51 protein-coding genes, 3 tRNA genes and 1 pseudogene (1 of these 55 cut by a window edge) are annotated in these 54,766 nt (G+C 68.9%); 36 read left to right on the forward strand and 19 right to left on the reverse strand.

The window, feature by feature from the left end; translation table 11 throughout:
• Positions 1–36: 36 nt before the first annotated feature.
• A complete protein-coding gene (gene ompR / locus FFS10_RS04745) occupies positions 37–768 on the reverse strand; it encodes an osmolarity response regulator transcription factor OmpR (RefSeq protein WP_137892053.1) in 732 nt (243 codons plus the stop codon).
• 437 nt (positions 769–1,205) lie between these two features.
• Between ompR and FFS10_RS04750 the strand changes: the two genes are divergently transcribed.
• Positions 1,206–1,949, forward strand: a complete 744-nt coding sequence (locus tag FFS10_RS04750) for an SIMPL domain-containing protein (protein WP_137892057.1) — start codon at positions 1,206–1,208, stop codon at positions 1,947–1,949.
• 42 nt (positions 1,950–1,991) lie between these two features.
• Here FFS10_RS04750 and FFS10_RS04755 read toward each other — a convergent pair whose 3' ends face one another.
• Positions 1,992–2,762 (reverse strand): 3-hydroxybutyrate dehydrogenase, encoded by a 771-nt coding sequence (locus tag FFS10_RS04755; protein WP_137892060.1) that lies wholly within the window; start codon positions 2,760–2,762, stop codon positions 1,992–1,994.
• Positions 2,763–2,834: 72 nt separating this feature from the next.
• On the opposite strand from FFS10_RS04755, the gene FFS10_RS04760 reads away from it, so the two are divergent.
• The 6 genes and pseudogenes from FFS10_RS04760 (at position 2,835) to rimO (ending at position 8,635) form a co-directional block, all read left to right on the forward strand.
• Entirely contained in the window at positions 2,835–3,743 is a 909-nt protein-coding gene (locus FFS10_RS04760) for an alpha/beta fold hydrolase (protein WP_137892062.1), read from the forward strand.
• Positions 3,744–3,756: 13 nt separating this feature from the next.
• Positions 3,757–5,976 carry a RelA/SpoT family protein gene (locus FFS10_RS04765; RefSeq protein ID WP_137892066.1) on the forward strand — a complete coding sequence of 740 codons (2,220 nt, stop codon included), beginning with the start codon at positions 3,757–3,759 and terminating at the stop codon, positions 5,974–5,976.
• A gap of 94 nt (positions 5,977–6,070) precedes the next feature.
• Positions 6,071–6,147 (forward strand) — tRNA-Val (locus FFS10_RS04770).
• Positions 6,148–6,162: 15 nt separating this feature from the next.
• Positions 6,163–6,396: pseudogene (locus FFS10_RS23835) on the forward strand (IS3 family transposase); the annotation flags it as partial.
• A gap of 283 nt (positions 6,397–6,679) precedes the next feature.
• A complete protein-coding gene (gene phaR, locus FFS10_RS04780) occupies positions 6,680–7,213 on the forward strand; it encodes a polyhydroxyalkanoate synthesis repressor PhaR (RefSeq protein WP_137892071.1) in 534 nt (177 codons plus the stop codon).
• A gap of 39 nt (positions 7,214–7,252) precedes the next feature.
• On the forward strand, positions 7,253–8,635 hold the full coding sequence (gene rimO / locus FFS10_RS04785) for a 30S ribosomal protein S12 methylthiotransferase RimO (protein WP_137892073.1): 1,383 nt from the start codon (positions 7,253–7,255) through the stop codon (positions 8,633–8,635).
• An 86-nt stretch (positions 8,636–8,721) separates the two neighbouring features.
• Here rimO and FFS10_RS04790 read toward each other — a convergent pair.
• Both FFS10_RS04790 and FFS10_RS04795 read right to left on the reverse strand, forming a co-directional pair.
• Positions 8,722–8,806, reverse strand: a tRNA-Leu gene (locus FFS10_RS04790).
• Positions 8,807–8,984: 178 nt separating this feature from the next.
• Positions 8,985–9,069: transfer RNA gene (locus FFS10_RS04795), tRNA-Leu, on the reverse strand.
• Between the two features lie 35 nt (positions 9,070–9,104).
• On the opposite strand from FFS10_RS04795, the gene rnr reads away from it, so the two are divergent.
• Both rnr and FFS10_RS04805 read left to right on the forward strand, forming a co-directional pair.
• Positions 9,105–11,363 carry a ribonuclease R gene (gene rnr, locus FFS10_RS04800; protein WP_137892076.1) on the forward strand — a complete coding sequence of 753 codons (2,259 nt, stop codon included), beginning with the start codon at positions 9,105–9,107 and terminating at the stop codon, positions 11,361–11,363.
• Between the two features lie 40 nt (positions 11,364–11,403).
• On the forward strand, positions 11,404–12,159 hold the full coding sequence (locus FFS10_RS04805; RefSeq protein WP_137892078.1) for an SDR family oxidoreductase: 756 nt from the start codon (positions 11,404–11,406) through the stop codon (positions 12,157–12,159).
• Between the two features lie 10 nt (positions 12,160–12,169).
• Here the strand turns inward: FFS10_RS04805 and FFS10_RS04810 are convergent, their stop codons facing one another.
• The 3 genes from FFS10_RS04810 to FFS10_RS04820 are packed head-to-tail and all read right to left on the reverse strand — an operon-like array spanning position 12,170 to position 16,313.
• Positions 12,170–13,669 carry an NAD(P)H-hydrate dehydratase gene (locus FFS10_RS04810; protein ID WP_137892080.1) on the reverse strand — a complete coding sequence of 500 codons (1,500 nt, stop codon included), beginning with the start codon at positions 13,667–13,669 and terminating at the stop codon, positions 12,170–12,172.
• Positions 13,670–13,700: 31 nt separating this feature from the next.
• A complete protein-coding gene (locus tag FFS10_RS04815; RefSeq protein WP_137892082.1) occupies positions 13,701–14,876 on the reverse strand; it encodes an FAD-dependent oxidoreductase in 1,176 nt (391 codons plus the stop codon).
• Positions 14,877–14,927: 51 nt separating this feature from the next.
• Positions 14,928–16,313 (reverse strand): amidase, encoded by a 1,386-nt coding sequence (locus FFS10_RS04820; RefSeq protein ID WP_137892084.1) that lies wholly within the window; start codon positions 16,311–16,313, stop codon positions 14,928–14,930.
• Between the two features lie 197 nt (positions 16,314–16,510).
• Between FFS10_RS04820 and rpsB the strand changes: the two genes are divergently transcribed.
• The 20 genes from rpsB (at position 16,511) to FFS10_RS04920 (ending at position 37,351) form a co-directional block, all read left to right on the forward strand.
• Positions 16,511–17,263 (forward strand): 30S ribosomal protein S2, encoded by a 753-nt coding sequence (gene rpsB / locus FFS10_RS04825; RefSeq protein WP_137892086.1) that lies wholly within the window; start codon positions 16,511–16,513, stop codon positions 17,261–17,263.
• 96 nt (positions 17,264–17,359) lie between these two features.
• Positions 17,360–18,253, forward strand: coding sequence for a translation elongation factor Ts (gene tsf, locus FFS10_RS04830; RefSeq protein WP_137892089.1), 894 nt, complete (start codon positions 17,360–17,362; stop codon positions 18,251–18,253).
• Positions 18,254–18,305: 52 nt separating this feature from the next.
• Entirely contained in the window at positions 18,306–19,028 is a 723-nt protein-coding gene (pyrH, locus tag FFS10_RS04835) for a UMP kinase (RefSeq protein ID WP_137892092.1), read from the forward strand.
• 28 nt (positions 19,029–19,056) lie between these two features.
• A complete protein-coding gene (frr, locus tag FFS10_RS04840) occupies positions 19,057–19,617 on the forward strand; it encodes a ribosome recycling factor (RefSeq protein WP_137892094.1) in 561 nt (186 codons plus the stop codon).
• A 95-nt stretch (positions 19,618–19,712) separates the two neighbouring features.
• On the forward strand, positions 19,713–20,435 hold the full coding sequence (uppS, locus tag FFS10_RS04845) for a polyprenyl diphosphate synthase (RefSeq protein ID WP_137892097.1): 723 nt from the start codon (positions 19,713–19,715) through the stop codon (positions 20,433–20,435).
• A 10-nt stretch (positions 20,436–20,445) separates the two neighbouring features.
• On the forward strand, positions 20,446–21,291 hold the full coding sequence (locus FFS10_RS04850; RefSeq protein ID WP_137892099.1) for a phosphatidate cytidylyltransferase: 846 nt from the start codon (positions 20,446–20,448) through the stop codon (positions 21,289–21,291).
• 5 nt (positions 21,292–21,296) lie between these two features.
• Complete coding sequence (gene ispC / locus FFS10_RS04855; protein ID WP_137892101.1) at positions 21,297–22,487, forward strand: 1-deoxy-D-xylulose-5-phosphate reductoisomerase; 1,191 nt, start codon at positions 21,297–21,299, stop codon at positions 22,485–22,487.
• 31 nt (positions 22,488–22,518) lie between these two features.
• On the forward strand, positions 22,519–23,892 hold the full coding sequence (gene rseP, locus FFS10_RS04860; RefSeq protein WP_137892103.1) for an RIP metalloprotease RseP: 1,374 nt from the start codon (positions 22,519–22,521) through the stop codon (positions 23,890–23,892).
• A gap of 63 nt (positions 23,893–23,955) precedes the next feature.
• Positions 23,956–26,253: an outer membrane protein assembly factor BamA gene (gene bamA, locus FFS10_RS04865; protein WP_137892105.1), complete on the forward strand. Its 2,298-nt coding sequence runs from the start codon at positions 23,956–23,958 to the stop codon at positions 26,251–26,253.
• The gene (locus FFS10_RS04870) at positions 26,253–26,768 is read left to right on the forward strand and encodes an OmpH/Skp family outer membrane protein (RefSeq protein ID WP_137892107.1); all 516 of its coding nucleotides are present in this window, start codon (positions 26,253–26,255) and stop codon (positions 26,766–26,768) included. Before bamA ends, FFS10_RS04870 begins: the two co-directional genes overlap by 1 nt.
• Before the next feature lie 24 nt (positions 26,769–26,792).
• A complete protein-coding gene (gene lpxD / locus FFS10_RS04875; protein WP_137892109.1) occupies positions 26,793–27,770 on the forward strand; it encodes a UDP-3-O-(3-hydroxymyristoyl)glucosamine N-acyltransferase in 978 nt (325 codons plus the stop codon).
• Between the two features lie 5 nt (positions 27,771–27,775).
• Positions 27,776–28,216 carry a 3-hydroxyacyl-ACP dehydratase FabZ gene (fabZ, locus tag FFS10_RS04880; RefSeq protein ID WP_137892112.1) on the forward strand — a complete coding sequence of 147 codons (441 nt, stop codon included), beginning with the start codon at positions 27,776–27,778 and terminating at the stop codon, positions 28,214–28,216.
• A gap of 13 nt (positions 28,217–28,229) precedes the next feature.
• Positions 28,230–29,024 (forward strand): acyl-ACP--UDP-N-acetylglucosamine O-acyltransferase, encoded by a 795-nt coding sequence (gene lpxA, locus FFS10_RS04885; RefSeq protein ID WP_137892114.1) that lies wholly within the window; start codon positions 28,230–28,232, stop codon positions 29,022–29,024.
• A 7-nt stretch (positions 29,025–29,031) separates the two neighbouring features.
• Positions 29,032–30,207 carry a lipid-A-disaccharide synthase gene (gene lpxB / locus FFS10_RS04890; RefSeq protein ID WP_249931171.1) on the forward strand — a complete coding sequence of 392 codons (1,176 nt, stop codon included), beginning with the start codon at positions 29,032–29,034 and terminating at the stop codon, positions 30,205–30,207.
• Positions 30,179–30,796 carry a ribonuclease HII gene (rnhB, locus tag FFS10_RS04895; protein WP_137892116.1) on the forward strand — a complete coding sequence of 206 codons (618 nt, stop codon included), beginning with the start codon at positions 30,179–30,181 and terminating at the stop codon, positions 30,794–30,796. The genes lpxB and rnhB overlap by 29 nt, the downstream gene beginning before the upstream one ends.
• Positions 30,793–31,572 (forward strand): TrmH family RNA methyltransferase, encoded by a 780-nt coding sequence (locus FFS10_RS04900; protein ID WP_137892122.1) that lies wholly within the window; start codon positions 30,793–30,795, stop codon positions 31,570–31,572. The genes rnhB and FFS10_RS04900 overlap by 4 nt, the downstream gene beginning before the upstream one ends.
• A gap of 198 nt (positions 31,573–31,770) precedes the next feature.
• Entirely contained in the window at positions 31,771–32,952 is a 1,182-nt protein-coding gene (carA, locus tag FFS10_RS04905; protein WP_171016061.1) for a glutamine-hydrolyzing carbamoyl-phosphate synthase small subunit, read from the forward strand.
• A gap of 81 nt (positions 32,953–33,033) precedes the next feature.
• Positions 33,034–36,291: a carbamoyl-phosphate synthase large subunit gene (gene carB, locus FFS10_RS04910; protein ID WP_137892125.1), complete on the forward strand. Its 3,258-nt coding sequence runs from the start codon at positions 33,034–33,036 to the stop codon at positions 36,289–36,291.
• Between the two features lie 176 nt (positions 36,292–36,467).
• On the forward strand, positions 36,468–36,944 hold the full coding sequence (gene greA / locus FFS10_RS04915; RefSeq protein ID WP_137892127.1) for a transcription elongation factor GreA: 477 nt from the start codon (positions 36,468–36,470) through the stop codon (positions 36,942–36,944).
• Complete coding sequence (locus FFS10_RS04920; protein ID WP_137892130.1) at positions 36,941–37,351, forward strand: DUF4149 domain-containing protein; 411 nt, start codon at positions 36,941–36,943, stop codon at positions 37,349–37,351. The genes greA and FFS10_RS04920 overlap by 4 nt, the downstream gene beginning before the upstream one ends.
• 21 nt (positions 37,352–37,372) lie before the next feature.
• On the opposite strand, the gene FFS10_RS04925 is transcribed toward FFS10_RS04920, so the two are convergent.
• Together FFS10_RS04925 and FFS10_RS04930 are read right to left on the reverse strand one after the other, a co-directional pair.
• Positions 37,373–38,119 carry a glycosyltransferase gene (locus tag FFS10_RS04925; protein ID WP_137892132.1) on the reverse strand — a complete coding sequence of 249 codons (747 nt, stop codon included), beginning with the start codon at positions 38,117–38,119 and terminating at the stop codon, positions 37,373–37,375.
• 4 nt (positions 38,120–38,123) lie between these two features.
• A complete protein-coding gene (locus FFS10_RS04930) occupies positions 38,124–38,597 on the reverse strand; it encodes a YhbY family RNA-binding protein (RefSeq protein WP_137892134.1) in 474 nt (157 codons plus the stop codon).
• 51 nt (positions 38,598–38,648) lie between these two features.
• On the opposite strand from FFS10_RS04930, the gene FFS10_RS04935 reads away from it, so the two are divergent.
• The 4 genes from FFS10_RS04935 (at position 38,649) to glmM (ending at position 43,701) form a co-directional block, all read left to right on the forward strand.
• Positions 38,649–39,314: an RlmE family RNA methyltransferase gene (locus FFS10_RS04935; protein WP_137892136.1), complete on the forward strand. Its 666-nt coding sequence runs from the start codon at positions 38,649–38,651 to the stop codon at positions 39,312–39,314.
• A gap of 147 nt (positions 39,315–39,461) precedes the next feature.
• Positions 39,462–41,378 carry an ATP-dependent zinc metalloprotease FtsH gene (gene ftsH, locus FFS10_RS04940; protein WP_137892138.1) on the forward strand — a complete coding sequence of 639 codons (1,917 nt, stop codon included), beginning with the start codon at positions 39,462–39,464 and terminating at the stop codon, positions 41,376–41,378.
• Between the two features lie 72 nt (positions 41,379–41,450).
• Positions 41,451–42,296, forward strand: coding sequence for a dihydropteroate synthase (folP, locus tag FFS10_RS04945; RefSeq protein ID WP_137892141.1), 846 nt, complete (start codon positions 41,451–41,453; stop codon positions 42,294–42,296).
• A 70-nt stretch (positions 42,297–42,366) separates the two neighbouring features.
• The gene (gene glmM, locus FFS10_RS04950; protein ID WP_137892143.1) at positions 42,367–43,701 is read left to right on the forward strand and encodes a phosphoglucosamine mutase; all 1,335 of its coding nucleotides are present in this window, start codon (positions 42,367–42,369) and stop codon (positions 43,699–43,701) included.
• 44 nt (positions 43,702–43,745) lie between these two features.
• Here the strand turns inward: glmM and FFS10_RS04955 are convergent, their stop codons facing one another.
• The 7 genes from FFS10_RS04955 to FFS10_RS04985 are packed head-to-tail and all read right to left on the reverse strand — an operon-like array spanning position 43,746 to position 49,589.
• Entirely contained in the window at positions 43,746–44,666 is a 921-nt protein-coding gene (locus FFS10_RS04955; protein ID WP_137892300.1) for a ribokinase, read from the reverse strand.
• A gap of 20 nt (positions 44,667–44,686) precedes the next feature.
• Positions 44,687–45,985, reverse strand: coding sequence for a TRAP transporter large permease (locus FFS10_RS04960; protein WP_137892145.1), 1,299 nt, complete (start codon positions 45,983–45,985; stop codon positions 44,687–44,689).
• On the reverse strand, positions 45,982–46,461 hold the full coding sequence (locus FFS10_RS04965) for a TRAP transporter small permease (protein ID WP_137892147.1): 480 nt from the start codon (positions 46,459–46,461) through the stop codon (positions 45,982–45,984). The genes FFS10_RS04960 and FFS10_RS04965 overlap by 4 nt, the downstream gene beginning before the upstream one ends.
• Before the next feature lie 2 nt (positions 46,462–46,463).
• Positions 46,464–47,471 carry a sialic acid TRAP transporter substrate-binding protein SiaP gene (locus FFS10_RS04970; protein WP_137892149.1) on the reverse strand — a complete coding sequence of 336 codons (1,008 nt, stop codon included), beginning with the start codon at positions 47,469–47,471 and terminating at the stop codon, positions 46,464–46,466.
• A 37-nt stretch (positions 47,472–47,508) separates the two neighbouring features.
• On the reverse strand, positions 47,509–48,444 hold the full coding sequence (locus FFS10_RS04975) for a dihydrodipicolinate synthase family protein (protein ID WP_137892152.1): 936 nt from the start codon (positions 48,442–48,444) through the stop codon (positions 47,509–47,511).
• Positions 48,444–49,151 carry a GntR family transcriptional regulator gene (locus tag FFS10_RS04980; RefSeq protein WP_137892154.1) on the reverse strand — a complete coding sequence of 236 codons (708 nt, stop codon included), beginning with the start codon at positions 49,149–49,151 and terminating at the stop codon, positions 48,444–48,446. Before FFS10_RS04980 ends, FFS10_RS04975 begins: the two co-directional genes overlap by 1 nt.
• 3 nt (positions 49,152–49,154) lie before the next feature.
• On the reverse strand, positions 49,155–49,589 hold the full coding sequence (locus FFS10_RS04985; RefSeq protein WP_137892156.1) for an RbsD/FucU family protein: 435 nt from the start codon (positions 49,587–49,589) through the stop codon (positions 49,155–49,157).
• 135 nt (positions 49,590–49,724) lie between these two features.
• Here FFS10_RS04985 and FFS10_RS04990 point away from each other — a divergent pair, with 135 nt between their 5' ends.
• Positions 49,725–50,732, forward strand: coding sequence for an aldo/keto reductase (locus FFS10_RS04990; protein ID WP_137892158.1), 1,008 nt, complete (start codon positions 49,725–49,727; stop codon positions 50,730–50,732).
• Positions 50,729–51,553 (forward strand): amidohydrolase family protein, encoded by an 825-nt coding sequence (locus FFS10_RS04995; protein WP_137892160.1) that lies wholly within the window; start codon positions 50,729–50,731, stop codon positions 51,551–51,553. The genes FFS10_RS04990 and FFS10_RS04995 overlap by 4 nt, the downstream gene beginning before the upstream one ends.
• A gap of 95 nt (positions 51,554–51,648) precedes the next feature.
• Here FFS10_RS04995 and FFS10_RS05000 read toward each other — a convergent pair whose 3' ends face one another.
• On the reverse strand, positions 51,649–52,530 hold the full coding sequence (locus tag FFS10_RS05000; RefSeq protein ID WP_137892162.1) for a LysR family transcriptional regulator: 882 nt from the start codon (positions 52,528–52,530) through the stop codon (positions 51,649–51,651).
• 224 nt (positions 52,531–52,754) lie between these two features.
• Here FFS10_RS05000 and FFS10_RS05005 point away from each other — a divergent pair, with 224 nt between their 5' ends.
• Positions 52,755–53,432 (forward strand): glutathione S-transferase family protein, encoded by a 678-nt coding sequence (locus FFS10_RS05005; protein WP_249931172.1) that lies wholly within the window; start codon positions 52,755–52,757, stop codon positions 53,430–53,432.
• Between the two features lie 94 nt (positions 53,433–53,526).
• Here FFS10_RS05005 and FFS10_RS05010 read toward each other — a convergent pair whose 3' ends face one another.
• The gene (locus FFS10_RS05010; RefSeq protein ID WP_137892168.1) at positions 53,527–54,423 is read right to left on the reverse strand and encodes an NAD(P)-dependent oxidoreductase; all 897 of its coding nucleotides are present in this window, start codon (positions 54,421–54,423) and stop codon (positions 53,527–53,529) included.
• Between the two features lie 84 nt (positions 54,424–54,507).
• Positions 54,508–54,766, reverse strand: the 3' portion of a protein-coding gene (gene arsC / locus FFS10_RS05015) for an arsenate reductase (glutaredoxin) (protein ID WP_137892171.1). The gene runs 179 nt beyond the window's last position; 259 of the gene's 438 nt are visible here — the last part of the coding sequence; its start codon lies off the right edge, out of view; its stop codon occupies positions 54,508–54,510.

The following is a 54,766-nucleotide window of genomic DNA, read 5'->3' on the forward strand; positions in this document are numbered from 1 at the left end:
GGCTGAGGGTGTGGCGGGGAGGGCGGGAGCTGGAACTCAGCTCGTGCCGTCCGGCACGAACACATAGCCCACGCCCCAGACGGTCTGGATGTAGCGTGGGGCCGTGGCGTCCTGCTCGACCAGCTTGCGCAGTCGCGAGATCTGCACGTCCAGGCTGCGGTCGAAGGGCTCGAACTCGCGGCCGCGCGCGAGCTGGGCCAGCTTCTCGCGCGACAGCGGCTGGCGCGGGTGGCGCACCAGGGCCTTGAGCATGGCGAACTCGCCGGTGGTCAGCGACAGCTCCTCGCCGTTCTTGCGCAGGGTGCGGGCCCCCAGGTCGAACACGAAGGGGCCGAAGTTGACCACCTCGTTTTCAGCAGAGGGGGCGCCGGGCGCCTCCTGCGGGGGGCGGCGGCGCAGCACGGCGTGGACGCGGGCCAGCAGCTCGCGCGGGTTGAAGGGCTTGCCGAGGTAGTCGTCCGCGCCGACCTCGAGGCCGACGATGCGGTCCACGTCCTCGCCCTTGGCGGTCAGCATGATGATGGGCGTGCGGTCGTTGGCCGCGCGCAGGCGGCGGCAGATCGACAGGCCGTCCTCGCCGGGCATCATGAGGTCGAGCACGATCAGGTCCACCGTCTCGCGCAGCAGGATGCGGTTCATGGCCTTGCCGTCCTCGGCCACCATGACCTCGAAGCCTTCCTGCGTGAGGTAGCGGCGCAGCAGGTCGCGGATGCGCGCGTCATCGTCGACCACCAGAATCTTGTCGGGGCGTGTCGGAATTTGCGTCATAGGATCCTTACGGCGAATTTGTAACAGCGCCAATTTTGAAGCGCCGATCGGGCAAAAACGGATTTTTTCCGGCCGCTTTTCAGTATGTTACAAATGTTGCCCTTCGCACAGGAGACGCATGGGAAAATCACACGAAGGCGTGCGAAGCTTTCAACATCATGAGAACAAGATCAATCACGCGATCGCTCGTACTGGGCAGTGCCGGCTTGGTGGCGGCCGGCTGGCTCGCGGCCGAGCCGGCGCGGCCCGGCGACTTCCGGGGCGGGTTAGAGCCGCGGCGCAGCGACTTGCGCCAAACAGTGGAGTCGCAGCGCACGGGGCGGGACGCCGGTCCCGCTGCCATGCCCGAACGTCGCCTCACCCCCCAGGAGCACGCCGAGTTGCGCGAGCAGCTGCGGATGTCTGCCGAACGGCGCCTCCCCCAGGGCAGGCGCTGAATGCGGGCGCCTGTTCCTGCCTCGACGGGGTTTGCTTGCCGCGCCGCTGCCCTGGCCTGCCTGCTGGCGCTGAGCGCCGCGCCGGCGGCCGCCCAGCCCCCACCCGGTTTCCTGCCGCCGCCACAGAACCTGGCCCAGCTCTCGGCCCAGGGGGCGGTGGAAGTGCCGCAGGACCTGCTGACGGTCACGCTCAACACCACGCGCGAGGGGCCGGATGCAGGCACGGTGCAGAACCAGCTCAAGCTGGCGCTCGACGCGGCCCTGGCCGAGGCGAAGAAGCTCGCCCAGCCCGGCCAGCTCGATGTGCGCACCGGCGGCTTCAGCCTCTACCCGCGCCACGGCCGTGACGGCAAGATCAGCGCTTGGCAGGGCAGCGCCGAGCTGGTGCTGGAGGGGCGGGACTTCGCGCGCATCAGCGCCAGCGCCGGCCGCATGCAGACCCTGACCATCGGCCAGGTGGCCTTCGGCCTGAGCCGGGAACAGCGCGCCAAGGTCGAGGGCGAGGCCCAGGCCATGGCCATCGAGCGCTTCAGGGCCAAGGCGGCCGACATCGCCAAGGGATTTGGTTTCGCAGGCTTCACGCTGCGCGAGGTTTCGGTCCAGGCCAACGACCAGGGCCCGGTGCCGCGCCCGCGCATGATGGCGCTGGAGGCCCGGGCCGCGGCCTCGGATGCGCCGCTGCCGGTGGAGGCCGGGCGCAGCACGGTGATCGTGACGGTGTCGGGAACGGTGCAGCTGAAGTAGGGGGTTTCGGCTGGTGCCGTCGCCGCAGCGCGGGGGCCCTCGCTACTGGGCCGCCCACCCCCCATCCATGTTCCAGGCGACGCCGCGCACGTTGTTGGCGGCGGGGGAGCAGAAGAACACGGCCAGCTCGCCGAGCTCCTCGGGCGTGGTGAACTGCATCGAGGGCTCCTTCTCGCCCAGCAGCAGGCGCTTGGCCTCTTCGTTGCTCAGGCCGTGGGCGGCGGCCTTGGCGTCGACCTGCTTTTGCACCAGCGGGGTCAGCACCCAGCCCGGGCAGATCGCATTGCAGGTCACGCCCGTGGTGGCGTTCTCCAGCGCCGTCACCTTGGTCAGGCCGACGATGCCGTGCTTGGCCGCCACGTAGGCCGCCTTCTCGGCCGAGGCCACCAGGCCGTGCACCGAGGCCACGTTGATGATGCGCCCCCAGTTGGCCGCCAGCATGGCCGGCAGCGCCAGGCGCGTGGCGTGGAAGGCGCTGGAGAGGTTGATCGCCAGCACCGCGTCCCATTTCTCGACCGGGAAGTTCTCGATGCGCGCCACATGCTGGATGCCGGCGTTGTTGACCAGGATGTCGACGCGGCCGAAGCGCTCGGCCGCGAAGCGCATCATGGCCTCGATCTCGGTCGGCTGGCTCATGTCGGCGCCATGGTAGGCGACCTGCACGCCCAGTTCCGCCACCTCGGCCTGCGGGCCTTGGGCGTCGCCGAAGCCGTTGAGCACGATGTTCGCGCCCTGGCGCGCCAGCGCCTTCGCGATGCCCAGTCCGATGCCGCTGGTCGAGCCGGTGACGAGCGCGGTCTTGCCGTCCAACATGTGTGACCTCCGTATGAATTACGATGCAGAAAAAGCGATGCAGACAACCCATTATCCAGTCCCGATCTCACCATGACCGAACCCGTGCTGAATCATGTGTCCTGCCCGGATCCCTGGGGCGGTCATCGCATGGCCTACTGGCAGTGGGGCGAAGCCTCGGCGCCGCACGTGGTGGTCTGTGCGCATGGCCTGACGCGCCAGGGGCGCGACTTCGACGTGCTGGCCCAGGCCTTGCTCGCACGCGCCGGCGGCCGCCTGCGCGTGGTCTGCCCGGACGTGGTGGGGCGCGGCCGCAGCGACTGGCTCAAGGAGGCCACGGGCTACCAGATCCCGCTGTACGCGGCCGACATGCTGGCGCTGCTGGCGCAGCTGCACCGGCAGGCCCCCATGGCCGCGCTGGACTGGGTCGGCACCAGCATGGGCGGCCTGATCGGCTTGGCGCTGGCGGGCCAGCCCGGCCTGCCGCTGCCGGTGCCGCCGCGCCGCATGGTGCTCAACGACGTGGGGCCGGTGCTGCAGTGGCAGGCCCTGCAGCGCATCGGCCAGTACCTGGGCGAGACCGGCCGCTTTGCCTCGGTGCAGCAGGCCGCGGACGCGATGTGGACGGTGTCGACCAGCTTCGGCGCGCACACGCCGGCGCAGTGGCTCGCGCTCTCGCAGGCCATGGTCAAGCAGCTGCCCGACGGCAGCTACACCCTGCACTACGACCCGGCCATCGCCGTGCCGTTCCGCGCGCTGACGCCCGAAGCCGCGGCGCAGGGCGAGGCGGCGCTGTGGCAGCTGTACGACCAGGTGCGTGCCCGCACGCTGATCACGCGCGGCACGCAATCCGACCTGCTGTCGCGCGAGACGGGCCAGGCCATGACCGAGCGCGGACCGCGGGCGCGCCTGGTGGAGTTCGAAGGGGTGGGCCATGCGCCCACCTTCGTGGCGGCGAGCCAGGTCGAGGTGGTGACGGATTTCCTGCTGGCAAAGGACTGAGGGGGAGGAGACGATGAAGCGCTTGATGGCGGATCCGGCCGCCACATCGCCGGTGGCAGGCCCGGTACCCGAGCTGATTGCGGCCACCGCCCATAGCCTGCCCGAGCAGGCCGGCGCCCTGGCGCGCGCGCGCGCCTTTGCCGAGCCGCTGATCGCGGGCGAGATGCTGGACAGCGGCGAGAACACACTGATCCATGCAGACGCGATGGCCGCCATCCTGCGTTCCATCGGTGGCTCCGAGGCCATGCAGGCGGCGGCCTACCTGATCTACGCCTGCGAGCACCTGAACCGGCCGCAGGAGGTGATCGCCAAGGCCTTCGGCGAGAGCTTTGCCGCGCTGGCCATGGAGTCGACCAAGCTGGTGCGCGTGCAGCGCCTGTCGCGCAGCGCCCAGACCTCGGCTCAGCTGTCGGACGACCCGCGCCTGCAGACCGAGGCCGTGCGCAAGATGCTGCTGGCCTTCTCGCGCGACCTGCGCGTGGTCATGCTGCGCCTGGCTTCGCGCCTGCAGACCCTGCGCTACCACGCGGCCAGCAAGCAGCCCATGCCGCCCAACCTGGCGCGCGAGTCGCTGCAGGTGTTTGCGCCGCTGGCCAACCGCCTGGGCATCTGGCAGATCAAGTGGGAGATGGAGGACCTGGCGTTCCGCTTTCTCGAGCCCGACACCTACAAGCAGGTGGCGCGCCTGCTCGACGAGAAGCGCGCCGAGCGCGAGGGCCGCATGGAGCAGCTGCGCGCCGGACTCGAGGCCGAGCTGCGCGCCCAGGGCATACAGGCCACGGTGCAGGGCAGGCCCAAGCACATCTACAGCATCGTGCGCAAGATGCGCGGCAAGTCGCTGGACTTCGACCAGGTGTTCGACATCCGCGCGTTGCGCGTCATCGTGCCCAGCGTGCGCGACTGCTACGAGGCGCTGAGCTGGGTGCATTCGCGCTTCACGCCGATCACCGAGGAGTTCGACGACTACATCGCCAAGCCCAAACCCAATGGCTACCAGTCGCTGCACACCGTGGTGCGCGACGAGGCGGGCAAGCCGATCGAGATCCAGATCCGCACCCAGGCCATGCACGACCACGCGGAGCACGGTGTCGCCGCCCACTGGGCCTACAAGGAGGCGGGCGCCAAGGGCTACGCGGGCGTAAGCGCCGGCGGCAGCTACGACGCCAAGATCGCGGTGCTGCGCCAGCTGCTGGCCTGGGAGCGCGACCTCTCGGGCACCGACAAGGGCGAGGGCCTGTTCGAGGACCGCATCTACGTGCTGACGCCCGACGCCGCCATCGTCGAGCTGCCGCAGGGTGCGACGCCGCTGGATTTCGCCTACAGCGTGCACACCAGCCTGGGCCACCGCTGCCGCGGCGCGCGCGTGGACGGCGCGATGCTGCCGCTGAACACGCCGCTGCAGAACGGCCAGACCGTGGAGATCGTCGCGGCCAAGGAGGGCGGGCCCTCGCGCGACTGGCTCAACCCGGAGCTGGCCTACATGGTCAGCCACCGCGCACGGGCCAAGGCGCGCGCCTGGTTCAACGCGCTGATCACGGACGAGAACGTGGCGCGCGGGCGCGAGGCGGTGGAAAAGCTGTTGCAGCGCGAGGGCAAGACCGCGGTCAAGCTCGAGGACCTGGCGGCGCAGCTGGGCTTCAAGTCGGCCGACGGCCTGTTCGAGGTGGTGGGCAAGGACGAGTTCTCGCTGCGCAACATCGAGACCCTGCTCAAGCCGCCCGAGCCCCAGCTGCCGCCCGACGAGTACCTGCTGCTCAAGAAGTCGCGCCAGACCGAGAAGACGCCCAAGGGCGGCGTGCTGGTGGTCGGCATCGATTCGCTGCTGACCCAGCTGGCGCGCTGCTGCAAGCCGGCGCCGCCCGACCCCATCGGTGGCTTCGTCACGCGCGGCAAGGGCGTGAGCATCCACCGCGCCGACTGCAGCAACTTCCGCGAGATGGCGGCGCGCAATGCCGAGCGCGTGATCGAGGTCAAGTGGGGTGCGCCCAAGCAGGAGGCCGCTGTGTACCCGGTCGACGTGGCGGTGGAGGCCGCCGACCGCCAGGGCCTGCTGCGCGACATCTCCGAGGTCTTCGCCAAGGAGAAGATGAACGTGGTCGGCGTGCAGACCCAGTCGATCAAGGGCACGGCCTGGATGACCTTCACCGTCGAGGTGGCCGACTCGGGCCGGCTGGCGCGCGTGCTGGGCGTGGTGCGCAGCATAGGCGGCGTGCGCTCGGCGCGCCGGCGCTGAGGCACATGCAGCGCCGCGCTTCGCAGCGGAAAACGCGCCGGCGCCAGGAAGCGCGTTTTTTTGCTGCTATACTCTCGCTTTCTCGAATTCTTGTAGGCGCGTAGCTCAGCTGGTTAGAGCACCACCTTGACATGGTGGGGGTCGTTGGTTCGAGTCCAATCGCGCCTACCAATTATTCTTGATCGAATGAAGGACTTAGCAGCAATGCCGAGTCCTTTTTTGTTTTCCGTGGTCGATCAGGTGGAAAAAGCCCAACTGACGTACAAGCAGGCGCAGCAGCGGTACGGGATTCAAGCTCGCTCCACGGCGCAGGTGTGGCTGCGAAAGCGCGGACGACAAGGCTGGAGTCGCGCGGCATCATTGGTGGCCATGCCCTCTGACAAGCAACCAGTGTCACTGACTCCCGAGCAGCAGATCAAGTCCCCGCAGCAGTAGTTGCAGCAGGCCAACGAGAATTCATTCATGGGGGTCTCCGGTGGATGGCGCCTCGATTGGCACCCGAGCCGCGCCAGTCTAGGGACATAGCGGGCGCCGTTCCAGCGCCTGGGCGGCAGAGCAGCTATGCAGGCCGGCGAATAACGGGCCGGCGGCGCAGCCCCGAGACGCTCAGGGTTATCCTTGGGCATGGGGCACTGCGCCGTACCTAGAATCTGCTGCAGCGCGATACGCCGCCCTTCAACCTGCCGCTCGAGGAAACCCAGTCGTGTCCAGCAAACCCGCCGATACCGGCAAGACGCCTCAGCGCGTCATCAAGAAGTACCCGAACCGGCGGCTCTACGACACCGACACCTCGTCCTACATCACCTTGGCCGAGGTCAAGCAGCTGGTCATGGACAACCAGCTCTTCACGGTGCGCGACGCCAAGACCGGCGAGGACCTGACGCGCAGCATCCTGCTGCAGATCATCCTGGAGGAGGAGGCCGGCGGCGCGCCCATGTTCAGCGAGCAGGCGCTGTGCAACATCATCCGCTTCTACGGCCACGCCATGCAGGGCTTCATGGGCAGCTACCTCGAGAAGAACGTGCAGGTGATGATGGACATCCAGAACAAGCTGGCCGAACAGTCCAAGCCGCTGACGCCCGAGATGTGGGCCCAGTTCATGAGCCTGCAGTCGCCGTTGATGCAGGGCGTGATGGGCAACTACGTGGAGCAGTCCAAGAACATGTTCGCGCAGATGCAGGAGCAGATGCAGAAACAGACCGAGCAGATGTTCGGGGCTTTCGGGTTAAAGCGCTGACCGAGCTGCTGGCTGGGCCAGAACTGGGAAAATAGCGGGATGAGTGATGTTCTTTCTCCTGTCCCCACCACCCCCAAGGTCGGCTTCGTCAGCCTGGGCTGCCCGAAGGCCCTGACCGATTCCGAGCTGATCCTCACGCAGCTGAGCGCCGAGGGCTACCAGACCTCCAAGACCTTCGAGGGCGCGGACCTGGTCATCGTCAACACCTGCGGCTTCATCGACGACGCGGTCAAGGAAAGTCTGGACACCATAGGCGAGGCCCTGGCCGAGAACGGCAAGGTCATCGTGACCGGCTGCCTGGGCGCCAAGGCGGGCGAGGGCGGCGGCAACCTGGTCAGGCAGATGCATCCCAGCGTGCTGGCCGTGACCGGGCCGCATGCCACCCAGGAGGTGATGGACGCGGTCCACGCCCACTGCCCCAAGCCGCACGACCCCTTCGTCGACCTGGTTCCTGCGGCCGGCGTCAAGCTGACGCCCCGGCACTACGCCTACCTCAAGATCAGCGAAGGCTGCAACCACCGCTGCACTTTCTGCATCATCCCCTCGATGCGCGGCGACCTGGTGAGCCGGCCGATCGGCGACGTGCTCAAGGAGGCCAAGGCGCTGTTCGAAGGCGGCGTCAAGGAGCTGCTGGTGATCAGCCAGGACACCTCGGCCTACGGCGTGGACCTCAAGTACCGCACCGGTTTCTGGGACGGCAAGCCGGTGAAGACGCGCATGCTCGAGCTGGTGCAGGCGCTGGGCGAGATGGCCGAGCCCTACGGCGCCTGGGTGCGCCTGCACTACGTCTATCCCTATCCCAGCGTGGACGAGGTGATCCCGCTGATGGCCAGCGGCAAGGTGCTGCCCTACCTGGACGTGCCCTTCCAGCACAGCCACCCCGAGGTGCTGCGCCGCATGAAGCGACCGGCCAGCGGCGAGCGCAACCTCGAGCGCATTCAGCGCTGGCGCGAGCTGTGCCCGCAGCTGGTGATCCGCAGCACCTTCATCGCCGGCTTCCCCGGCGAGACCGAGGCCGAGTTCGAGCATCTGCTCGAGTTCTTGCGCGAGGCCCAGATCGACCGCGCGGGCTGCTTTGCCTACAGCCCGGTGGAAGGTGCCGCGGCCAACGAGCTGCCGGGCATGCTGCCGGCGGAACTGCGCGAGGAGCGCCGGGCCCGCTTCATGGCGGTGGCCGAGCAGGTGTCGGCGGCGCGGCTGCGCCAGCGCATAGGCTCGACCATGCAGGTGCTGGTGGATTCGGCGCCCGCCATGGGACGACGCGGCGGCGTGGGCCGCAGCTACGCCGACGCGCCCGAGATCGACGGCACGGTGCAGCTGCTGCCGCCCGAGAAGATCAGCAAGACGCTCAAGGTTGGGGAATTCACGCGCGCGCGCATCGTCGACGCGCAGGGGCATGACCTGGTGGCGGTGCCGATCTGAGAGCTGGCGGGCCGGCTGCTGAAAACAAAAGAGCCGCTGGTGTCAGCGGCTCTTTTGTTTTCAGGCCTTGGCCGGCCTGCGAATCTTGGTGCCCAGGAGAGGACTCGAACCTCCACGCCTCTCAGCGCTAGTACCTGAAACTAGTGCGTCTACCAATTCCGCCACCTGGGCATTTCAGGAAAACTGCGATTATATACAAATATTTTGGGGCCCCATGCCGATGCGCGCATCGCGCCCGACCAGAAGCCGGCGGGACGGCGCGTGGTGTCCGCGCGCCGCGCAAAAGAAAAAAGCCGCTGAAAATATTCAGCGGCTCTTGCCAAAAAACCCTTTCGGGTTTGTTTAAACTTGGTGCCCAGGAGAGGACTCGAACCTCCACGCCTCTCAGCGCTAGTACCTGAAACTAGTGCGTCTACCAATTCCGCCACCTGGGCATCTCAGGAACAAGATAGGATTATATATCAAGAATATGCACCCCACCGGCGCGCTGCTGGAAGAAATCGAAGGCGTTGTCCAAGGCCATCGCGACGGCCACGGTTTCCTGGCCCGCGAGGACGGCGAGCCGGACATCTACCTGCCCCCCAACGAGATGCGCGCCGTCCTGCACAAGGACAGGGTCAAGGTGCGCATCGTGCGCCACGACCGCAAGGGCCGGCCCGAAGGGCGCGTGGTCGAGATCGTCGAGCGTCCGCCGCAGCCCATCATCGGGCGGCTGCTGCACGAAAGCGGCATCTGGCTGGTGGCGCCCGAGGACAAGCGCTACGGCCAGGACGTCATGATCCCCAAGAGCGCCACCGGCGCCGCCAAGCCCGGCCAGGTGGTGGTGGTGGAGCTCACCGAGCCGCCGGCGCTCTATGGCCAGCCCGTGGGACGGGTCAAGGAGGTGCTGGGCGAGATCGACGATCCGGGCATGGAGATCGAGATCGCGGTGCGCAAGTACAGCGTGCCGCACCAGTTCTCCGATGCCTGCATGGCCCAGGCGCGCACCCTGCCCGACAAGGTGCGTCCGCAGGACAAGAAGCGCCGCGTCGACCTGACCGACATCCCGCTGGTGACCATAGACGGCGAGGACGCGCGCGACTTCGACGACGCGGTCTACTGCGAGCCCGCCAAGGTGGGCCGCGGCAAGGGCTGGCGCCTGCTGGTGGCGATCGCCGACGTGAGCCACTACGTGGAGACCGGCAGCGCCATCGACGTCGACGCCTACGACCGCGCCACCAGCGTCTACTTCCCGCGCCGCGTGATCCCCATGCTGCCGGAGAAGCTGTCCAACGGCCTGTGCTCGCTCAACCCCGAGGTCGAGCGCATGTGCATGGTCTGCGACATGCTGATCAGCGCCAAGGGCGAGATCCACGCCTACCAGTTCTTTCCGGCCGTGATGTTCAGCCACGCGCGCATGACCTACACCGAGGTCGCGGCCATCCTGGCCAACACGCGCGGGCCTGAGGCGGCGCGGCGCAAGGACCTGGTGCCCCACCTGCTGAACCTGCACGACTGTTATCGGGCCCTGCTGGGCGCGCGTTCGGAGCGCGGCGCGGTGGACTTCGAGACCACCGAGACGCAGATCGTCTGCGACGACAACGGCCGCATCGAGAAAATCGTGCCGCGCACGCGCAACGCGGCGCACCGCCTGATCGAGGAGGCCATGCTGGCGGCCAACGTCTGCAGCGCCGACTTCATCGCCCAGGGCAAGCACCCGGGGCTGTTCCGCGTGCACGAAGGGCCGACGCCGGAGAAGAAGGACATACTGCGCAACTACCTCAAGGCGCTGGGCCTGGGCATGACCATAGGCCACGAGCCCACGCCCGGCGAGTTCCAGCGCATCGCCGAGGCGACCAAGGACCGGCCCGACGCGCAGCAGATCCACACCATGCTGCTGCGCTCCATGCAGCAGGCGATCTACACGCCGATCAACGTGGGCCACTTCGGCCTGGCCTACGAGGCCTACACCCATTTCACCAGCCCGATCCGGCGCTACCCGGACCTGCTGGTGCACCGCGTGATCAAGGCCATCCTGGCCAAGAAGCGCTACCAGTTGCCGGCGCTGCCGACGCCGGGCGAGGCCCATGTCAAGCTGGCCAAGCGCCTGCAGAAGAACATGGCCGGCAAGCTGCGCGAGCCCGACCAGAAGCCGCGCAAGCTCAGCGCCGACCAGCTGGCCTGGGAGGCCGCGGGCCTGCACTGCAGCGCCAACGAGCGGCGCGCCGACGAGGCCAGCCGCGACGTCGAGGCCTGGCTCAAGTGCAAGTACATGCGCGAGCACCTGGGCGAGGAATACAGCGGCGTGGTCACGGCGGCGACCAGCTTCGGCATCTTCGTCACGCTGGACGAGCTCTACGTCGAGGGCCTGGTGCACATCACCGAGCTGGGCGGCGAGTATTTCCGCTTCGACGAGACGCGCCAGGAACTGCGCGGCGAGCGCACCGGCATACGCTACGCGATCGGCACGCGGGTGCGCGTGCAGGTCAGCCGCGTCGACCTGGACGGGCGCAAGATCGACTTCCGCCTGGTGCGCGAGGGCGAGGCGCTGACGCACCGGGCCCTGCGCGACAAGGGCGTGGCGCCGGCGGAGGCGGCGGCCGGGGCGGCCGCGAACCCGGGCCGGCGCGCGGGCAAGAAGGGTGCAGCGGACTCCGTGACGCGTTCGCCCATCCAGGCGCTCAAGGCGGCGATCAAGAAGGCATCGACCCGCAAGAACGGGTCCAAGACCCGCAAGGGCCGGCGCTGAGGTCCGAGCCCCGGAAGATTTCACGAGGAGACAAGAAGACATGAATGCAACTGCGAAGATCGCCATCGTCACCGGCGCAGGCTCCGGCGTGGGCAAGGCCGCCGCGCTGGCGCTGCTGGCCGAGGGCTGGCGCGTGGTGCTGGCGGGCCGCCGCCAGGCGCCGCTGGACGAGGTGATCGCCGAGTCGGGCGCCGGCGCGGCTGCGCTGGCCGTGCCGACCGACGTCTCGGACCCGGCCTCGGTCCAGGCCCTGTTCGAGCGCACCGTGCAGGCCTTCGGCCGCGTCGACCTGCTGTTCAACAACGCCGGCGTCAACGCCCCGGGCATCCCGCTGGAGGACCTCACGCTCGAGCAGTGGCAGAGCGTGGTCGATGTCAACCTGACCGGCATGTTCCTCTGCATCCAGGCGGCGTTCCGCGTGATGAAGGCGCAGTCGCCGCGCGGCGGACGCATCATCAACAACGGCTCGATCTCGGCCAGCGCGCCGCGCCCGAACTCGATCGCCTACACCGCGACCAAGCACGCGGTGACGGGCCTGACCAAGACCGCCTCGCTGGACGGCCGCAAGCACGATATCGCCGTGGGGCAGATCGACATCGGCAATGCCGCCACCGAGATGGCCGCGCGCATGGCCAAGGGCGTGCCGCAGGCCAGCGGCGAGATCGCCATCGAGCCGCTGATGGACGTGGCCATCGTCGGCCGCTCCATCGCCTACATGGCCAGCCTGCCGCTGGAGGCCAACGTGCTGTTCCACACCGTGATGGCGACCAAGATGCCCCTCGTCGGGCGCGGCTGAAGCGCGGCGCTCAGGCGCGCAGGCGCCGTGCCAGTGCGCCGGCCGTCAGGGCCCGGTCGATGGGCCATGCGTCGGCCGCAGCGCCGTGCTGGTAGACCGCCTCGCAGGCGGCGGCCAGGGTCGGCAGGCCGCTCGCGAGCCGCGCCCCGATCAGGCCGGCCAGCACGTCGCCGGTGCCGGCCGTGGCCAGGCGCGCGTTGCCGCTCGGATTGATCACCGGGGGCTCGTCGGGTGCCGCGATCACCGTGCCCGAGCCCTTGAGCACTACCACGCAGCCATGGCGCTGGGCGAGGCGCCGGGCCGCCGCCAGCCGGTCGGCCTGCACCTCGGCGGCGCTGCAGCCCAGCAGGCGCGCGGCTTCCAGCGGATGCGGGGTCAGCACGCTGGCCAGGCCGCGCGCCGCCCGGCGGTCCAGCAGGGTCTGCAGCTGCGGGTCGGCGGCGATGGCGTTCAGCGCGTCGGCGTCCAGCACCAGGCGCGGGCTGCGCGAGAGCACGGCCGGCAGCACGGCGCGCACGGCCTCGCCGCCGCCGCAGCCGCAGGCCACGGTGAGCCGGGAAAGGTCGAGCGCCTCGAAGCGCCGCAGCATCAGCTCGGGCTGGGCGCAGTCCAATGCCATGGCGCCGCCGTCGAGCAGGCTCACGAGCACGCGGCCGGCGCCGCCGTGCAGCGCAGCCGAGGCCGCCAGCAGGGCGGCGCCGCTCATGCCCAGGCCGCGCGCCGCCAGGCCCTCGCCGCCGATCACGGCCACGTCGCCGAAGCTGCCCTTGTGCGAGGCATGCGGGCGCGCGCAGGGCAGGGGGGCGCCAGCCAGCCAGGCCGACGGGGGCGCATGGGCGGCGACGCCCAGGTCGTCGAACCACAGCGTGCCGCAGGCGTCGCGCCCGTGCGCGGTGAACAGGCCGGGCTTGAGCGTGAGCAGGCTCAGGGTGTGTTGGGCGCGCACCTGGTCGGCGGTCTTCTCGACGTGCCCGGGCGTTCGGTCCGCTGCGTAGTTGCCGGTGTCGGCCGCCAGCCCGGAGGGCAGGTCCACCGCCAGGGTGGGCGCCGGGCAGAGATTCATGGCCGCGATCCAGGACGCCATGCGGCCCTCGGGGGGTCGTGCGCCGCCCAGGCCCAGCAGCGCGTCTATGCACAGGTCCTGCGGGCCCAGGCCCGAGGGCGGCTCGTCGGCGAAGGCGACGCCGGCCTCCCGCGCGCGCGCCAGCGCGGCCCGCGCGTCGGCGGGTGCGCGGGCCTCGTCGCCCAGCCAGGTCACGATCGGGTAGGCGCCGCGGCGCTGCAGCTGCATGGCGGCCTCCAGGCCGTCGCCGCCGTTGTTGCCGGGGCCGCAGGCGATCCAGATGCGGCGCGCATGCGGCGCCAGGGCCAGCGCTAGCCGGGCCACGGCCAAGCCGGCGCGCTGCATCAGCGCCTGTGGCGGCAGCGCGGCCGCCGCGGCCTGTTCGATGGCACGCGTCGCGGCCTGGTCGTGGAGCGGGTGGCGGTGCGCGTGGCTCAGGCGGTGCATGGCCCCATTGTGTACGAGCGCGCCATCCGCGTCAGCGCCGCAGGCGCTCCACGCCGAGGCCCTCGAGGTCCAGCGCCGGGGGGCGGCCGGCGATGAGGTCGGCCAGGGCGCGTGCGCTGCCGCAGGCCAGGGCCCAGCCATGCGCGCCATGGCCGAGGTTGAGCCACAGGCCGGGCCGGCCGCTCGCGCCGAGCAGCGGCGGCCCGTCGGCCAGCATGGGGCGCGCGCCGTGCCAGACCTGCACCCCGGCCGACAGCCGGCCGGCGCCCGGGAACCAGTCCTGCAGCACCTGGTAGAGCTGGCGCAGCGCCCGCTCGCGGTCGCCGCCGCCCAGCTGGGCGCCGCCTGCCACGCGCACGCGCTGCCCCAGGCGGGTGATGGTGACCTGGTGGCGCTCGTCGTGCACGGCGCTGCGCGGCGCGTTGAGCGCCTCGCGCAGTGGCAGGCTGACCGACGAACCCTGCACCGCGGCCAGCGGCAGCTTGAGGCCCAGCGGGCGCAGCAGGCGCGCCGAGGCCAGGCCGGCGCACAGGACCACGGCGTCGAAGGCGCGCGCGGCTTCCTCGTTGGCCAGGCGCAGGGCATGGGGCTGCTTGGCCTCGATGCGCGTCACCGTGGCGTTGAACTCGAAGCGCGCGCCCAGGCGCTGCGCCTCCTGGCGCAGCAGCAAAGCGAGCTGGCGGCAGTTGCCGGCCTCGGCCTGCGGCAGGTGGACGGCGCCGGCCAGCGTGGTGTCGGGGTTCAGCGCGGGCTCGAGCTTGCGCGCCTGGTCGGCGCTGATCTCGCGCAGGTCCAGGCCGGATTCGCGCAGACGCTCGAGCTCCTTGTCGCTGCGCAGCAGCAGCAGGGCGCCGTCACTGCGCTCGTAGTCGAGCCTGAGCTCGGCCGTCAGCTGGTGCAGCCGCGCGCGGCTGTAGACGGCCAGGCGCTGCAGGCGGGCGCGGTTGGCGGCCCAGACCTGCGGCTGGCGAGCGCGCCGCCAGCGCCACAGCCAGGCCAGCTCGGCCAGCGACAGGCGCATGTCCAGCCGAAGCGGCGCGGTCCAGGGCGCGACCAGCTCGGTCGCCAGCAGGCCGGTGGGGGCAAAGCTGGCCTCCTCGGCGACCGCGCCGTGGCGCTCGAACACGGTGACTTGGTGGCCGTCGGCGGCCAGCTCGTACGCGGTGGTGACGCCGGCGATGCCGGCGCCCACGATGGCGATTTTCATGAAGGGGCAATGTCCGTTCGCCTGCGGGCCGGCGGTGCCGGCCCGCAAGGCTCAAGGTTTCTGAAGTTCGGGCTCGGCCAGCAGGGCGAGGTTGAGCAGGGTGTCGTCGCGCAGCGCGCCCTGCCAGAGCATGAGGCCCGTGGGCAGCTCGCCCGGCAGGTGCATGGGCAGGGAGATCGCGCAGCCGTCCAGCAGGTTGACCACGCTGGTGTTGCGCAGCAGCAGGGCGTTGACGCGGAAGAAAGCCTCGTCGCGCGCCGCATCCTGGGCGGGGTCCCGGCCGTCGGCGGGGGCCAGCTCGGCGATCGGCGGCGCCACGAGGGAGATGGTGGGGGAGAGCGCGGCGTCGAAGCCCTGCAGCGCCTGCTCCACGCGGCCTATCCACTGCCGGCGCAGGCGCTGCAGGTCCAGGTAGTCGCAGGCCAGCATGGCCGCGCCGCGCTGGATGCGGGAGGCCACGCGCGGGTCGTAGTCCTTGCCCCGGCTGGCCAGCAGGCTGCGGTGCCAGGCGTAGCTCTCGGCGGCCGTGAAGCCGCCGCCGGCCTGCAGGGCCGCGAGTTCGCCCAATTCGGGCAGGGGAATGTCCACGACCTGCGCCCCGGCGTCGCGCAGGCGCTGCAGCGCGCGCTCGAAGGCCTGCGCCACGCCGGACTCCAGTCCATCCAGCATGGTGGTCTGCGGCACGGCCAGGCGGTAGCCCGACAGCGGCACGGGGCTGCGCGTGACGCGGCGCGCGGCCAGGATCTCGTGCGCCAGGAGGGCGTCGCGCACCGAGCGCGTGAGGGCGCAGACCGTGTCCAGCGTGGTCGACAGCGGCAGGGCGCCGTCGGTCGGCACCAGGCGCGCCGTGCTCTTGAAGCCGACCAGGCCATTGAGCGCCGCCGGGATGCGGATCGAGCCGCCGGTGTCCGAGCCCAGGCCGACGAAGGCCGCGCCGGTGGCGACCGAGACCGCCGCGCCCGAGGATGAGCCGCCGGGGATGCGCGGCACGGGCGCCTGACCGGCCTCGGCCGCGGGGGCGCCGGCCAGGGCGTCCCAGGCCGCGGGCGTCGGGAAATGCGGGTTGGTGCCCACGCCCGAGAAGGCGAATTCCACCATGTGGGTTCGCCCGATCAGGGCCGCGCCGGCCGCGCGCAGGCGCGCGACGGCGGCGCTGTCCTCTGTGGCGGCAGGCGCGCCGGCCAGCACGATGGAGCCGGCCGCGGTGGTCTGGCCGGCCACGTCGAACAGGTCCTTGACCGAGACGGCCAGGCCCGCCAGGGGTTGCTGCGGCTCGCTGGCGGCGGCCGCACGGCGCGCGGCGTCGAAATCGGTGCTCAGGAAGGCCGGGGCGCCGGCGGCGGACTCGGCCGCTTCGATGGCGCGCGCCATCTCGGCGGCGGCGTCGGACCGGCCGCTGCGCAGGGCCAGCCGGGTGGCGATGAGGTCAGGGATCATGGGTTGAGTCAAGAGGGCTTGTGCTATAATTCCAAGGCTTTGCTGGGTGCTTCATTGCTTTCAGCGAAGCCAATCGCAAACCAGCCTCATCAAGGTGTTGGCGCCTTAACAGTGCATAAGCGACGCATGCGTGCGAAGCCGCTTGAAGGGCGCCAATCGGCGGGCTGGATTTTAGACCCAACCTTCGGAGTATTCACATGTCCGTCACCATGCGCGAAATGCTGGAAGCCGGTGTCCATTTCGGCCACCAGACCCGCTTCTGGAACCCCAAGATGGCCCCGTTCATCTTCGGTCATCGCAACAAGATCCACATCATCAACCTGGAAAAGTCGCTGCCGATGTTCCAGGACGCCTGCAAGTTCGCCAGGCAGCTGGCGGCCAACCGCGGCACCATCCTGATGGTCGGCACCAAGCGCCAGGCCCGTGACCTGGTCGCGGCCGAAGCCGAGCGCGCCGGCGTGCCCTATGTCGAGCAGCGCTGGCTCGGCGGCATGCTGACCAACTTCAAGACCGTCAAGACCTCGATCAAGCGCCTGAAGGACATGAAGGCCCAGCAGGAAGCCGGCCTGGACTCGCTGAGCAAGAAAGAGCAGCTGATGTTCAAGCGCGAGATCGAGAAGCTCGAGAAGGACATCGGCGGCATCCAGGACATGAACACCCTGCCCGACGCGATCTTCGTGATCGACGTGGGCTACCACAAGATCGCCGTGGCCGAGGCCAAGAAGCTGGGCATCCCGCTGATCGGCGTGGTGGACTCCAACCACTCGCCCGAGGGCATCGACTACGTGATCCCGGGTAACGACGACTCGGCCAAGGCCGTGGCCCTGTATGCGCGCGGCATCGCCGACGCGATCCTGGAAGGCCGTGCCAACGCCGTGGCCGACGTGGCCAAGGCCGTGACTGCCGAGGGTGGCGACGAGTTCGTGGAAGTCGAAAACGCTTCCGCCTGAAGCCCCCCTTGACGCTGAGAAAGGGGCTTTGTTGCCCCTTTTTTTTCAGCCCCCATTTTGTGTCTGACTCACTGAACTGTTGACGGAGAATTTCTGATGGCTGCAATTACCGCAAGCATGGTTGCCGAACTGCGCGGCAAGACCGACGCCCCGATGATGGAGTGCAAGAAGGCCCTGACCGAAGCCGACGGCGACATGGCCAAGGCCGAGGAGCTGCTGCGCGTCAAGCTCGGCACCAAGGCCGGCAAGGCCGCCTCGCGCGTCACGGCCGAAGGCGTGGTTGCCAGCTTCATCGAGGGCAGCACCGGCGCGCTGATCGAAGTCAACTGCGAGACCGACTTCGTGACCAAGAACGACAGCTTCCTGGGCCTGGCCAATGCCGCCGCGCAGCTGATCGCCAAGCACAACCCTGCCGACGTGGCCGCGCTGGGCGCCCTGGCCTACGAGCAGGACGGCTTCGGCCCCACGCTGGAAGACGTGCGCAAGGGCCTGATCGGCAAGATCGGCGAGAACATGAGCTTCCGCCGCTTCAAGCGCTTTGCCTCGGGCGCCAAGCTGGCCGCCTACCTGCACGGCACGCGCATCGGCGTGGTGGTCGAGTTCGACGGTGACGAGGCCGCCGCCAAGGATGTGGCCATGCACGTGGCCGCCATGAAGCCGGTCGCGCTGACCAGCGCCGACGTGCCGGCCGAGCTGATCGAGAAGGAGCGTTCCGTGGCCACGGCCAAGGCCGCCGAATCCGGCAAGCCGGCCGACATCGCCGCCAAGATGATCGAAGGCTCGGTGCAGAAGTACCTCAAGGAGGTCTCGCTGTTCAACCAGCCCTTCGTCAAGAACGACAAGCAGACCGTCGAGCAGATGCTCAAGGAGAAGGCCACCGCCGTGAAGGGCTTCACCCTGTACGTGGTGGGCGAGGGCATCGAGAAGAAGGTCGACGACTTCGCCGCCGAAGTGGCCGCCCAGGTGGCTGCCGCCAAGGGCGCCGCCTGATCCTGACGACCACACAGCCGCTACACTCTCACCGAACCCAAGGAGCCCGTCCATGTCCCTCGCCCGACCAGCCCACCAGCGCATCCTGCTCAAGCTGTCCGGTGAGGCCCTGATGGGCGACGATGCCTTCGGCATCAACCGCGGCACCATCGAGCGCATCGTGGGCGAGATCGCCGAGGTCACGCACATGGGGGTTCAGGTGGCGGTGGTGATCGGCGGCGGCAACATCTTCCGCGGCGTCGCCGGCGGCTCGGCCGGCATGGACCGGGCGACGGCCGACTACATGGGCATGCTGGCCACCGTGATGAACGCGCTGGCGCTGGCCGACGCGATGAACAAGGCCGGGCTCGTGGCGCGCGTCATGTCGGCCATCGCCATCGAGCAGGTGGTCGAGCCCTATGTGCGCCCCAAGGCCCTGCAGTACCTCGAAGAGGGCAAGGTCGTGGTGTTCGCGGCCGGCACCGGCAACCCGTTCTTCACCACCGACACGGCGGCGGCGCTGCGTGGTGCCGAGATCGGCGCCGAGCTGGTGCTCAAGGCGACCAAGGTCGATGGCGTCTACACGGCCGATCCCCAGAAGGACCCCGACGCCCGGCGCTACGCCAAGCTGAGCTTCGACGAGGCCATGTCGCAGAATCTCGGCATCATGGACGCCACGGCCTTCGCGCTGTGCCGCGACCAGAAGCTGCCGATCAGGGTGTTCTCTATCTTCAAGCACGGCGCGCTCAAGCGCGTGATCCAGGGCGAGGACGAGGGCACCCTGGTGTACGCCTGACGCGCGTCCGAGCGCAAGGAGGAATCACATGACGATTGCTGACATCAAGAAAAGCGCCGAAGCCAAGATGGACCAGTCCATCGCGGCCTTCAAGAACAACCTGACCAAGATCCGCACCGGCCGCGCCAACCCGGCCCTGCTCGACACCGTTCACGTCGAGTACTACGGCTCCATGGTGCCGCTGAGCCAGGTGGCCAACGTGGCGCTGCTCGACTCGCGCACCATCAGCGTGCAGCCCTGGGAAAAGGGCATGGGCGCCAAGATCGAGAAGGCCATACGCGAGAGCGACCTGGGCCTGAACCCGGCCTCCATGGGCGACCTGATTCGCGTGCCCATGCCGCCGATGAGCGAGGAGCGCCGCAAGGAGATGACCAAGCTGGTGCGCACCGAAGGCGAGGGCGCCAAGGTCGCCGTGCGCAACCTGCGTCGTGACGCCAACGAGGCGGTGAAGAAGCTGGTCAAGGACAAGCTGGCCTCCGAGGACGACCAGAAGCGCTCCGAAGCCGATATCCAGAAGGTGACCGACAAGCACATCGCCGAGATCGACCGCCTGGTGGCCGCCAAGGAACAGGACATCATGGCGGTCTGACGGCCCGCGTCGCTCCGCACGCGCTGCGCCGCCGGGTGGTTGCGCGTGCTGCGGGGTGGCCTGGGTGGCGTACGGCAGCGGCCCCGATCCACACCATGAGCCAGGTTCCCCACCACATCGCCATCGTGATGGACGGCAACGGCCGCTGGGCCACGCGCCGCTTCCTGCCGCGCGTGGCCGGCCATCGCCAGGGCGTGGAGTCGCTGCGCCGCTGCGCCAGGGCCTGCCTCGAGCGTGGCGTGGCGGTGCTCACGGTGTTCGCCTTCTCCTCGGAGAACTGGAGCCGGCCGGCCGAGGAGGTCAGCGGCCTCATGGAACTGCTGGCCCTGGCGCTGGCGCGCGAGGTGCCCAGGCTGCACGCGGACGGGGTGCGCGTGCATTTCGTCGGCGAACGCGAGGGCCTGTCCGACAAGATCCGCGCCGGCCTGGCCGAGGCCGAGGCCGCGACTGCGGGCAACCGGCGCCTGACGCTCAACATCTGCTTCAACTATGGCGGCCGCTGGGACATCGCCCAGGCGGCGGCGCGCCTGGCCGAACGCGGCGAGCCCATCACCGAGGTGGCGCTGGACCGGGCCATGGCCCTGGCCCATGTGCCGGACCCGGACCTCTTGATCCGCACCGGTGGCGAGCAGCGCATCAGCAACTTCCTGCTCTGGCAGGCCGCCTATTCCGAGCTTTATTTCAGCGACTGCCTGTGGCCCGATTTCGACGAGGCGGCGCTGGATGTCGCGCTCGCCGCCTTCGCGCAGCGCGAGCGCCGCTTCGGCAAGACCTCCGAGCAGCTCTTGTCGCACAACGCCTCTCACGCTCGGGCCTGAAACACTAACCATGCTCAAGCAGCGCATCATCACCGCCATCGTCCTGTTGGCGTTTCTTCTGCCGGCGCTGTTCTACCGCTCCCCCGAGCCCTTCGTCGCGCTGGCCCTGCTGCTGATCGCGGCCGGTGCCTGGGAATGGGGCCGGCTCAATGGCCTGGGGCAGCCGGCCTCCCTGCTCACCGGCCTGGGCTGCGTGGGCCTGTGCGCCGCGAGCTGGGCGCTGGGCTGGCCGGCGCGTCCGCTGCCGCAGCTGTGGCTGCCGGTGGGCGCGGCCTGGGTGCTGCTGGGCGCCTGGCTGCTGCGGCGCGGCGTGCCCGGCTGGCCGGGCATCGCCGCGCCGCTGCGCTGGGCGGGCGGCCTGCTGGCGCTGTGGCTGGCCTGGCTGGCCCTGGCCCAGGCGCGCTACATAGGCGTCAATTTCCTGCTCTCGGTGCTGGTGCTGGTCTGGGTGGCCGACATCTTTGCCTACTTTGCCGGCCGTGCCCTCGGTGGTCGCTTCAGCCGCGTGCGCCTGGCGCCGTCCATCAGCCCGGGCAAGAGCTGGGAGGGGGTGTGGGGCGGCCTGGCCGGCGTGCTGGTGCTGGCCCTGGCCTGGCGCTGGGCCGACGCGGCCTGGGCGCTCGAGGTGCCCAGCCTCTACACCCGGCTGGGGCAGAAGGGCCTGGGCCTGATGCTGCTGGCCGCGCTCTTCATGGGCGCCATGAGCGTGGTCGGCGACTTGGTCGAGTCGCTGATCAAGCGCAGCGCCGGCGTCAAGGACAGCAGCGGCCTGCTGCCCGGCCACGGCGGGGTGCTCGACCGGGTCGACGCCTTGCTGCCCACGCTGCCGCTGGCCATGATGCTTTCCACGATATGAGCGGCATGACGCAACGCATTTCCATCCTCGGCTCTACCGGTTCGATCGGCACCAGCACGCTCGACGTGATCGCGCGGCATCCGGACCGCTTCGAGGTGTTCGCGCTCAGCGCGTCCACCCAGGTGGAGCCGATGCTCGCGCAATGCGCGCAGTTCCGCCCGCGCATGGCGGTCATGGCCAGTGCCGAGCACGGCCGGGTCCTGGCCGAGCGGGTGCGCGCCAGCGGGCTGGACGTCGAGGTGCTGTGGGGGCCGCAGGCGCTCGAGGCCATCGCCTCGCACCCTTCGGTCGACGCGGTGATGGCGGCCATCGTCGGCGCCGCGGGCCTGGCACCCTGCCTGGCCGCCGCGCGTGCCGGCAAGCGCCTGCTGCTGGCCAACAAGGAAGCGCTGGTGGTCGGCGGCGAGGTGTTCCTCGCCGCTGTGCGCCAGGGCGGCGCGACCCTGCTGCCGATCGACAGCGAGCATTCGGCGATCTTCCAGTCCCTGCCCGAGGACCCCTTGACCTGGGCGCAGCGCATAGACAAGATCATCCTCACCGCCTCGGGCGGGCCGTTCCGCACGCGCGACCCGGCCACGCTGCGCGAGGTCACGCCCGAGCAGGCCTGCGCGCACCCCAACTGGGCCATGGGGCGCAAGATCTCGGTGGATTCGGCGACCATGATGAACAAGGCGCTCGAGCTGATCGAGGCGCGCTACCTGTTCGGCGTCGCGCCCGAGCAGCTGGAGGTGGTGATCCACCCGCAAAGCATCATCCATTCGATGGTGCAGTACCGCGACACCTCGGTCGTGGCCCAGCTCGGCACGCCCGACATGCGCGTGCCTATCGCCTACGGCCTGTCCTGGCCCGAGCGCATGGCCTCGGGCGCCGCGGCGCTGGATTTCCACAGCCTGCAGGCCATGAGCTTCGAGGCGCTGGACGACCACGGCCACCCGGAGCGCTTTCCCGGCCTGGCCCTGGCCTGGGAGTCGCTGCGCGGCCCGGCGGGCAGCTGCGCCGTGCTCAACGCGGCCAACGAGGTCGCCGTCGCGGCCTTCCTGGAGCGGCGCATCCGCTTCGACCAGATCCACCAGGTCAACCTGGCCACGCTGGAGGCGGTGTCGCCCGGCGCACCGGGCTCGCTCGAGGCCTTGCTGGCGCTGGACGAGCGCTCGCGCGAGGCCGCGACGCGCACCGTGCAAGGCTTGACGCGCTGACCCCCGGGTCGCGACCATCGAAAGGCAACCCATGCTGACCGTCGCGGCTTTCATCGTGGCGCTGGGGCTTCTGATCGCGGTGCACGAATACGGCCACTACCGTGTGGCCGTGGCCTGCGGCGTCAAGGTGCTGCGCTTTTCGGTCGGCTTCGGGGGGGTGCTGCTGCGCTGGCAGCCCAAACGCCAGCGGCCCGGCCAGAACACCGAGTTCGTGATCGGCGCCTTCCCGCTGGGCGGCTACGTGCGCATGCTGGACGAGCGCGAGGCGCCGGTCGCGCCGCACGAGCGCCACCTGGCGTTCAACAACCAGACGCTGCGCGTGCGCGCGGCCATCGTGGCCGCCGGCCCGCTGGCCAATCTGCTGCTGGCCGTGCTGCTTCATGCCGTGGTCAACTGGAGCGGCGTGGACGAGCCGCGCGCGCTGCTGGCCAGCCCCGTGGCGGGCTCGATCGCCGAGCGCGCAGGCTTGCGCGGCGGCGAGACCGTGCGGCGCGCCGGTTTCGCCGACGAGGCGCTCGAGGACGTGGCCTCGTTCGAGTCGCTGCGCTGGCTGCTGGCGCGCGGCGCGCTCGACGGCCGCGACGTGGTGCTGGACGTGGCCACCTCGGCCTCGGGTGCCGGGCGCGAGGTGCTGCTGCCGCTGGCCGCGCTGGACGCGGACGAGGCCGACATGCGGCTGTTTCGCAGCATAGGCCTGACCGGTCCGCTGACGCGGCCGGTGATAGGCGAGGTCACGCCGGGCAGCCCGGCCGAGCGCGCCGGCCTGCGCCAGGGCGACCTGGTGCTGCGCATGGACGGCACGGCGATCGTCGACGGCCAGCAACTGCGGGAACGCATCCGCGCCTCGGTGCAGGGCCGGCAGGCGGTGGCCAGCAGCTGGCAGGTCGAACGCCAGGGCCAGCGGCTGACGCTGCAGGTGATGCCCGAGTTGCGCCAGGACGGCGAGCTCCTGGTGGGCCGCATCGGCGCCTACGTGGGGGCGGCGCCCGAGATGGTGGACGTCAGCTACGGCCCCTGGGATGGGCTGTGGAAGGGCGCGCAGCGGACCTGGGAGGTGTCGCTGCTGACCCTGCGCATGATGGGGCGCATGGTGGTGGGCGAGGCCTCGCTGAAGAACCTCAGCGGGCCGCTGACCATCGCCGACTACGCGGGCAAGTCGGCCAGCCAGGGCTTGACCGAGTACCTGATGTTCCTGGCCCTGATCAGCGTGAGCCTGGGGGTGCTGAACCTGCTGCCTCTGCCGGTCCTCGATGGGGGGCACCTGATGTATTATCTTTGGGAGGCCGTCACGGGCAGGCCCGTGTCCGACATATGGATGGAACGGCTGCAGCGCGGCGGCGTGGCGCTCCTGCTGGCGATGATGGCCATCGCGCTGTTCAACGATGTCACCCGGCTCTTTGGTTGAACCTGTTCGAGCATCTTGTTCGAGCATCGCACTGGCCTTGTGCCAGACAACATCTTCTGACGAATGAAACAACAATTACAGCGATTTCGTGTGCGCAGCGTCTGCGCAGTGGTCAGCATGGTGTTTGCCGCGCATGCGGCCTGGGCGGTGGAGCCGTTCACCGTGCGCGACATCCGCGTCGAGGGTCTGCAGCGGGTCGAGCCGGGCACCATCTTCGCCTCGCTGCCGTTTCGCGTGGGCGAGACCTATAGTGATGACAAGGGCGCGGCTGCGATCCGCGCGCTGTTCGCGCTGGGCCTGTTCAAGGACGTCCGGCTGGAAGTCAGCGGCGAGGTGCTGGTGGTGATCGTCGAGGAGCGGCCGACGGTGGCTGCGGTCGAGTTCGTCGGCAACAAGGAGTTCGACAAGGACCTGTTGCAGAAGGCGCTGCGCGACATCGGGCTGACCGAGGGGCGGCCCTATGACAAGGCCCTGACCGACCGCGCCGAGCAGGAGCTCAAGCGCCAGTACGTCAACCGCAGCCTGTATGCGGCCCAGGTGGTGACCACGGTGACGCCGATCGAGCGCAACCGCGTGAACCTGACCTTCACCGTCAGCGAGGGCGAGCCCGCGCGGATCAAGGAGATCCGCATGGTGGGCAACAAGGCCTTCTCCGAGTCGACGCTGCGCGACCTGTTCGACCTGGATACCGGCAACTGGCTGAGCTGGTACACCAAGTCGGACCGCTACTCGCGCGCCAAGCTCAACGCCGACCTGGAGACGCTGCGCTCCTACTACCTGGCGCGCGGCTACATGGAGTTCCGCATCGACTCGACCCAGGTCGCCATCTCGCCCGACAAGCAGGACATCTCGATCACGGTGAACCTGACCGAGGGCGAGCGCTTCGTGGTCTCGGCCGTCCGCCTGGAGGGCAACTACCTGGGCAAGGACGAGGAGTTCAAGTCCCTGGTGAAGATCAGGCCCGGCCAGCCCTACAACGCCGACGAGGTCAGCGAGACCACCAAGGCCTTCACCGACTACTTCGGCAAGTTCGGCTTCGCCTTCGCGCGCGTCGAGGCTCGGCCCGAGATCGACCGCGGCAGCAACCGCGTCGCCCTGGTGCTGCAGGCCGAGCCCTCGCGCCGCGCCTACGTGCGGCGCCTCAACATTTCGGGCAACAACCGCACGCGCGACGAGGTGGTGCGGCGCGAGTTCCGCCAGATGGAGTCCTCCTGGTACGACGGCGACAAGATCCGTCTCTCGCGCGACCGCGTGGACCGGCTGGGCTTCTTCACCGAGGTCAACGTCGAGACGCAGGAAGTGCCGAGCGCGCCCGACCAGGTCGACCTCAACGTCGGGGTGGTGGAAAAACCGACCGGCAGCGTCACGCTGGGCGCGGGCTTCTCCTCGGCGGAAAAGGTGGCCCTGTCCTTCGGCATCAAGCAGGAAAACGCCTTCGGCTCCGGCAACTACCTGTCGGCCGAGGTCAACACCAGCAAGTACAACCGCACCATCGCGCTGAGCACCACGGACCCCTACTTCACCCGGGACGGCATCTCGCGCACCTTCGACGCCTACCACCGCACCTCCAAGCCCTACGAGGACCAGGGCGGCAACTACACGCTCGCGACCTCGGGCCTGGGTCTGAAGTTCGGCGTGCCCTTCAGCGAGACCGACACCGTGTATTTCGGCGGCAGCCTGGAGCGCACCCAGATCAAGCCCGGCACCAACATCCCGGCCGCCTACCTGGCCTACGCCGACGAGTTCGGCTACTCCAGCACCACCGTGCCGCTGACCATTGGCTGGTCGCGCGACGACCGCGACAGCGCGCTGGTGCCCAACTCGGGGCGCTTCCAGCGGCTCATCACCGAATGGGGCGTGGGCGGCGACGCACGCTACCTGCGCGCCAACTACCAGTTCCAGCAATACATCCCGCTGAACAAGCAGTTCACGCTGGCCTTCAACACCGAGCTGGGCTGGGGCAAGGGGCTGGGCGGCCGGCCGTTTCCCATCTTCAAGAACTTCTATTCGGGCGGCCTGGGCTCGGTGCGCGGTTTCGAGCAGTCCACGCTGGGCCCACGCGACGTGACCGGCTCCTTCATCGGCGGTCCCAAGAAGATCACGCTCAACGGCGAGATCATCACGCCCTTCCCGGGCGCCGGCAACGACCGCACCCTGCGCCTGTTCGGCTTCGCCGATGTGGGCAGCGTGTTCGGCGAGCACGAGACCGTGTCGGCCGACGCGCTGCGCGCCTCGGTGGGCGTGGGCATCAGCTGGATTTCGCCGCTGGGCCCGCTGCGCTTTGCCTATGCCCAGCCGGTGCGCAAATTCGCAGGCGATAGAATCCAAAAACTGCAATTCCAGATCGGAACCTCCTTTTAATGAAATACCTTCGTCAACAACATTGGTCGGCTCTTGCGCTGGGCGTCATGCTGGCAGCGTCGGCCCAGGCGCAGGAGTTCAAGATGGGCTTCGTGAACACCGACCGCGTGTTCCGCGAGGCCAGCAGTGCCAAGGCCGCGCAGAGCAAGCTGGAGCAGGAGTTCTCGCGCCGCGAGAAGGAACTCGTGGATGCAGGCAACACGCTCAAGACCGCCTCCGAGAAGTTCGAGCGCGAGGCGCCCACGCTGGCCGAAAGCCAGCGCAACACGCGCCAGAAGCAGCTGATGGACCAGGACCGCGAGTTCCAGCGCAAGCGCCGCGAGTTCCAGGAAGACCTGAACGCGCGCAAGAACGAAGAGCTGCAACAGGTGCTCGAGCGCGCCAACCGTGTGGTCAAGCAGGTCGCCGAGGCCGAGAAGTACGACGTCATCCTGCAGGAGGCCGTCTACGTCAACCCCAAGCACGACATCACCGACAAGGTGATCAAGGCGCTCAACGCCTCCGGCGGCAAGTGACACCGCGCGAGCGGTCGGTCGGCTGTGGCGCTGCGTCTAGGCTTCATCGTTGAAACCCTGGGGGGGCTGCTGCACGGCGACCCCGAGCTGGCCATCCAGGGCCTGGCCCCGCTCGAATCCGCCGGCGCGGCGGACCTGAGTTTCCTGAGTCACCCCAAGTACCAGTCGCAGCTCGCGGCCAGCGGCGCGGCCTGCGTGATCGTCGCCCCGGCCATGGCCGAGGCGGCTGCGCGGCGCGGTGCCTGCATCGTCGCCGACCAGCCCTACCTTTATTACGCGCGCCTGACCCAGTTGTGGAAGAGGGCCCATGCCCGGGCTGCCGGGCCGCGCATCCACCCCAGCGCGGTCATCGATCCCGAGGCGCAGATCGACCCCACGGCCCGCATAGGCGCGCTCTGCGTGGTCGAGCGCGGCGCGCGCATCGGTGCGGACACTGTGCTCAAGTCGCGCGTGACGGTGGGCGAGGACTGCCAGATCGGCGAGCGCTGCCTGCTGCACCCTGGCGTGGTGATCGGGGCGGACGGCTTCGGCTTCGCGCCCGACGGCGGCGCCTGGGAGAAGATCGAGCAGCTGGGCGCCGTGCGCGTCGGCGACGACGTGGAGATCGGCGCCAACACCTGCATAGACCGCGGTGCGCTGCAGGACACGGTGATCGAGGACGGCGTCAAGCTCGACAACCTGATCCAGATCGGCCACAACGTGCGCATAGGCCGCCACACGGCCATGGCCGGCTGCGTCGGCGTGGCCGGCAGCGCGACCATAGGCGCGCATTGCACCGTGGGCGGCGGCGCCGTGGTGCTGGGCCACCTGAGCCTGGCCGACGGCGTGCATGTCTCGGCCGCCTCGGTGGTCACTCGCTCGATCCGCAAGCCCGGCCACTACACCGGCATGTTCCCCATCGACGACAATGCGGCCTGGGAAAAGAACGCCGCCACGCTCAAGCAGCTGCACAGCCTGCGCGAGCGCCTCAAGGCGCTGGAATCCGCGCAAGACAAAGACTGAACACCATGATGGACATCCACCAAATCCTCAAGCAACTGCCGCATCGCTACCCGTTCCTGCTGGTCGACCGTGTGCTCGAGCTGGAAAAAGGCAAGCGCATCAAGGCGCTGAAGAACGTGACGATGAACGAGCCCTTCTTCACCGGCCATTTTCCGCACCGCCCGGTGATGCCTGGGGTGCTGATGCTCGAAGCCCTGGCCCAGGCCGCGGCCCTGCTGGCCTTCGACACCATGGGCGAGGCGCCTGACAGCAAGTCGGTGTACTACTTCGCCGGCATCGACGGCGCGCGTTTCAAGCGCCCGGTGGAGCCGGGCGACCAGCTCACGCTGGAGGTGACCCTGGATCGCATGAAGGCAGGCATCTTCAAGTTCGGCGCGCGTGCCCTGGTCGGCGAGGAGACCGCCGTCGAAGCCGAGCTGATGTGCACCATGCGCACCATCGCCTGACCTGCTTCGCCGCATGAGTCTCATCCATCCCACCGCCCTGATCGACCCCGCCGCCGAGCTGGACAGCAGCGTCAGCGTGGGCCCCTACAGCGTGATCGGGCCGCATGTGCGCATCGCTGCCGGCACCAGCGTGGCCTCGCACTGCGTGATCGAGGGCCATACCACGATAGGGCGCGACAACCGCATCTTCCAGTTCGTCTCGCTGGGCGCCATCAACCAGGACAAGAAATACAAGGGCGAGCCTTGCGAGCTGGTGATCGGCGACCGCAACACCATCCGCGAGTACAGCACCTACCACATCGGCACCGTGCAGGGCGGCGGCATCACGCGGCTGGGCAACGACAACTGGATGATGGCCTACACCCACCTGGCGCACGACTGCATCGTGGGCAACAACACCATCTTCGCCAACAATGCCCAGCTCGCGGGCCATGTGGTCGTGGAAGACTGGGTGATCCTGGGCGGCTTCACCTGCGTGCACCAGTTCGTGCGCATCGGCGCGCACGGTATGACGGCCATGGGCTCGGCCCTGCTGGCCGACCAGCCGCCCTTCGTGATGAGCGAGGGCCATCCCGCCGGCGCCCGTTCGATGAACTTCGAGGGCCTGCGCCGCCGCGGCTTCTCGGCCGCGCGCATCGCGGCCGTGAAGGCCATGCACAAGGCCCTCTACCGTGAAGGCTTGACGCTCGAGCAGGCCATCGAGCGGATCGCGGCGCTGGCCTCGGTCACGCCCGAGGCGGCGCCGGACGTGCAGATGATGGTCGAGTTCCTGCGCAAGACCTCGCCGCAGCGCGGCATCGTTCGCTAGGGTGCCGATGGGCTCGGCGTCCGCGGCCGCTCAGCAGGGCGTGGCCTCGTCCCCATCGTTCGCCATGGTCGCCGGCGAGGCCTCGGGCGACCTGCTGGCCGGCCTGCTGCTCGACGGCCTGCAGGCGCGCTGGCCCGGCCTGCGCGCGCAGGGCATAGGCGGGCCGCAGATGCTGCGGCGCGGTTTCGAGGCCTGGTGGCCCAGCGACAAGCTGGCGGTGCGCGGCTACGTCGAGGTGCTGCGCCATTACCGCGAGATCGTGGGCATACGCGACCGGCTGCGCGCGCGCCTGCTGGCCCAGCGGCCCGAGGTCTTCATCGGCGTCGACGCGCCCGACTTCAATCTCGACCTGGAGGCCGCGCTCAAACAGCAGGGCGTGCGGACCGTGCATTTCGTCTGCCCCTCGGTCTGGGCCTGGCGTGCCGAGCGCGTCGAGAAGATACGCCGCAGCGCCGACCATGTGCTGTGCATCTTCCCCTTCGAGCCCGAGCTGCTGGCGCGGCACGGCATAGACTCGACCTACGTGGGCCACCCGCTGGCCCAGGCCATCCCCCTGCAGCCCGATCGCGCCGCCGCGCGCGCGGCGCTGGGCCTGGACGCGGGCGAGACCGTGATCGCCCTGCTGCCGGGCAGCCGCGCCTCCGAGGTGCAGTACCTGGCGGCCCGCTTCTTGGAGGCCGCGGCCCAGGTGCTGCGGGCCAGGCCCGGGGTGCGCTTCGTGTTGCCCGCGCTGCCCGCGCTGCGCGCGCGCATAGAGGCGGCGGCGCGCGCCGCGCGGCTGGGCGAGCGCCTGCAGATCGTGACCGGCCAGTCGCACACCGTGCTGGCGGCCTGCGACCTGACGCTGATCGCCAGCGGCACGGCCACGCTGGAGGCGGCGCTGTTCAAGCGGCCCATGGTGATCGCCTACAACATGAACTGGCTGTCCTGGCAGATCATGCGCCGCAAGCAGCTGCAGCCCTGGGTCGGCCTGCCCAACATCCTGTGCCGCGACTTCGTCGTGCCCGAGCTGCTGCAGGACGCGGCGAGCCCACGCGCGCTGGCGCGTGCGCTGCTCGACTGGCTGGACGCGCCTGAGAAAATCACGGCTTTGCAACAACGCTTCACCGCGCTGCACCACGAGCTGCGGCGCGACACGGCACAGCTGGCGACCGATGCGATCGAAAAAGTTCTTGCAGGCTGAGCAGGCTGCGCTGGCCTGGGATGCGCCCGGCCTGGTGGCCGGCGTGGACGAGGCCGGCCGCGGGCCGCTGGCCGGGCCCGTGGTGGCCGCGGCCGTGATCCTCGACGAGCTGAACCCTATCGCCGGCCTGGCCGACTCCAAGAAGCTCACGCCCGCGCGGCGCGAGCGGCTCTACGACGAGATCCGCGCCAAGGCCCTGTGCTGCGCCGTCGCCGAGGCCAGCGTGGAGGAGATCGACCGCCTCAACATCCTGCAGGCCACGCTGCTGGCCATGCGCCGGGCGGTGGAGGGCCTGCGCCTGAAGCCTGCCAAGGTGCTGGTCGACGGCAACCGCCTGCCGCGGCTCGACGTGCTGGCCGAGGCCATCGTCAAGGGCGACGCCAAGGTGGCGGCGATCTCGGCCGCCTCCATCCTGGCCAAGGTGCACCGCGACCGCTGGTGCGCCGATCTGCACCGGCAATACCCTCAGTACGGCTTCGACGCCCACAAGGGCTACGGCACGGCCACCCATGTGGCGGCGCTGCGCACCCATGGCGCCTGCCCGCAGCACCGCCGCTCGTTCAGCCCGGTGGCGGAGGTGCTGAGATGACTTCCGACGCCATCACCCACATCAGCTCGCGCGACAACGCCTTCGTCAAGGGCCTGCGCCGCCTGTCGCAGGACAACGCGGCCTACCGCCGGCAGGGCCAGGTCTGGCTGGAGGGCGACCACCTGTGCCGCGCGGCCCTGGCGCGCGGCCTGCGACCGGCCACGGCGGTGTTCGCCGAGTCTTTCTGGCCCCAGGCTCCCGAGGCCTGGTGGCAGGGCGCGGCTCGGACCGTGGTCCTGGCCGATGCGCTGTTCGCCGAGATCAGCGGCCTGGAGTCGCCGGCCCGCATGGGCTACGTGCTGGACCTGCCGGCCGCGCCGGTGCTCCAGCCCGGCGTGGCCAGCGTGGTGCTGGACCGGGTGCAGGACGCGGGCAACGTCGGCTCCATCCTGCGCAGCGCGGCGGCCTTCGGCTTCCGCCAGGTGCTGGCGCTCAAGGGCACGGCGGCCCTGTGGGCGCCCAAGGTGCTGCGCGCCGGCATGGGCGCGCATTTCGGCCTGCAGCTGATCGAGGGGCTGGATGCCGATGCGCTGCAGGCCCTGCAGGTGCCGCTGGTCGTGACCAGCTCGCACCAGGGCAGCTTCCTGCACGAGCAGGCGCCGCCCATGCCCTGTGCCTGGGTGCTGGGCCACGAAGGGCAGGGCGTGGCTCCGGACCTGGCGGCGCGCGCAGCCATGGCGGTGCGCATCGCCCAGCCCGGCGGCGAGGAGTCGCTGAACGTGGCGGCCGCCGCCGCAATCTGCCTGCACGCCAGCGCCAGCGCGGCGCTTGCCTGACCCGCAAATCGCGGGGTTTTCGCCAGTCTGGCGGCGGTGTGACAGCCCGGCCCGGGCTATAATGAGCGGCTTTCCCGCAACACCTACGTCCCAAGCGCCATCCCGAGCCTATCCCCACAGAAGCAGCCAGCAGGAGTCTCTTTCAGGAGTTTCTTCTCGAGCGCGTTTGGGCGTACCCGCAACCATCCGGAGAACCCAGTGCTTTTGTCACTACAGGGAACCTTCCCGCCCGCCATCCTGGCGCTCGCAGACGGCACGGTCTTTATTGGCAATTCCATCGGTGCCGCCGGCACCACCGTCGGCGAAGTGGTGTTCAACACCGCCATCACCGGCTACCAGGAAATCCTCACCGACCCCAGCTACTGCCAGCAGATCGTGACGCTCACGTATCCGCACATCGGCAACTACGGCGTCAACCCCGAGGACATCGAGGCCGACAAGGTCCACGCCGCCGGCCTGATCATCAAGGACCTGCCGCGTCTGGCCAGCAACTTCCGCGCTTCCCAGCCGCTGTCGGACTACCTGGTGCGAGAGAACACCGTCGCGATCGCCAACATCGACACGCGCAAGCTCACCCGCCTGCTGCGCAGCCAGGGCGCCCAGAACGGCGCCATCGTCGGCCTGGCGGCCGGCGAGTCCGTGACCCAGGCCGCCATTGACAAGGCGATCGCGGCGGCACGCGGCGCGCCCAGCATGACCGGCCTGGACCTGGCTAAGGTCGTGACCACGGTCCGGCCCTACGAATGGACCCAGACCGAGTGGCAACTCGCGAACAAGGACGGCAAGCCGGGCTACGGCATGCAGACCGCTCCCAGGTTCCACGTCGTGGCCTACGACTTCGGCGTCAAGAAGAACATCCTGCGCATGCTGGCCGAGCGCGGCTGCAAGGTCACGGTGCTGCCGGCCCAGGCACCGGCAGCTCACGCGCTCTCGCTCAAGCCCGACGGCATCTTCCTGTCCAACGGCCCCGGCGACCCCGAGCCCTGCGACTACGCGATCGCCACCGTGCGCGAGCTGGTCGAGACCGGCATCCCCACCTTCGGCATCTGCCTGGGCCACCAGATCCTGGCCCTGGCCAGCGGCGCCAGGACCTTCAAGATGAAGTTCGGCCATCACGGCGCCAACCACCCGGTCAAGGACCTTGACAGTGGCCGCGTCAGCATCACCAGCCAGAACCACGGCTTCGCCGTGGACGAGAAGAACCTGCCGGCCAACATGCGCGCCACCCACGTGAGCCTGTTCGACGGCACGCTGCAGGGCTTGGCCCGCACCGACAAGCCGGCCTTCAGCTTCCAGGGCCACCCCGAGGCCTCGCCCGGGCCGCACGACATCGCCTACCTTTTCGACCGCTTCATCGCCTTGATGGAGAAAGGTCGATGAGCCCCCACGTTCACGGCTTCGCCGTTTCACTGCCCCCCGAGGGGGCCTTCGCTCCCTTGGAGCGGTCCTGCGAGAGCGAAAATGCCTAAGCGTACAGACATCAAGAGCATCCTCATCATCGGCGCCGGCCCGATCATCATCGGCCAGGCCTGCGAATTCGACTACTCCGGCGTGCAGGCCTGCAAGGCGCTGCGCGAGGAGGGCTACAAGGTCATCCTGATCAACAGCAACCCCGCGACGATCATGACCGACCCGGCCACCGCCGACGTCACCTACATCGAGCCCATCACCTGGCAGACGGTCGAGAAGATCATCGCCAAGGAGCGCCCGGACGCCATCCTGCCGACCATGGGCGGCCAGACCGCGCTGAACTGCGCGCTGGACCTGTGGCGCCATGGCGTGCTGCACAAGCACAAGGTCGAGCTGATCGGCGCCACGCCCGAGGCCATCGACAAGGCCGAGGACCGCCTCAAGTTCAAGGACGCCATGACCCGCATCGGCCTGGGCTCGGCGCGCTCCGGCATTGCCCACAGCATGGAGGAGGCCTGGGCCGTGCAGAAGAGCGTGGGCTTCCCCACCGTGATCCGCCCCAGCTTCACGCTGGGCGGCACCGGCGGCGGCATCGCCTACAACCCCGAAGAGTTCGAGACCATCTGCAAGCGCGGCCTGGAAGCCTCGCCGACCAGCGAGCTGCTGATCGAGGAATCGCTGGTGGGCTGGAAAGAGTACGAGATGGAGGTGGTGCGTGACAAGAAGGACAACTGCATCATCATCTGCTCGATCGAGAACCTCGATCCCATGGGCGTGCACACCGGCGATTCGATCACCGTGGCACCGGCCCAGACGCTGACCGACAAGGAATACCAGATCATGCGCAACGCCAGCCTGGCCGTGCTGCGCGAGATCGGTGTCGACACCGGCGGCTCCAACGTGCAGTTCTCGGTCAACCCGAAGGACGGCCGCATGATCGTGATCGAGATGAACCCGCGCGTGTCGCGTTCCTCGGCGCTGGCCTCCAAGGCCACGGGCTTCCCGATCGCCAAGGTGGCGGCCAAGCTGGCCGTGGGCTACACGCTGGACGAGCTGCGCAACGAGATCACGGGCGGCGCCACGCCCGCGAGCTTCGAGCCCAGCATCGACTATGTGGTGACCAAGATCCCGCGCTTCGCGTTCGAGAAGTTCCCGGCTGCCGACAGCCGCCTGACCACGCAGATGAAGTCGGTCGGCGAGGTCATGGCCATGGGCCGCACCTTCCAGGAGTCGTTCCAGAAGGCGCTGCGCGGCCTGGAGGTCGGTGTCGACGGCATGAACGAGAAGACCCAGGACCGCGAGGTGATCGAGAAGGAGCTCGGCGAGCCTGGCCCCGAGCGCATCTGGTACGTGGGCGACGCCTTCGCCATGGGGATGACGCTGGACGAGGTGCACGACCTCACCAAGATCGACAAGTGGTTCTTGGTGCAGATCGAGGAGATCGTGAAGATCGAGCTCGAGCTCGACCAGCTGGCCGCCGAAAAAGCGCCGAATGGGGGCGAGGGCGCGCTGGCCGCGCTCGACGCCGTGACCCTGCGCACGCTCAAGCAAAAGGGCTTCTCCGACCGCCGCCTGGCCAAGCTGCTCAAGACCAGCGACAAGGCGGTGCGCGAGGCGCGCCGCGCGCTGAACGTGCGGCCGGTCTACAAGCGCGTGGACACCTGCGCCGCCGAGTTTGCGACCAACACCGCCTACATGTACTCGACCTACGAGGACGAGTGCGAGGCCGAGCCGACCAGCAACAAGAAGATCATGGTGCTCGGCGGCGGTCCCAACCGCATCGGCCAGGGCATCGAGTTCGACTACTGCTGCGTGCACGCGGCACTCGCCATGCGCGAGGACGGCTACGAGACCATCATGGTCAACTGCAACCCCGAGACCGTGTCGACCGACTACGACACCTCGGACCGCCTGTACTTCGAGCCGCTGACGCTGGAGGACGTGCTCGAGATCGTCGACAAGGAAAAGCCGGCCGGCGTGATCGTGCAGTACGGCGGCCAGACGCCGCTCAAGCTGGCCCTGGGCCTGGAGGCCGAGGGCGTGCCCATCATAGGCACCAGCCCCGACATGATCGATGCGGCCGAGGACCGCGAGCGCTTCCAGAAGCTGTTGCACGAGCTGGGCCTGCGCCAGCCGCCCAACGCCACGGCGCGCACCGAGGCCGAGGCGCTGGAGAAGGCCGCCGCCCTGGGCTACCCGCTGGTGGTGCGCCCCAGCTACGTGCTGGGCGGCCGCGCCATGGAAATCGTGCACGAGCAGCGCGACCTCGAGCGCTACATGCGCGAGGCCGTGAAGGTCAGCAACGACTCGCCGGTGCTGCTGGACCGCTTCCTCAACGACGCCATCGAGTGCGACGTCGACTGCCTGCGCGACCCGGAAGGCAAGACCTTCATCGGCGGCGTGATGGAGCACATCGAGCAGGCCGGCGTGCACAGCGGCGACTCGGCCTGCTCGCTGCCGCCCTACAGCCTGAGCGCCGAAACCGTGGCCGAGATCAAGCGCCAGACGGCGGCCATGGCGGCGTCGCTGAACGTGGTCGGCCTGATGAACGTGCAGTTCGCGATCCAGAACATCGACGGCCAGGACGTGATCTACGTGCTGGAGGTGAACCCGCGCGCCTCGCGCACCGTGCCCTTCGTCTCCAAGGCCACCGGCATCCCGCTGGCCAAGGTGGCGGCGCGCTGCATGGCCGGCCAGTCGCTGGCCGCGCAGGGCATCACGCGCGAGGTGACGCCGCCGTACTTCAGCGTCAAGGAAGCCGTGTTCCCCTTCGTCAAGTTCCCCGGCGTGGACACCATCCTGGGTCCCGAGATGAAGTCCACCGGCGAAGTCATGGGCGTGGGTCGCACCTTCGGCGAGGCCTTCGTCAAGAGCCAGCTGGGCGCCGGTACCAAGCTGCCGACCTCGGGCAAGGTGTTCCTCACTGTGAAGAACGGCGACAAGGCGCGCGCCGTGGCCGTGGCCCGCGAGCTCGTCGGCCTGGGCTTCGAGCTCGTGGCGACCAAGGGCACGGCGGCCGCGATCGCCGCGGCCGGCGTGCCGGTGCAGGTGGTGAACAAGGTCACCGAGGGCCGACCGCACATCGTGGACATGATCAAGAACAACGAGATTGCCCTGGTCATCAACACGGTCGAGGAGCGCCGCAACGCGATCGCCGACTCGCGCGCCATCCGCACTTCGGCGCTGCTGGCCCGCGTGACCACCTTTACCACCATCGCCGGCGCCGAAGCTGCGGTCGAGGGCATGAAGCACATGAACCTGCTCGACGTGATTTCGGTGCAGGAAATGCACACCCAGCTGGCCGCCTGATCCCGCTTGCGGGGCCGCGCGCGGCCCCTGCAATCGCGGCATAATGGCGAGACACAGACACCGCCGGACGGCAACGCTCGGCGGTTTCCTTTTTTGCCCGGGCCCGGCGCCGAATGCCGTGCCGGCCCCGACGCCATCGCCCGGCACGCGATGGCCGAAGAACCTTGGAGCATGACATGGCCACCATTCCTATCACCAAGCGCGGCGCGGAAAAGCTCAAGCACGAGCTGCACCGCCTCAAGACCGTGGACCGCCCCTCGGTCATCAACGCCATTGCCGAGGCGCGCGCCCAGGGCGACCTGAGCGAGAACGCCGAGTACGAGGCCGCCAAGGACCGCCAGGGCTTCATCGAAGGCCGCATCCAGGAGATCGAGGGCAAGCTCTCGGCGGCCCAGATCATCGACCCGTCCTCGGTGGACGCGGGCGGCAAGGTGGTGTTCGGCGCCACGGTCGAGCTCGAGGAAGAGGCCAGCGGCGACGCCGTCACCTACCAGATCGTGGGCGAGGACGAGGCCGACCTCAAGCTGGGCCTGATCAACATCAGCAGCCCGATCGCACGCGCGCTGATCGGCAAGGAGGAGGGCGACACCGCCGAGGTGCAGGCGCCGGGTGGCCTCAAGCGCTACGAGATCGTGGCGGTCTCTTACCTCTGATGCACCGCCTGCCGGTCCTGTTCGCCGCCTGCTGGTGGGGCAGCCTGACGACCATAGGATTCCTGGTCGTGCCGCTGCTGTTTGCCCACCTGCCCAGCCCGGCCCAGGCCGGCGGCATGGCGGCCCGGCTGTTCGGCGCCCAGACCTGGGTGTCCCTGGTCTGCGGCTTGCTGCTGCTCATGTCCCTGCGCGGCGATGACGGGGCGGCGGCCGAGCGCAGCGCCTTGCTGTTCCTCGTGGCCGGCGGCCTGCTGCTGGCCCTGCTGTCGGAGTTCTCGGTCGCCCCGCGTATCGTGGCGCGCGAGAACCTGCGGCTCTGGCATGGCGTCGGCAGCGGCCTGTACTTGCTGCAATGGCTGTGCGCCACGGCCCTGCTGTGGCGGCTGGCGCGCCGCTCGCCCGCCTGAGCCGGCGCCGCCTGCCGCGGCTCACTCCCGCCAGTGTTCGGCCACCCAGCGTGCCGGCTGGATGAAGCGCAAGCGCCGGTTGCGCCGGCCGGCCAGGGCGTCAGGCGGGTTGCACTCGCCGTGGAAGATCACGATGCGCGCGTCCGGCGGCACGTAGGGCGCCTTCCAGTAGTTGCTGGGCCAGCGCGGAATGCTGTGGTACTTGAAGCTGGGGCACCAGGCGGCCGGCCAGTAGGCCAGCTTGCCCTGCCGGTGCAGGAAGTCGGACAGATAGGCCTGCTCGTTGCGGTACTTGGCGCGGATTTCCTCGACATGGCTGCGGAAGTACTCGAGCACGTCGGGATGGGCGCCGAGCTCGAAGCGGTAGACCGAGGAGTTGCCGGTGACGCGCCAGGGCCGCTTGTAGTCGTGGATGATCAGGAACTCGCCGGGCTGCTCGAAGAAGGCGTCCAGGCTGCCGACGATGACCACGTCCACGTCCAGGAACAGGGCCGTGCCCTTGAGGCCGTGCAGGTCGGCGGCGAAGGACACCAGCTTGGTCCAGCCGCGCTCGGGGATGCCGGGCGGCAGGTCCAGCGGCGGAATGGCAAAGCAATCGACCTCGGGGCGTATGCCCTTGGGGTCGTCGGTCAGGCAGACCATGCGGAACGGGCCGCGCAGGTGCCGGCGCACCATGGCGTAGAGCCGGTTGACATACTCGGGGCCGTATTTCGTGCCCCATTTCATGCAGATGACGTTGCGCTGCGCTGCCTCTCCGGGTGCACTCATGCTTTTAGCCCTGGCTGCGCTTCTTGACCGACTTCTGCTTGGGCTTGGCGCGCTTGATCTGGCCGCCCGGCGTGAGCCGCTGGTTGCCGAGCACGCGCAGGGTGCGAACCTCGGGCCGCTGGCCGCCGCGCTTGCTGTACTTGAGCACCTTGAAGTCGCGCGGACCGGGCTTGCGGTCCTCGTCGATCACCTTTTCCTTTTCGGGCATGGGACGCCACAGCACCAGCAGCTTGCCGATGTGCTGGATGGGGGCGGCGCCGAGCTGGTCGGCGAGCTGCTGGTACATGGCTTCGCGCGCCACGCGGTCGTCGCCGAGCACGCGGATCTTGATCAGCCCATGGGCGTTCAGGGCCGCGTCGGCCTCCTTGAGGACCGCGGGCGTCAGTCCGTCGCCGCCGATCATGACCACCGGGTCGAGGTGGTGGGCTTCGGCGCGGTGCACCTTGCGCTGGGCGGGGGTAAGTTGAATTTGAGGCATAACCGTATTATCTCCGGGGCCTGTCCGCGGGCCGAGGGACAATCCACATGTATGAAAGTCAAAACGAAGAGTAAAAAGGTCAACAAGGCGTGGCTCAACGACCATGTCAACGACCCCTACGTCAAGCTCGCCCAGAAGGAGGGCTACCGGGCCCGCGCGGCCTACAAGCTCAAGGAAATCGACGAGGCCCTGCACCTGATCAAGCCCGGCCAGCTGGTGGTGGACCTGGGCTCCAGCCCGGGCGCCTGGAGCCAGTACCTGCGCCGCCGACTTTCGCCCTCCGGCGCCGCCGTGGGCGAGCTGGCCGGCATCATCATCGGCCTGGACATCCTGCCCATGGAGCCTATCGAGGGCGTCAGCTTCCTGCAGGGCGATTTCCGCGAGCCCGAGGTGCTGGCCAGCCTCGAGGCGGCGGTGGCCGGCCGCCAGGCCGATGTCGTGGTTTCGGACATGGCGCCCAACCTCTCGGGCATCGAGTCGGCCGACGCCGCGCGCATCGCCCACCTGGTCGAGCTGGCCGTGGAATTCGCCCAGAACCACATGAAGCCGGACGGGGCGCTGGTGGTCAAGGTGTTCCATGGCAGCGGCTACAGCCAGCTGGTCAAGCTGTTCAAGGAGACCTTCCGCGTGGTCAAGCCGATCAAGCCCAAGGCCTCGCGCGACAAGTCCTCGGAGACCTTCCTGGTGGGCATTGGCCTGAAGCGGGCGCCGGCTTGACCGCGGTCAAACCGGCTTGAAACCGCCGGTAAATCCTTGCTGTGTCTATGGCCGCTATGGGCAAAATCCATGGCCGGCTGGCTTGAAGCGCCTAAAATGAACTCCAGTTAATGCATATTGCTGAAGTTTTTGTGACTGGAGCCTGGCTTGAATAATCAGTGGTTCTCGAAAATCGCCGTCTGGCTGGTGATTGCCATGGTGCTGTTCACGGTGTTCAAGCAGTTCGACACCCGTGGCACCGCGGGTGCGGGCTACATGGCCTACTCCGATTTCCTGGAGGAAGTGCGCAACAACCGCGTGCGGACGGCGACCATCCACGAGGGCCAGGGCACGACCGAGGTCGTCGCCACCACCACCGATGACCGGCGCGTGCGCACCACGGCCACCTACCTCGACCGCGGCCTGGTCGGCGACCTGATCGCCAACGGCGTGAAATTCGACGTCAAGCCGCGCGAGGAGGGCTCGCTGCTCATGACCCTGCTGGTCAGCTGGGGCCCGATGCTGCTGCTGATCGGCGTCTGGGTCTACTTCATGCGCCAGATGCAGGGCGGCGGCAAGGGCGGCGCCTTCAGCTTCGGCAAGAGCAAGGCGCGCATGCTCGACGAGAACAACAACCAGGTCACCTTTGCCGACGTCGCGGGCTGCGACGAGGCCAAGGAGGAGGTCAAGGAGGTCGTCGACTTCCTCAAGGACCCGCAGAAATTCCAGAAGCTCGGCGGCCGCATCCCGCGCGGCCTGCTGCTGGTCGGCCCGCCCGGCACCGGCAAGACCCTGCTGGCCAAGGGCATCGCCGGCGAGGCCAAGGTGCCGTTCTTCAGCATCTCGGGCTCGGACTTCGTAGAGATGTTCGTCGGCGTGGGCGCGGCGCGCGTGCGCGACATGTTCGAGAACGCCAAGAAGAACGCCCCCTGCATCATCTTCATCGACGAGATCGACGCCGTGGGCCGCCAGCGTGGCGCCGGCCTGGGCGGCGGCAACGACGAGCGCGAGCAGACGCTCAACCAGATGCTGGTCGAGATGGACGGCTTCGAGACCAACCTGGGCGTGATCGTGGTCGCCGCGACCAACCGGCCCGACATCCTGGACGCGGCCCTGCTGCGCCCGGGCCGATTCGACCGCCAGGTCTACGTGACCCTGCCCGACATCCGCGGCCGCGAGCAGATCCTCAACGTCCACATGCGCAAGATCCCGATCGGCCAGGACGTCAAGGCCGAGGTGATCGCGCGCGGCACGCCAGGCATGAGCGGCGCCGACCTGGCCAACCTGTGCAACGAGGCCGCACTGATGGCCGCGCGCCGCAATGCGCGCGTGGTCGAGATGCAGGACTTCGAGAAGGCCAAGGACAAGATCATCATGGGCCCCGAGCGCAAGAGCATGGTCATGCCCGAGGAGGAGCGTCGCAACACGGCCTACCACGAGTCCGGCCACGCCCTGATCGGCAAGCTGCTGCCCAAGTGCGACCCGGTGCACAAGGTCACCATCATCCCGCGCGGCCGGGCCCTGGGCGTGACCATGAGCCTGCCCGAGAAGGACCGCTACAGCTACGACAAGGACTTCATGCTGAACCAGATCAGCATGCTGTTCGGCGGCCGCATCGCCGAAGAGGTGTTCATGCACCAGATGACCACCGGCGCCAGCAACGACTTCGAGCGCGCCACGCAGATCGCGCGCGACATGGTCATGCGCTACGGCATGACCGACGCGCTGGGCCCCATGGTCTATGCGGAGAACGAAGGCGAGGTGTTCCTGGGCCGCTCGGTCACCAAGACCACCAACATGAGCGAGCAGACCATGCAGAAGGTCGACGCCGAGGTGCGCCGCATCATCGACGAGCAGTACAACCTGGCGCGCCGCCTGATCGAGCAGAACAGCGACAAGATGCACGCCATGGCCAAGGCCCTGCTGGAGTGGGAAACCATAGACAGCGAGCAGCTCGACGACATCATGGCCGGCCGCGAGCCGCGTCCCCCGAAGGACTGGACGCCGCGCACGCCCTCGTCGGGCAGTGGCGGTACCGGCGGCTCGCCGGCTGTCAAGACCGATCCGGCGACCGGCGTGGCCTGAAGGCCCGCTGGCGTAGCGCACGGGGCTTCGGCCCCGTTTTTTCTTTCCTTCGCTCAATCGGATTCCCGCCTCATGATCTGGCAGACCAGCCGCTTCGACATCGACCTGAGCCAGCCCCGGGTCATGGGCATCGTCAACGTCACGCCCGACTCCTTCTCGGACGGCGGCCGCCACGCGACCACGGCCCAGGCCCTGCGCCACTGCGAGCGGCTGATCGAGCAGGGCGCCCATATCCTGGACATCGGCGGCGAATCGACGCGCCCCGGTGCGCCGGCCGTGCCGCTGGACGAGGAACTGGCCCGCGTGGTGCCGCTGGTGCGCGAGGCGGCCAGCCTGGGCGTGCCGCTGTCGGTCGACACCTACAAGCCCGAGGTCATGCAGGCCGTGCTGGACCAGGGCGCCGACATCGTCAACGACATCTGGGCGCTGCGCCAGGGCGATGCGGCCAATGTGGTGGCGCGCCACCCGCGCTGCGGCGTCTGCCTGATGCACATGCACGGCGAGCCGGCCAGCATGCAGGCCCGTCCCATGGCGGGCGAGGTGCTGCCCCAGGTGAGCGCCTTCCTGCGCGAGGCGGCCGAACGGCTGCAGGGGCTGGGGGTGCGCAAGGAGCGCATCACGCTGGATCCGGGCTGCGGTTTCGGCAAGACGGTGGCGCAGAACTTCAGCCTGCTGGCGCGCCAGGCCGAGCTGCTGGCCCTGGGCTACCCACTGCTGCTGGGGTGGTCGCGCAAGTCCTCGCTGGGCGCCGTGACCGCCGTGGGCGGCCAGCCCCTGCCGCCGCAGGAGCGCCTGGTGCCCAGCGTGGCCGCGGCCCTGCTGGCCGTGGAGCGCGGTGCGGCCATCGTGCGCGTGCACGATGTGCGCGAGACCGTGCAGGCGCTGCAGGTCTGGCAGGCCATGCAGGCGGCGGCCTGAGGGCACCCGGGACGGCCGCAGGGGGCATCCTAGAATCGACGGGACTATTCACAGTCAAGGGAACAGAAAAATGACGCGCAAATACTTCGGCACCGACGGCATCCGCGGCACCGTGGGCCAGGCCCCGATCACGCCCGACTTCGCGCTGCACCTGGCGCATGCCGTGGGCCGCGTGCTCAAGCGCAGCGAGGCGCATCCCACGGTGCTGATCGGCAAGGACACGCGCATCTCGGGCTATATGCTGGAGAGCGCGCTAGAGTCCGGCTTCAATTCCGCCGGGGTGGACGTGGTGCTGCTCGGCCCCGTGCCCACGCCCGCCGTGGCCTACCTCACGCGCGCCCAGCGCGCCAGCCTGGGTGTGGTCATCAGCGCCAGCCACAACCCGTTCCCCGACAACGGCATCAAGTTCTTCAGCGCCCAGGGCGCCAAGCTGCCCGACGCCTGGGAGCAGGCGGTGGAGGCCGCGCTGGAGGAGCCGCCCATGTGGGTCGACTCGGCCAGCCTGGGCAAGGCGCGGCGCCTGGACGACGCGGCCGGCCGCTACATCGAGTTCTGCAAGAGCACTTTCTCGCACGACCTCACGCTCAGGGGCCTGAAGATCGTGGTCGACGCTGCGCACGGCGCGGCCTACCACATCGCGCCCAAGGTATTCCACGAACTGGGCGCCGAGGTCGTGGCCATAGGCTGCGCGCCCGACGGCCTGAACATCAACCACGAGGTCGGCGCCACGCACCCGCAGGCCCTGGTCGAGGCCGTCAAGGCGCACAAGGCCGACTACGGCGTGGCGCTGGACGGCGACGCCGATCGCCTGCAACTGGTCGATGCGACGGGGCGTTTGTACAACGGCGACGAGCTGCTGTACCTGATGGTCGCCGACCGCATTGCGCGCGACGAGGACGTGCCGGGCGCCGTGGGTACGCTGATGACCAACATGGCCGTGGAGCTCGCGCTCAAGGCCAAGGGTGTGAAGTTCGTGCGCGCCAGGGTCGGCGACCGCTACGTGCTCGAGGAGTTGCACCAGCACCATTGGCTGCTCGGCGGCGAGGGCTCGGGCCACCTGCTGGCGCTGGACAAGCACACCACGGGCGATGGCCTGATCAGCGCATTGCAGGTGCTGCAGGCCTGCGTGGGCAGCGGCAAGACCCTGGCCGAGTTGCTGGCCGGCGTCACCCTGTTCCCGCAGACCCTGATCAACGTGCGGCTCGCGCCCGGCCAGGACTGGAAGGCCAGTGCCGGCCTGGCCGAGGCCCAGCGCGCGGTCGAGGCCGAACTGGGCCAGAGCGGGCGCGTGCTGATCCGCGCCAGCGGCACCGAGCCGCTGCTGCGCGTGATGGTGGAGGCGCGCGACCCGGCCCAGGCCCAGGCCTGCGCCGAACGCCTGGCGCAGGCGGTGCGGGCGGGATAGCGCGCGCCGTCGCCAGGCATGGCCGGCGCGCGCTGCGCGCCCGGCTAGGGCTGCTGCAACTGCTCGGCCACCTGGGCCCGCGTGGGCATGCCGTCTATGGCGCCACGACGCGTGACGGACAGGGCGGCCGCGGCGTTGGCCCAGCGCATGGCGGTCTGCAGCGCTTCGCCGCGCGCCAGGGCCGCGGCCAGGGCGCCGGTGAAGGTGTCGCCCGCGCCTATGGTGTCGGTCACGGGCATGGTCCGGCCGGCCAGGCCGAGGGGCGGCTGGCCGCCTTCAAACAGCCGGCAGCCGGCCGCGCCCAGCGTCACCAGCACGGCGCGCGGGCCGCGCGCCAGCAGGGCAAGGGCGGCGTCGGCGACCGGGACATCGGCGTCCAGGCCGGCCAGCGCCCGCAGTTCGGTCTCGTTGGGCGTGAGCACGTCCACCAGGGCCAGCAGTTCGTCCGGCAGGGGGCGGGCGGGCGCGGGGTTGAGTACGGTCCGCGCACCGGCCTCGCGGGCGATGCGAAAGGCCTCCAGCGTGGCGGGCAGAGGCACCTCGCACGAGGCCATGACGAGCTTGCAGCGCGCGAGCTGGTCGCGCGCGCCCTGCACCTGCCGCGCACCCAGTCCGCTGCCGGCGCCGGGCGCCACGGCGATGCTGTTGTCGCCATCGTCGTAAACCAGGATCTGCGCCACGCCGCTGTGCTCGCCGGCGGCCTGTTCGACATGGGTGGTGTCTATGCCCTCGGCGTGCCAGAGCTGCATGCCCATGCGCCCGAAATCGTCGTCGCCGATGCGCGCAATGAGCGCCACGCGCGCGCCCTGGCGCGCGGCGGCGACGGCGGCGTTGCTGCCCTTGCCGCCCGGGCTGATGCTGAAGGCGCTCGCCATCAGCGTCTCACCGCGGGCGACGGGCCGCGTGACCCTCGAAATCAGGTCGGCATTCCAGCTGGCGACGCAGACCACCTCGGCGGGCGCCACGGGTTTCTCGTCGCGCGCCACTATTTCGCTCCGTAGCCCATGGTCTTGGGCAGCCACAGCACGATCTCGGGGAAGACCGTCATGGCCAGCAGCAACATGAGCAGCATGACCAGGAACAGCCAGCCTTCCTTCATCATTTCGCCAATCGGGATGCCGGTCAGCGCCTTGGTCACGAACAGCAGCATGCCAAACGGCGGGTGGATCAGGCCGATCATCATGTTGAGCACCACCAGCACGCCGAAGTGCACCAGGTCCACGCCCAGCAGCTTGGCAGCGGGCAGCAGCATGGGTACGAACACCAGCAGCAGCACCGACACATCGAGGAAGCAGCCCAGCACCAGGAACATCAGGTTGACCAGCAGCAGGAAGCCGATTTGCGACAGCTGCATGCTGTCGACCCACTGCGCCATGGCCTGCGGCACGCCTTCCGCGGTGAACGCGTAGTTGAGCATGAAGGAGCCAGCCAGGATCATGGTGATCACGGCGCTGCTGCGGGTCGACTCCAGCACCACGCCCCAGAAGCTGCGCCAGCTCAGGGCGCGGTAGATCACGCCGGCCAGGACCAGGGCGTGAAAGGCGGCCACCGCGGCGGCTTCCGTGGGGGTGAAGGCGCCCGAGTAGATGCCGCCCAGCAGCACGATGGGTATGGACAGCGGCAGCGCGCCGCGAAACAGGATGGTGGGCCATTCGCTGCGCGGTACCTTGGCCTCGCGCGGCATATTGCGCTTCACGGCGATGAAGTGCACCACGACCATCATCAGCAGCGCCATCAGAAAGCCCGGCAGCACGCCGCCCAGGAACAGGGCGCCGACCGAAGCGCCCGACACCAGGGCGTAGATCACCATCGGGATGGAGGGAGGAATGATGGGGCCTAGCGTGGCGCTGGCCACCACCACGGCACCGGCGAAGCCGCGCGAATACTCAGGCTTCTTGAGCATCTGCTTGATGGTCACCAGGCCGGGGCCGGCCGCATCGGCGATGGCGCTGCCGCTCATGCCCGAGAACACCACGCTGACCAGGATGTCCACCTGGGCCAGGCCGCCGCGCAGGCGTCCGACCAGGATGCGGCAGAAGTCGAACAGGCGCTCGCTCACCGTGCCGGCGTTCATGATGCTGGCCGCGAACACGAAGAGCGGCACCGCCAGCAGCACATAGCTGTTGTACAAGCCGTTGCCCACCTGTTCGACCACCAGGCCGATGTCCTGGCGCTTGACCACCAGGTAGGCGATGCCTGAGGCCAGCATCGAAAAGCCGATCGGCATGCGCAGCAGCATGCCGGCCACGAGAACCAGAACAAGAGCCAGGAGTCCGTATGTCATATGCGCAGCTCCGCTTCAAGACCCACCCCCCGGACCGCGTTCCAGATGGCCCAGGCGGAGCGGACGACCAGTGCCACCAGCAGCAGCACGAAGGGGAGGAACACCCACATGAAGGGCAGGCCCAGCACGGGCGTGCCTTCGCGTGCCATGAACCGCACATAGTCCCAGCTGGCCGGAATGGCGTAGAGCGCCAGGCCGCCGATCAGCAGGTTGCCCACGATCTGCATCGCCCGCCGGGTGCGCCGGCTGACGCTGTTCCAGACCAGGTCGAACACCACATGCTCGCGCTCGGGCACGACGAAGGCCGCCGCCCAGAGAATGACCCAGATGTACAGGACCACGGCGGCTTCGTCGGTCCAGGCCAGCGGCTTGTCGAAGCCGAACCGTGCCGTGATCTGGATCACGAACACGATGAACAGGGCCAGGAACAGACCGCCGCCCATCGCGTCGGCAGCCTTCTTCGGCCAGCTTTTCATGCTCATTTCGTGGCGTTGATGCGCTCGACCAGCCCCTTGGGCCAGACCTTGGCGTACTCGGAGTTCTGGTAGGCGGTCTGCACCGACTTGCGGAAGGCGTCCACGTCGGGCGTGATGACCTGCAGGCCCTGCTGCTTGAAGAAGTCCACCAGTTGCGCCTCATCCTTGAGGCGGTTCTCGTTGTTGTAGGTCGCTGCGGCCTGCGCGGCCGCCTGGACCTTCTGCTTCTGCGCCGCGTTCATGGCGTTGTAGGACTTGTTGGAGATGGCGATGAAGATGCCGTCCACCAGATGGCTGGTCAGCACGATCTGCTTGGTCACTTCATAGAACTTGGCGGCGCGCACGGAGGGCAGGGGATTGTCCTGTCCGTCGATGGTGCCGGTCTTGAGGCCCAGGTATACCTCGCCGAAGGCCAGCGGCGTGGCGGTGGCGCCCAGCGCCTCGCCGAGGAACAGCCATTCCTTGGAGCCGGGCATGCGCAGCTTCACGTTCTTGAGGTCGGCCGGCGTCCTGACGTTGCGCGGCTCGCGCAGGTTGACCTGCCGGGTGCCGAGGTACGCGGTGGCCAGCGGCGTCACGTCCATCTTCTCCGACACGGTCTTGAACATCTCGGCGCCGATGGGGCCGTTGAACACCTTTTGCTGGTGCTGCGGATCCCGGATGATGTAGCCGGCCGTGAAGATGGAGAACTCCGGCACGAGCTTGGCGATGTCGAACGCCGAGATGGCCGACAGCTCCAGGTTGCCTCTGGCCATGGCGGCGGGCTCGGTGCCCTGCTTGAACAGCGAGGCGTTGAGGTTGATCTGCACGTCGAACTCGCCAGGAGCGCTCTTTTCGAGCGAGTCCTTGAACACCGTCCACATCTTGGCGTGCCAGTCGTCGGGCACGGCCGGGGTCGAGATGCGCAGCACCGTCTTGGTCTGCGCCTGCGCGGCGGGCAGCAGGGCGCCGGCCAAGGCGAGCGCCGAAGCGGCGGCCAGCACGCCGCGGCGGATCAGGGAAGCTTTCATGCGTGTCTCCTTTGTCGTTGGGGTGTGAGGGTGGCGGTCAGTCCGTCCGGGTGTCGATGCCGAAGCTGCGCAGCTGTTCTTCCAGCGTCCGCAGTTCCTGGGGGTTCAGCGCCAGCAGGGGAGGGCGCACGCGCAGCCACGCCGGGTCCTGGTCCAGGATGCTCATCACGCCCTTGAGCGCGGGCATCAGGGCATAGCCGCCCAGCAGGGCAATCAGCTGCTGGACGCGCTCGCGCTCGGCTGAGGTTGTGGGGGCGCCGGACTGCATCACCAGGCGATCGACCAGCCGGGGCATGAAGTTGGCAATGCCGCTCACCGCACCGGTGCTGCCCCGGCGGCCCATCTCGGGCAGGTCGGGTTCGTTGCCGACATAGACCATCAGCTCGGGCATGAAGGCTTCGGCCAGCGCCACCGAGTGCGCGGTGTCGCACGAGCTGTCCTTGATGCCGACGATGGTGTCGGGATAGAGCCTCTTGAGCGTGGCGATGACATGGTGCGACAGACCCACGCCCGCCACCTGGGGGATGTGGTAGAGGTAAAGCCGCAGGCGGGCGTCGGCTGCGCCGTCGATCACGTAGCGGTAGGCGTCGATGACACCCTGGTCCGGCACGCCCTTGAGGAAGAACGGCGGCAGCATCAGGCAGCCGTGCGCGCCGATGGACAGCGCGTGGCGGGTCAACTCCAGCGTCTCGGGCAGGGCCGCGCAGCTGGTCGAGACCAGGATGCGCGAGGCCGGGATGCCGCCGGCAACCAGGGCGTCCACCGCTGCGCGGCGCTCGGCCAGGGAAAAGGACGGGCCTTCGCCCGTGGTGCCGAACGGCGTGACCCCGCCGCAGCCGGCGTCGAGCAGCCGCTGGCAGTGCCTGATCAGTCTGGCGTGGTCTATGCTCAGGTCGGGGTTCAGCGGGGTCAGCAGGGCGGGCCAGATGCCGCGAAACGGGGCCGCATGGCCGGGGGAGAGGGAGGTTGGCATTATTTGAGGTGCTCCATGGACCACGGCAGTTCGGGCCGTGGCAGTCCTAGCACGCGACGGTGCGCGCTTTCGATGTGGTGGTTCAGCCGCTCGGCAACGGCGACGGGATCGCGGCGCTTGAGCGCATCGATGAACCAGAGGTGCTCTTCCATCGCAGGCAGCAGCACCTCGGCCGACAGCAGCGAGCCTTCGAGCTTGATGAGGCGCACGCGCAGGCTGTTGACGCGGTAGATCTGCGAGATCAGCTCGTTGTCCAGCGCATCGATCATCAGGTCGTGCAAGCCCCAGTCCACCGTGGTGGCGTCGGTCAGCAGCTGATCGTCGATGGGACCACGGCGCGCGCGCCGCACGATGTCCAGGTGCGCCTCCTCCAATGCGGCCAGCTCGGCGTCGGACACGGTGCTCACGAACTTGAGGGCGGCTTCGCGCTCGAGCAGCAGGCGAAGCTGGAAAGCGTTGTTGATGAGCTTGAGGTCGACATGGGCCACCTGCAGGCCGCGCTGGGGCACGGTGCGCAGCAGTCCCTCCGCTTCCAGGCGCGGGATCAGCTCGCGCACGGCGCCCAGCGGCATGCCCAGCAGCTGCATTAGCTCGCGCTGCGAAATGAACTGGCCCGGACGGATGTTGGCTTCCACGATCTGCTGCTGGAAGCTGGCGTAGGCCTGGGCGCGCAGGCTGACGTGGGGGGCGCGTGCTGCCGTGCTCATGGTTCAGCCGATCACGCCCTTGCGCAGCAGGATGTTGCCGTAGGTGCGGCGCTCTCCGGTGCGCACAATCGCAAAGGCCGAGCGCGCACGCTCGTAGAAGGCGAAGCGCTCCAGCGGGACAGGGGCCTTCTCGCCCGCGTCCTGCAGCAGGCGGTGGAACTCGGCCACGGCCTCGGGCACGGCGGCCGGATCGCCCACCACCTGCATGGTCCACGCCGCCTCGGGCACGAAGTCGTCCAGCGGCAGCACCTGCAGGACGGCGCGCAGCGCCTCGGGCGCGTTGGCGCCGGCCAGCTGCACCAGGCGCGCACCGCTCAACTGGGCCACCCGGGCGGCCGGGAAGTTGGCGTCCACTATGGCCAGGTCGTCGCCATGGCCCATGCTTGCCAGGGCGTGCAAGGCATCGGGGGTGAGCAGCGAAGGCAGGTTCTTTAGCATGGGGCGGGGGTGCTTATACGCGGCAATGGGGCAAGACCAGGAAGTCGCCCTGAGGGGGCTCATCCGGGTTTTCCTCATCGCCAGAACTAACATGTTAGCTGTAAGCTAGGTGATCATTTACCAGGGATTACCCTCATGGCTCATGGAGTTTTTCAAGCCTGCCAGCCCGATGGCCTGGCTCTGGGACTGGGCGGTGCGCCGCTGGGCAACCTCTTCGAACGCGTGGAAGAGGGCGATGCGCGCGAGCTGCTGGAGGTGGCCTGGGCCTCGGGCTGCCGCAGTTTCGACACCGCGCCGCACTACGGCCACGGCCTGTCCGAGCGGCGGCTGGGCGATGCGCTGCGCGCCAGGCCGCGCGACGACTATGTGCTGGCCAGCAAGGTGGGGCGGCTGCTGACGGCCAGTCCGGGCGCCGCGCGCGACCAGCACGGCTATGTCGACGTGCTGCCGTTCAATCAGCACTGGGACTACAGCGCCGCCGGCGTGCGCCGCAGCGTCGAGGACAGCCTGCAGCGGCTGGGCCTGTCCCGGCTGGACGTGGCCTTTGTGCACGACATGGACGCCGCCACGCACGGCGAGCGGGCGCCCGCCGTCCTGCGCCAGGTGCTCCATGAAACCCTGCCCGCGCTGCAGCAGCTCAAGCGGGAGGGGATGATCCGCGCCGTGGGCCTGGGCACCAACGACGTGGCGGTGGTGCTGCAGGTGCTGCGCCATGCCGGACTGGACACGCTGATGCTGGCCGGCCGCTACAGCCTGCTCGACCACAGCGCGCTGCCGCAGCTGCTGCCGCAATGCGCGAGCCGCGGCGTGCGCATCGCGCTGGGCGGCGTGTTCAACTCGGGCATTCTCGCCACGGGCGTGAAAGGCGGGGGCGGCCTGTTCAACTACGGGCCGGCGGAACGCGAGTGGGTGGAGCGCACGGCGCGCATCGAAGCCCTCTGCGAGGCCCACGGCGTTCCCTTGCGCGCGGCGGCGCTGCAGTTTCCGCTGGCGCATCCGGCGGTCGAGATCGTGATGCTGGGCGCGCGCCGCGATGCGGAATGGCGTGATGCGCAGGCCATGCTGCGCCACCCCGTGCCCGCGGATTTCTGGCGCGAGATGCGCGCGCAGGGATTGCTGCCGCAGGAGGCGCCCACGCCATGATCGTCGACGCGCACTTTCACAGCTGGCGGCTCGCGCGCGGCGACTACGGCTGGCTGACGCCTGAACTCGGCCCCATCTACCGCGATGTGGACGTGGCGGACTGGCTGGCCGAAGCCCGCCCGCACGGCGTGGCCGGCGGCGTGCTGGTGCAGGCCGCGCCGACCGAAGCGGAAACCCATCACTTGCTGGCGCTGGCCGACAGCCACCCCCAGGTGCTGGGCGTGGTGGGCTGGGTGGACCTGCTTGCCGCCGATGCAGCAGACCGCATCGGCGCGCTGGCGCGCCACCCCAGGCTCAAGGGCCTGCGCCCCATGCTGCAGGACATCGCGGACACGGACTGGATGCTCCAGCCCGCGCTGGCGCCCGCCTTGCAGGCCATGGCGGCCCATGGTCTGGTGCTCGATGCGCTGGTGCAGCCGCGCCACCTGGGCGCTTTGCTGTCGTTGGCTGCGGCGCATCCGCGCCTGCGCATCGTGATCGACCATGCGGCCAAGCCCGACATTGCGCGTGGCCAGTGGGAGCCCTGGGCGCAGGACATGGCGCGCCTGGGCGCGCAGACCCAGGCCGTGTGCAAGCTCTCGGGCCTGCTGACCGAAGCCGGCCCCGCGCCGGCGGCGGGGGCTGCCAGCCGCTGGGGGCGGCATGTGCTGTCCGTTTTCGGAGCCGAGCGCGTGCTCTGGGGCAGCGACTGGCCCGTGTTGCAGCGCGCCGCCTCCTATGCGCGCTGGTGGGCCGACACCCAGGTCCTGCTGGCAGACCAGGGAGATGCGGCGCGCGCCTCCGTGCTGGGGGGCAATGCGCGGCGGGTTTACCGCTTGTAGGCCAGCCCGGAACTGTGGCGTATGGCGCTGACGCGTTTTTTCATCGTCCGCGTCCACCTTGGGTTCAAGCGGTTGTCCGCGGAAGTCCGTTCATCTCACAGAGACAGTGTTCGTGACAGGTGCCCAAATACCGTTGACACTCGCCTGACATGCCGCGACTCGGGATGTGTGAGGAGCCAGAGTTCGGTTTGGCATTCATCGATCTCCTCGGTCAGCTGTACCAGGTCAGGATGCGATTGCGCCAGAAATAGGGGCAGCACACCCACACCCAGCCCCAGAGCCACGAGTTCCATCACCGTCAGGATGCTGTTGACGCGGTAGCTCGGCAACGCTGTCTTGAAGTGCTTTTTCCGCCACAGCACGGAAGGGTGCTCGGGCAGCGCGTCATCGGTCGCAATCCATGGCGCCTTGCCCGCCTCCACATCCTTGTAGCGCCGCACGGCCCCCTTCTTCGCCGCGAACAGCGCCACCCGGATGGGGCCGACATGCTTCCCGACCAGGTGCTGCGGCGGTCGCTTGGTGGCTCGCACCGCAATATCCGCATCGCGCCGGGTCAGGCTGGCGAGTTCATTGCCCGTGTGCAACTCGTACGCCAGCAAGGGGTGGGCGGCATGGAGCTCCTTCAGCGCGGGCGCCACCAGGCCGTGCAGGACCGTGTCCGTCGTCGTGATGCGGACGGTCCCGGAAACTTGCTCGGACCTCAACTGCGCAACCGACCGCGCCGATTCAAGTTGGGCTTCCAATTGCTCGGCATGCTCGGCCAGCGCCTGGGCAAGCTCCGAAGGCCCGTAGCCAGTGCGAGAGCGCTCGAACAAGCGCTGCCCCAGGCCGCGTTCGATGCGCTGAATGGAACGGAACACGGTGGACGCATCCACTCCCAGTCTCTCCCCCGCGGCGGCAACGGTTCCGGTCCGAACCATCGCCAGAACGGTTTCCAGATCGGCTGCACTGAGCTTGTATTGCGTTTTTGCATTCATGATTTGCACTGGTGCCTATTTTTTATGCATCTATGCAATCGTACAGTCACGCCATCCTTAACTGAGTTGCGAGATTCCATGAGTCAATCAGTCACTGCGGACGCCGGGGCATACGGATCCGCGCAGCCACGTACCGGCCTCGGTGTTGCTGGGGCTGCTCGACGATGGCGCGTCGGCGATGCGTCGCTGCGATCGACCCGCGCCCCGCACCTGAGGAGAGCATCGTGACCACGCACCTCACCCTCATTAGCCACCTCCTATGCCCCTATGTGCAGCGCGCAGCGATCGTGCTGAGGGAAAAGGGTGTTCCCTTCGAGCGCAGGGAGGTGGATCTGGCGAACAAGCCGGACTGGTTCCTTGAGCTCTCGCCGCTGGGCAAGACGCCGGTGCTGCTGGTGGACGGCGAGGAGATCTTCGAGTCGGTCGTCATCTGCGAATTCCTGGACGAGACGCAGGCCCCTCGTCTTCACCCGGAGAACCCGTTGGAGCGCGCCAGGCACCGTGCCTGGATGGAGTTCGGCTCGTCGCTTCTGAACACGATCTGGGCCTTCTACTCGGCGAGCGATGAGGGAGCCCTGACCACCAAGGCCAAGGAAATCCGGGCGCGCTTCGAGCAGCTCGAATCCATCCTCGGCGCCGGCCCCTACTTCGCAGGGCGCCGCTTCAGCATCGTCGACGCGGTGTTCGGCCCCGTCTTCAGATACTTCGACTTGTTCGATGGCATCAGCGACTTCGGCTTCTTCAACGGTTTGCCCAAGGTGAGCGCCTGGCGCGCCCAGCTCTCAGTCCGCCCGTCTGTGCAAGACGCCGTGCGTACGGACTACCCCGAACGGCTGCGGGCCTTCCTGCACAGCCGCCAGTCGGCGCTCTCGCGGCGAATGGACGCAGTTTTGCTGCTTTGACTGATCCAAGTCCGGGGATCCGCCATGCCCCATCCCGTCACCGCGCTCATCGACGGGCGTGCCCTCGGCCTTCAATTTCCGGGGCGCAGCAAGACTAGGCCCTGGGCGCAATCTGCGCCCCGGTGAGCTTCTCCTGCGCCGTCACCAGCGCGGGAACGAACTGCTTGCCCTGGCCCAGCGCCGAGGCCGTGGCCAGGCTCTGGTGCACGGCTTCGCCGACCAGGGAGGGCACGTTGACCTGCTCGGCCAGGTGGGTGTAGTAGCGCAGGTCCTTGCGCGCGTTGTCGAGCTCGAACTTCAGGCCCGTGAAATCGCCCTGCAGGGTCTTGGCCATGGCCTGGAACAGGCCCGAGTTGACCGCGCCGGCCGACACCACCTTGACCAGCTGCTGCAGGTCCACGCCGGCCTTGGCGCCGACCGCGAAGGCCTCGGCCGTGGCGGTACAGATGGCCTGGGCGACGAAGTTGTTGAGCAGCTTGATCACATGGCCCGCGCCGGGGCCGCCGACATGGAAGATGTTCTCGCAATAGGCCTGCAGCACGGGCTGGATGCGCGCGAACACCTCGGGCTCGGCGCCGACCATGGTGTTGAGCTTGCCGAGCTCGGCCTCCACCGGGGTGCGCGCCAGCGGCGCGTCGACCAGGGTGACGCCGCGCGCACGGCACAGGGCGGCCAGGCGCGCCGTGGACTCGGGTTCGCTGGTCGAGGTGTCGATCACCACCAAGCCCTCGCGCGCCGCTGACAGCAGGCCGCGCTCGCCGCCCAGGCAGGCCTCGACCTGGGGCGTGCCGGTGACGCAGAGGATGACCGCGTCGCAGGCGCCGAGCTCGGCCGGGTTGGCCACTTCGCGGGCGCCGGCCGCCAGCAGGTCGGCCACGCCCTCGCGGTTGCGGTGCACGGTGAGCGAGAGCGCATAGCCCTTGGCGAGCAGGTTCTTCGCGATGCCGTGGCCCATGAGGCCGGATGCGCCGATGAAGCCGATCTGTTTCACTGCCTTGTCTCCTCGGTTTGGAATCGTAAGATCATCATACCTTTGAGTGGCAGCTGCCGCAGCGGCGCTCCGCCGCTGCCAGCTTCAGTCGGAAGCCTGGTTCACGCGGCGACCCTGCGCGTCGACCACCGGCTCGCCGTCCTCCTTGCTGAAGGCGCCGCGTTGCGCCTGGGGCAGGATGTCGAGCACGGCCTCGGAGGGGCGGCACAGGCGCGTGCCCAGCGGCGTGACCACGATGGGGCGGTTGATCAGGATGGGGTGGGCCAGCATGGCGTCGATCAGCTCGTCGTCACTGCGCGCCGGGTTGGCCAGGTCCAGCTCCTGGTACAGCGCCTCCTTGCTG

The organism is Ramlibacter sp. 2FC (assembly GCF_005503345.1).
Lineage (GTDB): Bacteria > Pseudomonadota > Gammaproteobacteria > Burkholderiales > Burkholderiaceae_C > SCMQ01.

What these genes read in the sequence shown, in the direction of transcription:
- ompR (WP_137892053.1), bottom strand. Translation starts at nt 768, where the DNA reads ATGACGCAAATTCCGACACGCCCCGACAAGATTCTGGTGGTCGACGAT.
- FFS10_RS04750 (WP_137892057.1), top strand. Translation starts at nt 1,206, where the DNA reads ATGCGGGCGCCTGTTCCTGCCTCGACGGGGTTTGCTTGCCGCGCCGCT.
- FFS10_RS04755 (WP_137892060.1), bottom strand. Translation starts at nt 2,762, where the DNA reads ATGTTGGACGGCAAGACCGCGCTCGTCACCGGCTCGACCAGCGGCATC.
- FFS10_RS04760 (WP_137892062.1), top strand. Translation starts at nt 2,835, where the DNA reads ATGACCGAACCCGTGCTGAATCATGTGTCCTGCCCGGATCCCTGGGGC.
- FFS10_RS04765 (WP_137892066.1), top strand. Translation starts at nt 3,757, where the DNA reads ATGAAGCGCTTGATGGCGGATCCGGCCGCCACATCGCCGGTGGCAGGC.
- rimO (WP_137892073.1), top strand. Translation starts at nt 7,253, where the DNA reads ATGAGTGATGTTCTTTCTCCTGTCCCCACCACCCCCAAGGTCGGCTTC.
- rnr (WP_137892076.1), top strand. Translation starts at nt 9,105, where the DNA reads ATGCACCCCACCGGCGCGCTGCTGGAAGAAATCGAAGGCGTTGTCCAA.
- FFS10_RS04805 (WP_137892078.1), top strand. Translation starts at nt 11,404, where the DNA reads ATGAATGCAACTGCGAAGATCGCCATCGTCACCGGCGCAGGCTCCGGC.
- FFS10_RS04810 (WP_137892080.1), bottom strand. Translation starts at nt 13,669, where the DNA reads ATGCACCGCCTGAGCCACGCGCACCGCCACCCGCTCCACGACCAGGCC.
- FFS10_RS04815 (WP_137892082.1), bottom strand. Translation starts at nt 14,876, where the DNA reads ATGAAAATCGCCATCGTGGGCGCCGGCATCGCCGGCGTCACCACCGCG.
- FFS10_RS04820 (WP_137892084.1), bottom strand. Translation starts at nt 16,313, where the DNA reads ATGATCCCTGACCTCATCGCCACCCGGCTGGCCCTGCGCAGCGGCCGG.
- rpsB (WP_137892086.1), top strand. Translation starts at nt 16,511, where the DNA reads ATGTCCGTCACCATGCGCGAAATGCTGGAAGCCGGTGTCCATTTCGGC.
- tsf (WP_137892089.1), top strand. Translation starts at nt 17,360, where the DNA reads ATGGCTGCAATTACCGCAAGCATGGTTGCCGAACTGCGCGGCAAGACC.
- pyrH (WP_137892092.1), top strand. Translation starts at nt 18,306, where the DNA reads ATGTCCCTCGCCCGACCAGCCCACCAGCGCATCCTGCTCAAGCTGTCC.
- frr (WP_137892094.1), top strand. Translation starts at nt 19,057, where the DNA reads ATGACGATTGCTGACATCAAGAAAAGCGCCGAAGCCAAGATGGACCAG.
- uppS (WP_137892097.1), top strand. Translation starts at nt 19,713, where the DNA reads ATGAGCCAGGTTCCCCACCACATCGCCATCGTGATGGACGGCAACGGC.
- FFS10_RS04850 (WP_137892099.1), top strand. Translation starts at nt 20,446, where the DNA reads ATGCTCAAGCAGCGCATCATCACCGCCATCGTCCTGTTGGCGTTTCTT.
- ispC (WP_137892101.1), top strand. Translation starts at nt 21,297, where the DNA reads ATGACGCAACGCATTTCCATCCTCGGCTCTACCGGTTCGATCGGCACC.
- rseP (WP_137892103.1), top strand. Translation starts at nt 22,519, where the DNA reads ATGCTGACCGTCGCGGCTTTCATCGTGGCGCTGGGGCTTCTGATCGCG.
- bamA (WP_137892105.1), top strand. Translation starts at nt 23,956, where the DNA reads ATGAAACAACAATTACAGCGATTTCGTGTGCGCAGCGTCTGCGCAGTG.
- FFS10_RS04870 (WP_137892107.1), top strand. Translation starts at nt 26,253, where the DNA reads ATGAAATACCTTCGTCAACAACATTGGTCGGCTCTTGCGCTGGGCGTC.
- fabZ (WP_137892112.1), top strand. Translation starts at nt 27,776, where the DNA reads ATGATGGACATCCACCAAATCCTCAAGCAACTGCCGCATCGCTACCCG.
- lpxA (WP_137892114.1), top strand. Translation starts at nt 28,230, where the DNA reads ATGAGTCTCATCCATCCCACCGCCCTGATCGACCCCGCCGCCGAGCTG.
- lpxB (WP_249931171.1), top strand. Translation starts at nt 29,032, where the DNA reads ATGGGCTCGGCGTCCGCGGCCGCTCAGCAGGGCGTGGCCTCGTCCCCA.
- rnhB (WP_137892116.1), top strand. Translation starts at nt 30,179, where the DNA reads ATGCGATCGAAAAAGTTCTTGCAGGCTGAGCAGGCTGCGCTGGCCTGG.
- FFS10_RS04900 (WP_137892122.1), top strand. Translation starts at nt 30,793, where the DNA reads ATGACTTCCGACGCCATCACCCACATCAGCTCGCGCGACAACGCCTTC.
- carB (WP_137892125.1), top strand. Translation starts at nt 33,034, where the DNA reads ATGCCTAAGCGTACAGACATCAAGAGCATCCTCATCATCGGCGCCGGC.
- greA (WP_137892127.1), top strand. Translation starts at nt 36,468, where the DNA reads ATGGCCACCATTCCTATCACCAAGCGCGGCGCGGAAAAGCTCAAGCAC.
- FFS10_RS04925 (WP_137892132.1), bottom strand. Translation starts at nt 38,119, where the DNA reads ATGAGTGCACCCGGAGAGGCAGCGCAGCGCAACGTCATCTGCATGAAA.
- FFS10_RS04930 (WP_137892134.1), bottom strand. Translation starts at nt 38,597, where the DNA reads ATGCCTCAAATTCAACTTACCCCCGCCCAGCGCAAGGTGCACCGCGCC.
- FFS10_RS04935 (WP_137892136.1), top strand. Translation starts at nt 38,649, where the DNA reads ATGAAAGTCAAAACGAAGAGTAAAAAGGTCAACAAGGCGTGGCTCAAC.
- folP (WP_137892141.1), top strand. Translation starts at nt 41,451, where the DNA reads ATGATCTGGCAGACCAGCCGCTTCGACATCGACCTGAGCCAGCCCCGG.
- glmM (WP_137892143.1), top strand. Translation starts at nt 42,367, where the DNA reads ATGACGCGCAAATACTTCGGCACCGACGGCATCCGCGGCACCGTGGGC.
- FFS10_RS04960 (WP_137892145.1), bottom strand. Translation starts at nt 45,985, where the DNA reads ATGACATACGGACTCCTGGCTCTTGTTCTGGTTCTCGTGGCCGGCATG.
- FFS10_RS04965 (WP_137892147.1), bottom strand. Translation starts at nt 46,461, where the DNA reads ATGAAAAGCTGGCCGAAGAAGGCTGCCGACGCGATGGGCGGCGGTCTG.
- FFS10_RS04970 (WP_137892149.1), bottom strand. Translation starts at nt 47,471, where the DNA reads ATGAAAGCTTCCCTGATCCGCCGCGGCGTGCTGGCCGCCGCTTCGGCG.
- FFS10_RS04975 (WP_137892152.1), bottom strand. Translation starts at nt 48,444, where the DNA reads ATGCCAACCTCCCTCTCCCCCGGCCATGCGGCCCCGTTTCGCGGCATC.
- FFS10_RS04980 (WP_137892154.1), bottom strand. Translation starts at nt 49,151, where the DNA reads ATGAGCACGGCAGCACGCGCCCCCCACGTCAGCCTGCGCGCCCAGGCC.
- FFS10_RS04985 (WP_137892156.1), bottom strand. Translation starts at nt 49,589, where the DNA reads ATGCTAAAGAACCTGCCTTCGCTGCTCACCCCCGATGCCTTGCACGCC.
- FFS10_RS04990 (WP_137892158.1), top strand. Translation starts at nt 49,725, where the DNA reads ATGGCTCATGGAGTTTTTCAAGCCTGCCAGCCCGATGGCCTGGCTCTG.
- FFS10_RS04995 (WP_137892160.1), top strand. Translation starts at nt 50,729, where the DNA reads ATGATCGTCGACGCGCACTTTCACAGCTGGCGGCTCGCGCGCGGCGAC.
- FFS10_RS05000 (WP_137892162.1), bottom strand. Translation starts at nt 52,530, where the DNA reads ATGAATGCAAAAACGCAATACAAGCTCAGTGCAGCCGATCTGGAAACC.